Source organism: Streptomyces sp. 17_S59, assembly GCF_056930295.1.
Genome location: NZ_JBXOWD010000001.1, coordinates 5,917,038 through 5,972,341, shown reverse-complemented (window position 1 = coordinate 5,972,341; position 55,304 = coordinate 5,917,038). Strand labels below are relative to the sequence as shown.

Genomic DNA, 55,304 nt, shown 5'->3' with positions numbered 1-55,304 from the left:
CGGCCTGGGCCACCGGGCCGAGGTCGGCGACGGCCGAGAGCACGGCGTGGTGGGGCATGCGCATGCCGTCCTGCGCGAGCGCGTCGGCCACGAGGCGCCGGCCGCGCGCGGAGGCCCGGTTGAGCAGCCAGCTGGGGAGCGCGCGGATGTGGTCGAGCGCGGGCCGGGGGGCGCTCGCCTGCTCTGTTCCTGCGGTTTCGGGCATGGGACGAGCCTACCCGGAATCCATTGGACTTCCCAATGGATTCGTGTACCGTGAGGACTGTCAGCCGTTGGGGCTCCCAATGAGTTGGTGAGGCGTCGTCACGCCTGTCCTGCTGTTCCGTGAAGCTGCCCTGTGGAGGTGTCCGCGCATGATGCGTCGCGTTCGTTATTACGAGAACGGTGGCCCCGAGGTACTGCGCCTGGAGGAGGCGGAGGTGCCCGCTCCCGGCCCCGGTGAACTGCTGCTGCGCACCGAGGCGATCGGCGTCACGCTGCCGGTCGTCCGCAAGGTCCGCGAGGGCGGGCTGCCGCTGCCGGCGAGCCTGGGCGGCGAGGTCGCCGGGGAGATCGCCGCCGTCGGCCCCGGGGTGACGGGCTTCGCGGTCGGCGACCGCGTCACGGGCCTGTGCTTCGGCGACGGCTACGCCGACCGGGCCGTCGTGCACGCCGCCATGGCCTCGCACATCCCCGCGGGCGCGAGCGCCTCCGATGCCGTCGCGCTCGTGCGGTGCGGCCTCGTCGCCCTCGGGGCGTACGAGGCAGGCCGGCCGGCCGAGGGCGAGTCGGTGCTGGTGACGGGCGCGGCGAGCGGGGTGGGCCATCTGGCGGTGCAGCTTGCCAAGGCGCGCGGCGCGGAGCGGGTGGTGGCGGCGGTCGGATCGCCGGAGAAGGCGGAGTTCGTCCGGTCACTGGGCGCGGACGAGGTGGTCACCTACGACCAGGACTCCTGGGGCGACCCGGTGGACGTGGTCCTGGACGCCGTCGGCGGAGAGCTGCTCTCCCCCGCCCTGGCGGCGCTCGCGCCGGGCGGGCGGCTGGTGGCCTACAGCTCGGGAGGCGGCATCATTCCGGCCTACGACCTGCTGGTGGGCGGGAAATCCGCGATCGGCTTCCAGGTGGCGCTCATAGCCCGCAACCGGCCCGCGCTGATGGAGCAGTGGCGACGGGAGCTGTGGGAGCTGTTCGCCGCCGGAAGGCTGCGCCCCCGGGTGCACGCCGAACTGCCGCTGGAGGACGCAGCGAAGGCGCACGAGATCATCGAGTCCCGGGCCAACCAGGGCAAGGTGATTCTCCGGCCGTGAGCCGGTTCCGGAGCCGCGAAACGTGCCGAGGGGTCGCATGATTCCTTCGGATGACAATCCTTGTGGGAGAACAGCCCGCACCGTACGTTGGCCCACCGGACACGTGGGGCCCCAGAGGGCCTTGACGCGAAAGGGACGGGCCATGACGGCGCATCCTCCTACCGGTCACCGAGAGCCCTCCGCACCCGCCATCCGACGTCCCATCAGATCCCGCTTCGGAAAGGCGATGCGGCGACGCTTCGCCGCCCTCGCCTCGGTCGCCGGAGTGCTTCTCGCGCTCGTTCCCCATCCGGCGTTTCCGCAGTCGGCGTCTCCCCAGCCGGGGGCGGACCGGGCGCCGTTCGAGGAGCGCGTCCTCTTCAGGGCGGACCAGGACCCGGGTTACGCCTGCTACCGCATTCCGGCCATCGTCACCACCAACGACGGCACCCTCCTCGCCTTCGCCGAGGGGAGGAAGGAGAACTGCAGCGATGCCACCGACATCGACGTCGTGCTCAAACGCTCCGCCGACGGCGGCCGCACCTGGGGGCCGCTCCGGGTCGTCGACTCCGGCGAGGGGGACACCCACGGCAATCCCGCGCCGGTCGTGGACCGCCGCACCGGCCGGATCGTGCTGGCCACGACCTACAACGAGGGCCGGGAGGACGCCGGGAACTGCGATGTGCCCTGCGACCGCACCCCGCATATGCAGTACAGCGAGGACGACGGGCTCAGCTGGTCGCACCCACGCGACCTGACCGCGCAGATCCGGCCGGCCGCCTGGAACTCCTGGTACGCGACCGGGCCCGGGCACGGCATCCAGCTCACCCATGGGCCGCACCGCGGCCGCCTGGTCATCGGCATCAACGCCGAGAGCCACGACGGCATCCGCACCTATGCCAATCACGGGGCGCTCGCCCTCAGTGACGACGGCGGGGACCACTGGCGGCTGGGCGCGCTGGACAGCTACTCAGTGGCCTCCGACGGTACGTACCGTCAGAAGCCGTCCGAGCTGACCCTGGCCGAGCGGAGCGACGGGGCGGTCTACGTCAACGGCCGCGAGCAGGACGGGACGGACCTCGGCAACCGGGACGACGCCGTCAGCCGTGACGGAGGCGCCGGCTTCACCGCCCCCTTCAGGGCCCTGCCCGGTCTCTACGCCCCCATGGTGCAGGGCTCGATCGCCGCGCTGCGGCCGGGGCGCTGGCTGCTGGCGCTGCCGGCCGACCCCGACCGCCGCCGCACGATGACCATTCGCTCCTCCTACGACCAGGGGCGCACCTGGGAGAGCGCCGAGCACGGCAGACGGGTCACGGCCGACTGGTCCGGCTACTCCGACATGACGGTGATCGAGGAGGGGACGACCGGTCTGCTCTACGAGGCCGGGAAGGCCGACGCGCGTCAGGAGATCCGCTTCGCGCGGTTCACCGAGGAGTGGCTCGGTCCCCGAGCCGGGCCCGACCCGACGACGCGGGACCGGGCGCCGGGGGGCGAGGGGGCGCGGGTGCTCGGGGGTGTGCACCGGGTCGGCGGGCGCTTCGGGGCGGCGCTCGGCTTCGACGGCCGGGACGGTGCCGTGCGGTTGCCCTACCGCCCGTCGCTGCCGCTCGGCACGCGGGACTTCACGGCGGTGCTGTGGTTCCGCTACCGGGCGGGCAAGGGGGAGCAGCCGTTCCTGTGGATGGGCGGGATCGGCGGCGCCCCGCAGGTGGCGCTGCGCGGGGAGCCGGGTCAGCAGCGGATCACGGGGCAGGTCACCGCGGTGACGGGAGCCGGCCCGGCCCGTACGGCCACGGTGCGGTCGGCGGGCGCGTACAACGACGGGAGGTGGCACCAGCTGGCCCTGCGCCGCGCGGGCGGCCGGGTGACGCTCACGGTCGACGGCGTCTCCACGGCCGTGGGGGACGTGCCGGGGACGGTGAGCCGCACTTCGACGTTCGGGGTGCATCTGGGGCAGAAGCCGGACGCCAGGTCGTTTCTGACGGGGGATCTGGACGAGGTGCGGGTGTACGGCCGGAGGCTGGCGGACGGCGAGCTGGCGGCGCTGCGGCGGTCGAACACGCCGCCCGCGCCCGGGGATCTGACGGAGATGGTGCTCTGGCTACCGCTCGACCGCATCGACCGCGTCGACCGGGCGGACTCCGTCGGTGCCGGGGACGCCGTCGGTGCCGGGGGCGGCGACGGCTGAGGTGCGGTAGCCGGAAGCGGGGGGTGCGGTGCCGGAGGGTGCGGTCTCCGGCGCGGGGCCGGCAACGACGGCGGCCGCCCGGCGGGCGTACCGCTTGGCCAGCACCGCACAGACCATCAGCTGCATCTGGTGGAAGAGCATCAGCGGCAGCAGGGCCAGGCTCGCCTCGGCGCCGAAGAGGACGGTGCCCATGGGCAGGCCCGCGGCGAGGCTTTTCTTGGAGCCGGCAAAGGTGATGGCGATCCGGTCCTCGCGGGCAAAGCCGAGCCGGCGCGAGCCATAGGAGGTGAGAGTGAGCATCAGGGCCAGCAGCACGGCCTCCACCGCCGCCAGACCGAGCAGCCGCCAGGGGGTCGCCTGGTGCCAGACGCCCCGGACGACTCCCTCGCTGAACGCCGCATAGACCACGAGGAGGATCGAGCCCCGGTCGACGAGACCCAGTACGGCCTTGTGCCGGGTGAGGAAGCCGACGAGCAGGCGCCTCAGCAACTGCCCCGCGAGGAAGGGGACCAGCAGCCGCAGCACCACCGACACCAGCGAGTCGAGCGAGAACCCGCCCGCGCTGCCGCCCAGCAGCAGCGCTGCGAGAAGCGGGGTGAGGAGGATGCCCACGATGCTGGAGAAGGAGCCCGCGCAGATCGCGGCCGCCACGTTGCCGCGCGCGATGGAGGTGAAGGCGATCGACGACTGGACGGTCGACGGCACCAGGCACAGGAAGAGCAGCCCGGTGTGGAGCTGCGGGGACAGGACGTACGGCACCAGTCCGCGGGCGGCCAGGCCGAGCAGCGGGAAGACGAGGAACGTACAGGCCAGGACGGTGAGATGGAGACGCCAGTGGCGCAGTCCGGCCATCGCCTCCTGGGTGGAGAGGCGGGCCCCGTAAAGGAAGAAGAGCAGCGCCACGGCGCCCGTGGAGGCCCCTTCCGCAGCGTCGGCGGCCGAGCCGCGCACGGGCAGCAGCACCGCGAGGAGGACGGTGCCGAGCAGGGCGGCTATGTAGGGGTCGACGGGCAGCCGGAGCCGGAAGCGGGGACGGGGGCTGCGGGAGCCGCCACGGCGGCGGATCCGCCGCACGCGGAGGTGCCGCCCGAGCAGGGAGAGGATGCGGGGCATGGCCTCCACCCTGCCCAAGGGCACGCCTATCGGGAACCCCGTTCACTGCTGTTACTGCCATCGCGATTCGCGATAGGCCGGGGGTAGGCTCCGGGCATGTTCGACCCCGTGCACCTCCGCACCTTCCTGGCCGTGGCGCAGACGCTCAGCTTCACCCAGGCCGCCGGGCGCCTCGGGCTCCGGCAGTCGACCGTCAGCCAGCACGTGCGCAAGCTGGAGGAGACCGCCGGGCGCCGGCTGTTCGCCCGGGACACCCACACCGTGCTCCTCACCGAGGACGGCGAGGCGATGCTGGGCTTCGCCCGGACGATCCTGGAGGCCAACGAGCGGGCCGCGCACTGGTTCGCGGGCACCAGGCTGCGCGGCCGGCTGCGTTTCGGGGCCTCGGAGGACTTCGTGCTCACCCGGCTGCCGGAGATCCTGGAGAGATTCCGGCGCGACCACCCCGAGGTGGACCTGGAGCTGACCGTCGAGCTGTCCGGCCCCCTCCAGGAGCGGCTCGCGGCCGGCCGGCTCGACCTGGTGCTGGTCAAGCGCCACCCCGACGAGCCGCTGCCCGGCCGGGGGCGGCTGGTCTGGCGGGACCGCCTGGTGTGGATCGGCGGCGAGCGGCTGCGTCTGGACCCGCAGCGTCCGCTCCCGCTGGTGCTGTTCCCGCCCCCGGCGGTGACCCGGGCGCGGGCCCTGGAGGTGCTGGAGCGGCACGGGCGCCCCTGGCGGGTGGCGTGCACGAGCGGCAGCCTCAACGGCCTGGTGGCGGCGGCCCGCGCGGGGCTGGGGGTGATGGCCCACGCCGGGGGCATGGTCCCGCCCGGCCTGGTGGGGATCCCCGCCGGGGCCGGGCTGCCGGATCTCGGCGGGATCGACGTGGTGCTGCTGTACGGTGCGGCCGCCTCCCGGACGGGCGGGGCGGTGCGGGGCAGCGCCGAGGCGCTTGCGGAGGCGATCCTGGCGGCCGGGGACCGGCTGCACTCCACCGGCGCTCCCGGCGCTCCCGGCACCCCGGCCACTGGCCTCCCTCTCGGCTCCTCCGGCTCTCCCGGGTGACAACTCCGTGCACGCCCCGGAGAGGTCCGGAAGAGAATCCGTGCAGATCCGGTCGGCCCCGGCCCATGGGGGGAGACGAGCCCCGCCGAAGGGGTTCACAGCGGGACGGGATCGGGTACGGTCACGGCGCTGTGCGGAGCGTCGCGAGGAGCGAGAGGTTGCGCGAGTTCACCGTCCCACCCGTGGTGACGGCGCCCTGCGCCGGAGGACTGGCGGACGTCGTCTTCGACCACGCCGCCGAGGACCCCGGCCGGGTGGCGTTCGGCCGCAGGGCCGGCGAGGGCGGCGACTGGCAGGACGTGACCGCGGCCGCCTTCCGCGACGAGGTCCTGGCCCTGGCCAAGGGCCTGATCGCCCAGGGCATCCGGTTCGGCGACCGGGTCGCCCTCATGTCCCGCACCCGTTACGAGTGGACGCTGTTCGACTTCGCGCTGTGGTGCATCGGCGCCCAGTCCGTACCGATGTACCCCACCTCCTCCCCCGAGCAGGTCTTCTGGATGCTGCACGACGCGGGCGTCACCGCCTGCGTCGTCGAGCACGAGGACCACGCGATGACCATCGGCTCGGTCGTCGACCGGCTGCCGCGCCTCGCCCGGCTCTGGCAGCTGGACGCCGGGGCCACCGCCGAGCTGGCGGAGGCCGGGGCCGGGATCGCGGACGAGGTGGTGCACCGGCACCGCATGGCGGTCACCCCCGGCTCCCCCGCCACCGTCATCTACACCTCGGGCACCACGGGCCGCCCCAAGGGCTGCGTCCTCACCCACGCCAACTTCATGGCCGAGGCCGATAACGTTGTCCTCCGCTACGAGCCCGTCTTCCGCTCCCGCCCCGGCGACGAGGCGTCCACGCTCCTCTTCCTCCCGCTCGCCCACGTTTTCGGGCGCATGGTGCAGGTCGCGGCGGTGCGCGGCCGGGTCAAGCTGGGCCACCAGCCGCAGCTGACCGCCGCCGCGCTGCTCCCCGCGCTCCGGCAGTTCCGGCCGACGTTCGTCCTCGCGGTGCCGTACGTCTTCGAGGGCGTCTTCGCCGCAGCCCGGCGGGCAGCGGAGCTGGAGGGCAGGGGCAGGCCGTTCGAGAAGGCCGTCGACGTGGCGGTGCGCCATGCGCAGGCGGTGGAGGACCGGGCCTTCGGCACGGGCCCCGGCCCCGGCACGGCCCTGCGCGTCCAGCACCAGGTGTTCGACAAGCTGGTGTACGCCAGGCTGCGGGAGCTGCTGGGCGGCCGGGTGCGGTACGCGATGTCCGGCGGTTCGGCGATGGAGCGCCGGCTGGGGCTGTTCTTCGCGGGTGCGGGCATCACCGTGTTCGAGGGGTACGGGCTGACGGAGACCACCGGTGCCGCGGTCGCCAACCCTCCCGAGCGCACCCGCTTCGGCACCGTGGGCCGGCCCGTGCCCGGCACCACCGTGCGCATCGCCGAGGACGGCGAGGTCTGGGTGCGCGGCGACCAGGTATTCGCGGGCTATCTGGACGACCCGCGGGCCACCGGGGCGGTGCTCCACGACGGCTGGCTGGCCACCGGCGACCTCGGCGAGCTGGACGAGGACGGCTATCTGACGATCATCGGGCGGAAGAAGGAGATCCTGGTGACCTCGGGCGGCAAGAGCGTGCCGCCGCTGGTCCTGGAGGAGCGGGTGCGGGCGCACCCCCTGGTCGCCCAGTGCATAGCCGTCGGCAACGACCGCCCGTACGTCGCCGCGCTGATCACGCTGGACCGGGAGGCGGTCGCGCACTGGCTGACGATGCGCGGCAAGCCCGCCATGGAGCCGTCCGAACTGGCGAACGACCCCGATCTGGAGGCCGAGATCAGGCGCGCCGTGGTGGCCGCGAATACGCTCGTCTCGCAAGCCGAGTCCATCCGCGCGTTCCGCATCCTCGCCGGGCGGTTCACCGAGGAGCAGGGCCTGCTGACGCCCACGCTGAAGCTCAGGCGGAAGGCGATCGAGAAGGCCTACGCCACCGAAGTGGAAGCCCTCTACATCACCTGACACCCTCCGGCATTCAGGGTGCAGGAATGCGAACCGGAATGCGTGGGTTGATCCGGAGGTAAGCATTCCGACGTAAGTAAGGATCGACTGCTCGTGAGCAAGGTCCCGTCCATCACCCTCAACAACGGCGTCGCGATGCCCCAGCTCGGCTTCGGCGTCTGGCAGGTCCCGGACGACCGGGCGGCCGAGGCCGTCGAGACCGCCCTCGAAGCGGGGTACCGCAGCATCGACACGGCGGCCATCTACGAGAACGAGGAGGGCACGGGCAAGGCGCTCGCGGCCTCGGGGATCCCGCGTGACGAACTGTTCGTCACCACCAAGCTGTGGAACAGCGCCTCCGAGACCTGGACGCGCGACGGCGTCCTGCGCGAGTGCGACGCCTCCCTGGCCCGGCTCGGCCTCGACCACGTGGACCTCTACCTCATCCACTGGCCCCGGGCCATGCGCGACGACTACCTGACCATCTGGCGCGCGTTCGAGGAGATCGCCGGGAGCGGCCGCGCCCGGGCCGTCGGCGTGTCCAACTTCCAGCCCGCGCACCTGGAGCGGCTCCTCGCCGAGTCCTCGCTCGTCCCCGCGGTCAACCAGATCGAGCTGCACCCCCACTTCCAGCAGGCGGAGCTGCGCGAACTCCACGCCCGGCACGGCATCGCCACCGAGGCGTGGTCCCCGCTCGGTCAGGGCCGGGGCCTGCTCGACGACCCGGTCCTCGCCCGGATCGCGGCCGCGCACGGCAAGTCGCCCGCGCAGGTCGTGCTGCGCTGGCACCTCCAGCTGGGCAACGTGGCCATCCCGAAGTCGGTCACCCCGTCCCGCATCCGCGAGAACATCGACGTGCTCGGCTTCGAGCTGAGCGCCGACGACCTCACGGCGATCGCCGCTCTCGACAAGGGCACCCGGCTGGGCCCGGACCCGGACGCGTTCGACTTCAGCTGACCCTGCACGGAACCGGTCCCGGGAGGCGCCCGCCGCCTCCCGGGACCGGGTACGTCAGCGCGCCCCGTGCCCGGCGGCGACCGCCTCCACCCGCCGTGCCAGCTCCACGTCCAGCCCGGTGACCTTCCCGCCGACGCTGTGCGTGTTCACGGCGAGGGTCAGGGTGTTGTAGCCGAGGGTCAGATCGGAGTGGTGGTTCAACTCCTCCTGGATCTGGGCGACATGGATCACCATCGCCGCCGCCTGGAAGTGTCCGTCGAAGGAGTACGTGCGGGTGATCCGGTCGCCGTCCGCGGTCCAGCCGGGCAGCTCCTGGAGGCGCTCCTCCACGTCCTTCTGCGAGAGCGGTTCGACTGCCATCACGCGTCCTCTTCGTCTCGTTCGTCTCGTCGTCCCGTCGCGAACGACCAGTGAGGCAAGCGTCCCATGGGACGGAGGCGCTTTCGCGCCATTCTGCGGCGCCCCGGATGGCGAAGGGACGGCTGTGGCCCCGCGGTCCCGTTGGGCCCCACGGCGCCCGGGACCCCGGGGCCGGCGGCGGGCCGGCGAGCCCGTTCGGGTTACGGTCGGGGCATGACGACTGCCGCGGTTGCCCCGGGGACGGGCGTGGGCGCCCTGCTGCGCGAGTGGCGGGACCGGCGCCGGATCAGCCAGCTGGAGCTGGCGCTCCGCGCCGACTCCTCCGCCCGGCACATCAGCTTCATCGAGACCGGCCGGTCCCGGCCCAGCCAGGAGATGGTGCTCCGGCTCGCCGACCACCTCGATGTCCCCGTCCGCGAGCGGAACGCCCTGCTCGTGGCCGCCGGTTACGCCCCGTACTACCCGGAGCGGCCCCTGGAGGACCCCGCGCTGGAGGGCCTGCGGGACGGCCTTGAACGGCTGCTGAAGAGCTACGAGCCGTTCCCCGCCCTCGTCGTGGACGGCACGTACCGGGTCCTGGCGGCGAACAGCGGGATCGCGATGCTGCTGGAGGGCGTCGACGGGGCACTGCTCGCTCCGCCCCTGAACGCCATGCGGATCACCCTGCATCCCCAGGGGCTGGCGCCGCGCATCCGCAACCTGCGCGAGTGGCGCGGCCATCTGCTGCATCAGATGGAGCGGCAGCTGGCCCTGATGCGGTCCGCTCCCCTGCGCGCGCTCTACGACGAGGTCAATGCCTATCCGCTGCCGGAGGCGGGCGGCGGGGAGAGTGCGGCGGGAGCGGAGGGCCGGGTGCCGTTCGCGCTGCCCATGGTGATCGAGCACAAGGGCCGCACCCTGTCGTTCGTCTCGACCATCGCCACGTTCAACACCCCGATGGACGTGACCGTCTCCGAACTGGCCCTGGAGACCTTCCTCCCCGCCGACCCGGAGACGGCCGCCGCCCTTCCGGAACTCCTCACCCGGCAGCCTGCTGCGGAACCCGGTCGAGGAACCCGAGGACGGCCCTGATCCGCCCGTCATCGGCCAGCGTGATCACATCGAAGCCCGCGACGGGCGCCGTGCCGTCGGCCACCGACACCAGCTCCCAGGAGAACCGCGCGGTGCGGTGGTGTCCGTCCACGGCCCCGCTCCGGCGGAACTCGAAGCCGGGGAACTGCTCGTGCGCCGCCGCCATCACCGCGGCTATGCCCTCGTGCCCGTCGGCCTCGGCGAGCGGGTCGGTGTACGTCCCGTCCTCGGTCCACACTGCGGCGACGGCCTTGGCGCGGGCGGCGGGGCCGGTGGCGTTCCACGCCTCGAAGTAGCGGGCGACGGCGGTCTCGTACTGCTCGGTCTGCGGCTGCGACATGGTGATGTCTCCTTCGTGGGTTCCCGGACCGCGGATCCCCGTGCACCCGCGGTCTGCTGCCGGCCTCCCGGACCCGAGTGCGCGGGTCCGGGAGGCCGTTGACATCACCATGCCGGGAGCCGGGGCGGGGGCGCGATTACCGCTGGGGTAATGGCCGCTGCCCGCCTCAGCCGCGCAGCGGCCCCTCACAGGTGAAGGCGCTGGTGCCCGCGGTGCCGTCGGACCAGATGTCCACGGTGCCGAACGAGCAGTTCATGTCGGAGAAGTTGTTGGGACCCGAGGCGGCCCGGTCGAGGATGAAGTAGTCGACGGTCGCCGACATGTCGGCGAAGACCTGGTCCTCGTCGTGGGAGTCGGAGAGGTTGGCGGTGATGCGGCCGGTGCAGCTGAAGCGGGGCATGCCCCGGGTGTCGCCGTTGGCGGTGCAGGTGGGGGTGATCTGAGTGGCGGCGGCGAAGGCGGAGGCGGCGTCGGCGGGTCGGGAGAGGCTCAGGGAGCCGACGGGCACGTAGTGGGTGTCCGGGACGTAGAGGTCGTTCACCCTGGCGATCTGCTCGTCGAGGAAGGCGTCGTACTCGCGCTGCAGGGCGGCGTCGGCGCCCGTCCGGGTGCGCCAGCCGTCGAAGCCCTTGGGGTCGTCGGCGCGCTGGTACCCGTACATCTCACGGATCAGCGAGGGGTGGTTCTGCCACAGGAACTCGAAGAACGTGCCCGCGTACGCGTAGAAGCGGAAGCCGTCGCCGTTGTAGGTGGCGTGCAGCAGGCGGTCGACGCTCATGCGCGGGCCGCCGCCCGAGGTGTCGGCGATGACGCTCTTCACGAGCGACTTGCGGACCTTGATGCCCTCGGACCTGGTGCTGCCGGCGAAGAACTCGGCGGTGCCCTCGTCCATCGCGGTCGTCAGGTCGTTGGCGAACCAGCGGGGCTCGCCGAACATGCCAGGGACGGCCCAGCGGCCGTTGAGGTAGTGGGTGTACTCGTGGCGGAAGAGTTCCTCGAGCGAAAGCTGGGAGTCCTGGGGAACGCGACGCTGGTAGGTGTAGAAGGTGGCGCCCTGCTCGATGTAGACGCCGCCGTTGTTGGTGCCCATGCCGGTGAGGAACGGGTGGAGCACCTCGTAGTCGGCGCGCGAGGCGTAGAGGTGGATGTGGAGGGTGGCATTGGGGTCGCCCGCCAGCGGGACGTCGGTGCCCAGGACGCGGAAGAACTGGGACTTGACCTGCTTGCTCGCGTAGTAGAGCTGGTCGACGGTGGCCCGGTCGAGGGCGGTACGGACCTCGATGCCGCCCTTGTCGTAGGTGTAGGTGCGGGGGAAGACCCGCGCCTCGACCTGCGGCTTGCAGACGTTGTAGGCCTTGCACGCGTCGAAGAAGTTGAGCCATGAGGCGAGGGAGGCCCAGGGGGCGCTCAGGTCGCCGAAGTTGGCGACCGCCGTCTTGAGCAGGGCGCCCAGGTCGGCGACGACCGCCGCGCGCAGGCTGTCGATCTGGCCGAACCGGCCGTACTCGCCCAGCGCGTCGCGGACCGCCCAGGCGTTGGGCGTGCCCTTGAGGTGGCTGTGACCGGCGAAGGCCCGGAAGGCGGCGCGGTAGCCGGAGTCGGCGGCGACGGCCTGCCGGAAGGCGGTGTCGTTGTTGCCCGGGTAGATGCCCAGGTAGTTGACGGTGAGGGCGGAGAGGGCCGCACCGCCCCAGGCCGGGTCGGCGGCGGTCGGTGCCTTGGGCCCGAGGGTGCCCAGGACGCGGACGACCAGGGGCAGCTGGTACTGCCGCAGGCCCGGGGCGCTGCCGGCGGTCAGGGCCTCGCGGAGGGTCTCGGCGTTCTGCCGCGTGGCGTCGAAGGTATGGGGGGCGGCGCCGAACGTCTCGATGGCACGGCGCATGGCGTCCACCGTCGCCGGGTCCGTCAGGTCGATCTCGTCGTGCGAGAAGTCGTGGTAGACGGCGGCGTGGAGGTAGGTGAACAGCTCGTACAGGTGGGTGGCGTCGGTGCCGTCGTGCGTGGGGGCGAGAGCGGCGGCGCGGCGGGCGACGGCCTGGACGTGGGCCCGGGACAGCACGGGGACGAGCCGGGCGTCCCAGGTCCAGATGAGGCCGCGCAGACAGCCGTCGGCGGTGACCGCGGGGTCGGTGAGGAAGTCGGCGAGCCGGTCGGGGGCGAGGTGGGTGATGCCGTCCAGGGTGCAGGGGACGGCGTCGTCCAAGGCTCTGGCGTCCGGGTGCTGGTGGGGTCTGCCCGTGGCGAGGTCGGCGGGTATGCGGCTCGGCTCCGCCCGTCCGGGCGCGGCCCCGCCCGGTGCCGGGGGCTCCGCCTTCCGTTTGGGGGGTGCGGCGAGGTGGTCGACGTCGTTGCGGGGGTCGCTGTGGGGGTCGGGGCCGGGGGCGGCCTCGCCGGCGCGGGGCTGGGGAGCCGGTGGGGCGGCTTGGGCGACCTGAGCCGCGGGCAGGGCCACGCACGCCGCGAGGACGGCGGCGAGCAGGCCCTTGCGCGCGGTACGGAACACGTGCATCGGTGCTCCTAGGGGGAGTTGACGTTGAGTCAGCTACGAGCTTCGAGCCGCGCCGTACCATAGTAATGTGAAATTGCACTGACAAGCCGTCGGCTTCCGCTTTACCGGCTCTTGCCGAAGCCGGCCGGGGTGGCACCCTTTCTTGACGATCATTCTTGACCGACCGTTCTCGATACAACTAAGGTCGAATGCGTGGCCAGGACCAAGGAATTCGATCCGGACGCCGCCCTGCAGTCAGCCCTGGAGCTGTTCTGGCAGCGCGGGTACGAGGCGACGTCGATGGCGGACCTCGTGGAGCACCTCGGCATCGCCCGCGCGAGCCTGTACGGCACGTTCGGCAGCAAGCGCGACCTCTACCTCAAGGCGCTCGAGCGGTACGGGGAGCAGCAGGACCCGCGCATCATGGCGGAGCTGTCCCGGCCGGGCCCGGTGCTGCCGGCCGTCCGGTCCCTGGTCCGCCGCTTCGCGGACGAGGCCGCGTGCGACGGACTGCGGCGCGGATGCTTCGTCACCAACACGGCCGTGGAGCTGGGGGCGCACGACGCGGAGTCTGCGCGCCGTGTGGAGGAGAGCTGGAACACCCTCGAGACGGCGCTGACTTCGGCCCTGATGCGGGCCGAGGCGCAGGGGGAGCTGCGCTCCGGGCTCGATCCCGTGGCGGTGGCGCGGATGCTGCTTGTGCTGCTGCAGGGGCTGCGGGTCGTCGGCAAGGTGGGGTCGGGGGGCGGGCGGGCGCGGGACGCGGCCGAGCAGGCGCTGGCCCTGCTGACCTGACGGTCCGGTCCGCCTGCGGCGGGCCTTTCCCCACCCCGCCCCTTCCCGAAACCGGGGGCTGCGCCCCCGGACCCCGGGGTGGTTGCTGCCCGGTGGGCCGGTTTGTGCCCACCCGTTCCGCCCTGCGGAACGCCTGCCCACAAACCAACGGCGCGACATCCCCATTTAAGACCGAACGTTCATTAAATTACCCACGCGCAAGGAGTACCCCATGACCGCTCGCTTCACCGGCAAGACCGTCCTCGTCACCGGCGCTGGCACCGGCATCGGCCGCGCCGTCGCGGTCGCCTTCGCCCGTGAGGGCGCGCGGGTCGTCGTCGCGGGGCGGCGGGCCGAGCCGCTGGAGGAGACCGTCTCGCTCATCGAGGCCGGCGGCGGGCAGGCCACGGCGGTCACCGCCGACGTCACCCGCTCCGAGGACGTGCGCACCCTCGTCGAGCAGACCGTGGCCCGTTACGGCGGACTCGACGTGGCCGTGAACAACGTCGGCGCGCTCACCCCGCCCGCCAAGGTCGCGGACATCCCCGAGGACGACTGGCACACCACCATGACCACCAACCTCACGGGCATGTGGCTGTCCATGAAGTTCGAGATCGGTCACATGCGGGCCCACGGCGGCGGTGCCATCGTGAACGTCTCGTCCAACCTCGGCGCCCATATGCGCAGGCCCGGCGTGGGCGCGTACGCCACCAGCAAGGCGGCCGTCTCGGCGCTCACGCGCAGCGCGGCCCTCGACCACATCGGCGACGGCGTGCGGATCAACGCCGTCAGCCCGGGTGCCGTCGACACCCCGATGTCCACGCGGCCCGGCGAGTCCGCGCAGGAGAAGGCCGAGCGGATGAAGCACGAGATCCCGGTCGGCCGTGCCGGCAGCCCCGACGAGGTGGCGGCCGCCGTGCTGCACCTGGCCTCCGAGGAGGCGGGCTACACGGTCGGCACCGAACTCGTCCTGGACGGCGGCGTCACGGCCTGACCGGGATCAGTTGCGAACCGGCGGGCCGGTGGCTCAGGCCACCAGCTCCGCCTCCGCGGGCGTGGCCTCGGGCGCGGCCTCGGGGGTCTCGGCCGGCTCCGCCGTCCCCGCCGCGCGCCGGGCGGCCATCCACGCGTAGACGATGACACCCGCGAAGAGGAACAGCGTGCCCTGGTAGACGGCCGCGTACCCGGCCCCCGCCACCAGCCAGAAGGAGAAGGCGAACGCACCGAGCGCCATCACCAGGTCGCGCGTCAGCCGCACCGGCTGGACCTTGCCGGGCTCGCCCTTCACCAGGAAGTACACCTGGGCGGCCGCGGCCAGCAGGTACGGGACCGTCGCGGAGAACGTCGTGACCAGGACCAGAATCTCGAAGACCCCACCCGAGCCGGACACATAGTTGATGATCGTCAGCAGCGTGGCCAGGACCGTCGAGGCCAGCACGCCCGCCGTGGGCACCCCGCGCCGCTTCTTCGCGAAGGCGGCCGGGAACAGCCCGTCCTTGGCGGCCGCGTACGGCGACTGGGCGCTCATGAGCGTCCAGCCGTTGAGCGCGCCCACAATGGAGATCACCGCGGCGAGCGCGATCAGCGTGCCGCCCCAGTGCCCGCCGAACATCACGTCGACCGCGTCCGAGAAGGGCGCCGTGGACTTCGCGAGCTTGTCGTGCGGCACGGTGCCGAAGACGGACAGCGTGCCCAGCAGGTAGACCAGGGCCGCGCCGATGGTGCCGAGCACGCTCGCGCGCCCGACGTTGCGCTCGGGGTCGCGGACCTCGCCCGCGCTCATCGCCGCCGACTCCACGCCCACGTAGCTGTAGAGCAGGATCGCGGCCGAGGCGGTCAGGCCGCCGGTCCAGCTGCCGCCGCCCTCGACGAAGGAGCCGAGGTTCTTCGGGTCGAAGAAGAAGATCCCCACGACGGCCACGAACAGCAGCGGGATGAACTTCAGCACGGTCGAGACCAGCTGCACCGCTCCCACCCAGCGCGTGCCGGCGAAGTTCGCCAGGGCCGGGAGCCAGATCAGCAGCAGGGCCACGGTCAGGTCCTCGGCCATCGAGCCGCTGTGCCCGGTCACCACGTGGAGGTAGCCGACACCGGCCACGGCGAGGGCCGCGTTGCTCACCCAGGTCATGGTCCAGTACGACCAGGCCGACAGGAACCCGGCGAAGTCGCCGAAGGCGGCGCGGGCGTAGACGTACGGGCCACCCGTGTGCGGATGGCGCTCGGCCAGCCGGCCGAAGACCAGGGCCAGCGCGATCGCGCCGATCGTCAGCACGCCGAAGGCGACCAGGCTGACGGTGCCGAAGGGGGCCACGGAGGCGGGCAGCAGGAAGATGCCGCCGCCGATGATGTTGCCCATGACCAGCGTGGTGGCCGTGGGTAGTCCGAAACGGCGGCTCTGCGTGCCGTCGGTGTCGTGCATGGGGTGGTGCGCCTCTCGTCCTGCGGGCAGGTCGCCGGTTCTCGTGCGACTACACATGTCTGCGCGGGTGGCGCAGAGCTGTGCGACTGGACATGGTGAGGCCTGCACGGCGCGGCGCAAAATCCGAATTTTTTGTCCCGCGGAGCCCGCCCGCCGACCGTAAAAGGTGCGGGCATCCGGGGCGGCGACCGTGATTCGTCCGCCGGAAGCCGATCTCGGGATTCCGCACGCGGACCGCCGCCGGAGGGAGTGCCGAAGCGGGTGCGGATCGCGGGTGCGGATGCGGATCGCGGGAGCTGGTGTGGGCAGGCGTACGGGCCCGCGGGCACCCCGCCCGGCCGCCGGTGCTCCCATATGCCGAAAAGTCCCGCCCTCCCTCATTCCTGCTTTCCCGGTGACCGGCAGCCGCAGCACGGCCCCCTCGATTTCCCTCGCGCCACGAACACGAACACGGGGGGCGCGAAGTGGTGAACCGACGCAGGGCTGGTTCTTTGCGCGACGGAATTCCCGAGACTTCTTATAGCGTTGGCGGCCCGATGGGGGTGCGGAACGGCAGCTCGGGGGGAGACATGCCCAACTCGATATCGATCATTCTTTTCGTCTTCGGCGGCCTGATGGTCCTGGTCTCGCTGCTCGGCAGCGGATTCGCGATCCGTGAAATCTCCTTTCCACGGATCAGCCCGCTCATTCGCTCGACGGCCGCCCTGCTGGGCGCCGGGCTGGTGACGACCAGCATCGTGTTCCTGGTCACCGGGCAGCCGGGGCGGGCGTCGGCCGATCACAGGAACGGGCCGGCGCCGGTCGCGGGCAAGTCGTCCCAGGGCGGCAAGTCGTCCGACAGCGGCAACGGGGTCGCGCCCGGCGCCCCGCCCGCCTCCTCCCCCGCCGCCCCGGCGCCACCGCCGGGCTCCCCTCCCCCGGCGGCGCCCCCGGCCGCCGGGGCCACGGTCCCGCCGCCCGGCGGCAGCGGGAAGACGGCCGATCTGCTGTCCCACATCCCCTCGGCCATCCGGAGCGGCTGCCGGGACGGGGACGCCTCGAAGTACACCGGCTCGGTGGTCGCCATCGCCGAGTGCCATCTGACGGGCGGCGTGTCGGTGACGTACGCGCAGATGGTGGACAACGTGAGCATCAACGGATTCCTCGGCACGCTCGAGGGCAAGTACACGTTCGACCACGACTCCTGCAGTCCGTCCACGCCGCTCAACGGAAAGCAGGAATACACCGACGGAAATCAGCGCCACAAAGGCACACTGCTCTGCTACCGGGGCTCGGACGACGACGTCCATCTCATCTGGAGCCACGACGAACTCTCCATTCTGACCGAGGCCCAGGCGGCACCCGAGTCCTATGGAAACCTCTTGGAGTGGTGGAAGTCCGCGGGACCGATTTCCGGCACCTCCGTCTGATCCGAGGCGAGCTGATCCGAGGCGAGCGCATGAACACCTTCGAGTTCCCGCTGGAATCGGGCGGCACGGTGCTGGTCGAATCCACCGGCTCCCCCTTCGACGGCATGGTGACCCGGGGGCTGTCGGCACAGGCCGCCCTGTCCCGCGCCGAGCAGACCTTCGAGGCCGCCCTGGGCACGGTGCGCACGGTCGCCGAGAACCTGGTCGCCCAGCTGGCGGGGCTGCCGGCGCGGCCCGACACGGTCACCGTGGAGTTCGGCGTGGCACTGGGTGCCAAGGCCGGGGCGGTCGTCACGGCCGGCGCGGAATCGCACTTCCAGGTCACCCTCGCCTGGCACGGCGGCACGCCGTCCCGGTCGTGATGCCCCGTGGCGGGGCACGGCGGCGACTTCGTCCTGGAGATCGGCAGGCGGGGCGGGCAGGGCGCGGGGCGGTACACCGTGAGCGTCTCCTCCCCCGCCGGTGAGGAGACCGTGGCCGTCGACCTCGACCCGGACGCCGTCGGCGCCCGGCTGCCCGACCTCCAGTGGGCGGTCCTCGCGTCGTCGGCCACCCGGCGGGCGGCGGCGCTGGGGCTGGAGCAGCCGGTCCGGGAGGTGGGGGCGCAGCTGTTCGGCGCCGTGTTCGCCGGGAACGTGCGCGGCCTGTTCCTCTCCAGCCGCCAGCGGGCCGAGGAGCGCGGCGGGACGCTGCGGGTGGTACTGCGGATCCGGGCTCCCGAACTGGCTGCGCTGCCGTGGGAGCTGCTGCACGACGCGGACCTGGGCGGCTATCTGTGCCTGCGCGACCCGGTCGTCCGGCACGTCGACATGGCGGAACCGGTCGTCCCGCTGCGCGCCGATCCGCCGCTGCGGGTGCTGGGCATGACCTCGCTGCCGGGCACCCGGGAGCCGCTGGACGCCGAGGGCGAGCGGGCGGGCCTGGCGCTCGCGCTGCGGCCGCTGGTCGAGCGGGGCCTGGTACGGCTGGACTGGGTGACCGGCCAGACGGCGGAGGACCTGCGCCGGCGGCTGCTCCAGGGCTGTCACGTCCTCCACTTCATCGGGCACGGCGCATACGACCCGGCCCGGCAGGAGGGCATGATCGCCCTGGCCGACGAGCGCGGCGCGGAGCACCTGCTGCACGCCACCGCGCTGGGGGCGCTCATCAGCGTGGCGAGACCCAGACCCCGGCTGGTGGTGCTCAACAGCTGCCAGAGCGGCATGGGCAGTGCCGACGACTTGTTCTCCAGCACCGCGGCCGTGCTGGTGCGCACGGTGCCGGCGGTCGTCGCCATGCAGTTCGCCGTCACCGACAAGGCGGCGGCCCGCTTCGCGGCCTCCTTCTATCAGGCGGTGGCGCTCGACCGGTCCGTGGAGGAGGCCGTCCGGATCGGGCGGGTCGCCCTGGTCGTGGACAAGGACGACAGCCTGGAATGGGCCACCCCGGTGCTGTACCTGCGCGGGGGCGGCGCCCGGCTCTTCGACCTGGCGCCCCCGGCGGACGACCCGCCGCCACCATCGCCATCCTCGCCGCCGGAACCGGCACCCGTGCCGCCCGCCCCGGGGCCCCCGCCCGCGGGGATCACCTCCCGGGTGCTGGCCACCGGGCAGTGGATCCACTCGGTGGCCTTCCACCCCGACGGCCGCCAACTGGCCACGGGCTCCCGCAAGTGGGTGCGGATCTGGGACGCCGAGACGGGCAACCGGATCTGGGAGCAGCCCGTCGGCGGCTGGCTCTCGGCGGTCTCCTCCTGTGCGTTCAGCCCGGACGGGCGGCGGCTGGCCACCGGCAGCGCGGACGGCACGGCCCGGGTGTGGGGGGACTCCGGGGACCAGCTGCTGGTGCTGCGCCACGACCACGTGGTCACGGCGGTGGCGTTCGGGCCCGACGGCCGGCGCCTCGCCACGGCCTCGGCGGACCGGACGGTGCGGCTGTGGGACGCCGTCAGCGGGGAGCCGATGCTGCGCATCCGGCACGACCAGGTGGTGTCGGACGTCGCGTTCGCCCCGGACGGGCAGCGGCTGGCCACCGCCTGCGGCGACCGCTCGGCCCGGCTGTGGACGCTGAACGGCGACGCGCTGCTGCGGATCCGGCACAACCACGGCGTCAGGGCCCTGGCCTTCAGCCCGGACGGGCTACGGCTGGCGACGGGCGGCGACGACGGCAGCGTCCGCCTCTGGAACGCGGGCACCGGGCACCAGATCCTGCTGGTCCGGCACGGCGGCGCCGTCAAGGACCTGGTCTTCGGCCCCGGGGGCCGCTGGCTCGCCGCCGCCGGCGCGGACCGCACCGCCGTGGTCTGGGACACGCGGGACGGCAATCGTCTGCTGCGGGTCCAGCACGGGAGCACGGTCTTCGCCGTGGCCGTCAGCCCGGACGGGCGGTGGCTGGCCAGCGGCAGCGAGGACAAGACGGTGAAGCTGACTCCGGTGCCCGAGGCGCCGCCCGGCTAGGGGAGCCTCGGGGACCCGGCACGCACAGGGCCCGCGCGGGGGCCGGTCCGGAGCCGTACCGCCCCGTGCTCCGGCGGTCAGTGCCGCCCGAGGCGCCTGACCACGCCCAGCGAGGTCGCCACGATCCGCCCCAGTATGCCGAGGCCGGGCGGCGTGGCCGCCGATCGCCGCACCTTGGAGAAGTACTCGTCGCTGGTCTCCTTGCCTGCTATCCAGCGTCGCCCCGATTCGGTGATCACGCCTTCTCGCACGTTCATTCCGCTTCCCCCAACTGGATCGCCGACGCCCGGTCGCCCGTCAACTGTACGGATTTCGCGAGGCATTCGCTCGCTTCGCGTCGTCATGGCTGTCACTACCCTTTGGCCGAGGTATCGTCACCCGCTTGCTCGCCTTCGCGCTGGGGCGGAAGGTTCGGGACGCCGGTGCCGGGACAGCCGAGAGCCTGTGCGGTTCCCAGCATGCGTGCGGCGACCCGCACCAGCGAATCCCGGACTTTCGCCTTGGAAAGCGCGCCCGGTTTCGGGGCATCGATGATCAGGACGCCCTGGGGCTCGTCGCCCGCATAGACCGGGGCGACGATCGTCGACCGGTGTCCGTCGCCCAGGCTGACGCTGAGATTCCCATTGGCGTTCTGATTGTCGTCGGTATAGACGATCTCGTTGTTCCGCAGGGCGTAGAAGAGATCGCGACCCGCTTTGGATTCCTCGTCGAAGGTCTTCGGGATATTGCCGAAATCACCCGATACCGACTCCAGCTTGAAGCATCGTCCCTGGCCATCCAGGGAGTAGAACGCACAGCGCGCGCTCGAGCCCGCCTTCCCCGCCATGGTGCTGGTCGCCCGGTCGAGCACCCCGCCCACGCGCTCCTTGGCCTCGGCGGGCTTGGTGACCATGACGCCGAGGGTGTCGAAGACCGCGGCCAGCACCGCCTCGTCCTCGATCTTCTCGGCGGCACGGAGGGTCCGCTTCAGGAGAATGGGGGAAACAATGGCCGACGCGGTGCCCAGCACAATGTAGGCCGCCTGCTCGATGCCCTCCGCCGCGGCCTGCTGCGTTCCGAGGAAGAACGTCAGTCCCGGCGGCAGGACCCCGATGACGGAAACGAGGAGACTCCGCCATTTCAGCTTTGTTCTAAATTTCGGCATCGCACCTTCTCCGGGGATTTCGCACGCCCTGGCGGACTGTCCTGATGTGCCGCTCTACCGGTGATGCGGCCGCCGTGGCAGACACCACCTCGGTGTGCCCGGTTCTCCGGCCGGTGCAAACTTTCCGGCCATGGTCGAATGACCGATGGCTTGGAGCGGGCAGGGGGAGCGCTTTCGGCTGCGCGCGCCGGTAGCGCACTCCCCCCGGGCACCGCCCCCTTCTTTCATGAGCCGTATTCATAGTCGTATCAACGACACTTCCGCCGATCGGAAATGGTCCGTCCTCCGCCGCCGGACCGCAGGCCCGGGTCCGCCCGGCCGTGCGCCGCGCGCCACCGGCTAGAATTCAGCTGGAATCGCGCCCTCCAGCCCGTCGCTCCCAAGGCCGGGGATCTCGTGGAAAGCGCCCCGGATCCCGGAGAAGAGGAGCACCCCCATGGCCGACGACAGCGCCGAGCAGCCCGTGGCCCGCTCGCGGAACGAGAAGTGGGCGGAGCGGCAGGTGGCCCTGCGGGTGCTCGTCTACGTCTTCGTCACGCACGCCATCGCCGGCTTCATATGGCTGCTGTTCTACCTCGGAGATCACGCGAAGAAGTGAGGCCCCCGCGCCGGGCGGGACAGCCTCAACGGCCGCGCACGGACGTGGCATTCCCCGGGGAACTGGGCAGGATCCCCTCATGACCATCTGCCTCCGCACGCCCCGACTGACGCTGCGCCGCTGGTGCGAGGACGACATCGCCCCCATGGCGGCCATCAACTCCGACCCGGAGGTGATGCGTTGGATCGGCGACGGCTCCGTGTACGACCGCGCGCAGACCGCGGCGGGGATCGCCGCGTGGGAGCGCGAGTGGGAGGAACGGGGCGTCGGGCTCTTCGCGGTCGAGGAGCGGATCAGCCGCCGGCTCGTGGGCTGCGCCGGGCTGTCCGAGCCCGGGTTCCTTCCGGAGGTCCTGCCCGCGGTCGGAATCGGCTGGCTGTTCGGGCGCGGGTACTGGGGGCGCGGGTTCGCCACGGAGGCGGCCCGGGTCGTGCTGGACTTCGCCCTGCGGGACCGCGGGCTGGCCCGCATCGTCGGCGTGCACACCGTCGGCAACGCGGCCGCCGAGCAGCTCATGCGGAAGCTGGGCATGCGGTGGGAGCGCGAGACGACCCACCCGGTGTACGGGCTCCCGCTGCGCGTGCACGTGATGGAGGCGCCCGCGTAGGCGGGGCGCGGCGGCGGGCGTCACCCGTCCGGCCGCACCGCACGTGCCGGGGCCTGCGCCAGCGGCCAGCGTGGATGCCAGCGCGTCCGCGATGGAGGAGAGGCCCTTGTCCGTGCACTTCGCCGAGCAGCAGCCCGACCCGGCCTCACCGGCACACACGGCCGGGCAGCTCTTCGCCGCCGGCTGGGACGGGAACGGACAGGTCTCGGGCATCCTCGAGGCGGCCCGGGACGTCAGGGTCGCGGCCGTCGCGGCGGGCGACTCCCACAGCCTGGCGGTGAGCGACGAGGGCCGGCTGCTGGCCGCCGGGCTCGACGACTGCGACCAGGTGTCCGGGATCCTCGCGGCGGCGGGCGGCAAGCACGTGCTGGCGGTCGCCGCCGGCGGCTTCCACAGCCTGGCCGTGACCACGGACGGGAGACTGCTCGCCGCGGGCAAGGACCAGAACGGGCAGGTGTCGGGGATCCTGGCGGCCACGCGGGACAAGCGGGTCAGCGGCGCCGCCGGTGGCGCCGTGCACTCACTGGCCGTCACCCCCTACGGGCAGCTGCTCGCCGCGGGCTGGGACGGCGACGGGCAGGTGTCCGGCATCCTCGCGGCCGTGCGGAACGAGCCCGTCATCGCCGTCGCCGCCGGGGACTTCCACAGCCTCGCCGTGACCGCGGACGGCCGGCTCCTCGCCGCGGGCCGCGACGAGGAGGGGCAGGTCTCCGGGATCCTCGCCGCGGCCGGGGACCAGAAGGTGGTCGCCGTCTCCGCCGCCGCGCTGCAGAGCCTCGCCGTGACGGCCGAGGGCCGGCTGCTGGCCGCCGGGCGGGACGGCAACCACCAGGTCTCGGGCATCCTGCGGGCGGCGCAGGGCCAGCGGATCGCCCTCGCCGCCGCCGGTCACCTGCACAGTCTCGCCGTGGACCCGGACGGTCGGCTGCTGGCCGCCGGGAAGGACGCGGACGGGCAGGTCTCGGGAATCCTGGCCGCGGTCGAGGGCGAGAGCGTCACCGCGGTCGCCGCGGGCGGCTACCACAGCCTCGCGGTGGTCGCCCCCGACGGGCCGAAGGGCCGGACGGTCCGCGTGGACTTCGCCGTCCCGCGGAGCGGCGAGGAGGGCCTGACCCTGCGGCTCGTGCGGGCGGAGGACGGGATCGACGGGCGGCTGGACCCCGCGGGCCCCGCCCGGGACCTCGGGATCAGGGAGGGCGTGCCCGTGCGGATCACGGTCGTCCGGAGGGATCCCGGGGGGCGGGAGGAGACCGTCGGGGACGGCTCCGTCCACTTCACCTACGACGAACTGTCCGGTGTCGTCGGCCTGGACACCCGGGCCAGCCGCTTCCCCTCCTTCCTCACCTGCACCAGCCACGGCGCCAACCGGTTCACCTTCACCTGGAGCAGGTGAGCGGGCGGGGCACGGGACCGTCCCGGACCGCTGTCACACGACCCGGGAGACCACCGACGGGAGCACTCTGGACGCCCCCACGGCCAGGTCCCACAGCTCGTCCCGCGGCCGCCCCGTCGCCTCCCACGCCGCCCACACCCGCCGCAGCGGCTCCAGCGGGGGCTCGGCGGAGAGCAGGAAGGTCGACCAGTGCATGGGGGCCATCACCCGGGCCCCGAGGTCCAGGCAGGCCTGGACGGCCTCCTCCGGGTCGGTGTGCACCGGGCCCAGCATCCAGCGGGGGTCGTACGCGCCGATGGGCAGCAGCGCGACATCGATGTCGGGATAGCGCTCGCCGATCCGCTCGAACCAGTAGCCGTAGCCGGTGTCGCCCGCGAAGTACACGCGGTGCCCGCCCGGCGCGGTGAGCACCCAGCCGCCCCACAGCGAGCGGCAGGTGTCGGTGAGGGTGCGCTTGCTCCAGTGGTGGGCGGGGACGAAGTCGAAGCGCACGGGGCCGGCCGGGCCGGGCAGTTCGACCGCCTCCCACCAGTCGAGTTCGGTGACCCGGCTGAACCGGCGGCGGCGCGCCCAGCGGGCCAGCCCGGCAGGCAGCAGCAGGTGGGTGTCGCGCGGCAGCCGCTTGAGCGTGGGGGCGTCGAGGTGGTCGTAGTGGTTGTGGCTGATGACGACCGCATCGACCGGCGGCAGTTCCTCCCAGGGCACCCCGACCGGGGTGATGCGGGGCGGGGTGCCGAGGATCCGGCGGGACCAGACGGGGTCGGTGAGGACGGTGAGGCCGCCGATGCTCAGCACCCAGCTGGCGTGGCCCGCCCAGGTGACGGCGAGGGAGTCCGCGTCGACCGCGGGCAGCCGGGCGGGCTCGACGGGCAGCAGGGGCACTTCGCGCAGCGCCTCGGCGCCGGGCCGCAGGCGGCCCTCCCGGGCGAGGCGGGCCAGGGCGCGTACGCCCGGGAGCGGGGCGGTGAGGCGGTCGGTGAACGACCGGGGCCAGGAGCGGATCTCGCCCGGGGGGCGCGGTTCCGCGAGGGGGCGCTCGGTCTGTTCGGTCATCTGGGGGCTCCATTCGTGGGGAACAGGAACCGGGTGGTGCGGGGCGCGGCGGCCTCGCGCGGCGGCGCGGGAGCACGCTCACCGACCGACGGTAGATCAGGCGCCGGCGAGTTCACTGAACGCCGATCCAAAAGTGGACAACGCCTCTGCGACGTCCGCGGAGCGCAGCGGGTCGGCGGCGTCCAGGGCGTGTTGCCGCTGATGGTCGGTGGTGCCGAGGAGGGCGGTCGGGGTGGAGAGGCGGATCCGCAGGTCGTCCGGGGCGTCGCCGAAGCGGTGGCCACCGAGGGCGGCCTGGCCGAGCACCGCGCCCAAGTGGGCCTCCAGTTCGACGGAATCCGTGATGCCGCGGGCGGCGAGGGCGTCGCGCAGCTCGCCGAGGTCGGCGTAGAGGTGGGAGCCCGTCTGCGGGGGGCGGCACAGCACCCCGGCCGCCGCCAGCCGCTCCCGGGCTGCCGTGCCCAGCACTCCGTACAGCCGGGCCGCGGCGGCGTTGCGGGTGCGCACGGCCTCGGGCTCGGTCAGGGCGAGGCTCGCGACGGCGGCGACGGGGGGCGGCAGTTCGGCCCGCAGGGCGGTGAGGACGGAGCCGGCCCGCGCGCGCAGGGCGGGGCCGGGGCCGCCGGCCGGGAAGCGGGCGACGGCGGCGGGCCAGGCGGCAGGGGTGAGGGCGCCGCCGAGGTCGGTGAGGACGACAACGCGGTCGGGGTACATCTCGGCGGGGCTGACGAAGACGGTGGCGTGCGGCTCATGGACGGTGTCGCGCCAGGTCTCGTCGCTGACGACGGTCAGCTCCTCGGCGGCGGCGGCCTCGCAGACCTCGTGCAGGATCTCCGGCGGGGCGACGGTGCCGGTGGTGTCGTCGGCGACGGAGAGGACGAGGAAGCGCGGCCGCCCGCCCTCGGCGCGGATCCTGCGCACGGTCTCCAGCAGGGCGAACGGGTCGGGGACGCCGCCGCACTCGGCCGGTACGGCCACCGGGCAGGCGAGCCGCCCGGCGAGCCGGGCGAGCGGCGCGTACCAGGGGGCGCAGGGCCGGGTCAGCAGGACCTCGCCGCCGGCCGAGGCGAGCAGGGCCAGCAGCAGGGGCTCGCCGCCGGGGGCCGCGACGACGTGCCCGGGGTCGGTGGGCAGCCCGCGGCGGGCCCAGTAGCCGGCGGCGGCCGAGCGCAGCTCCGGCCCGCCGCCGACCGGCTCGGGGCCGGCGCGCCGGGCCGTCTCCGCGAGGCGCGCGGCGAGTTCCGGGAGGACGGGGAGGCCCGGCTCCGGGGCCGGGAGGGCGGGGGGCGCGGGAGGGCGCTGTCGCATCCGTACCCACCTCCGTGCCGCGCCGGTCTTCCGTCCACCTTCGCAGATCATGGGGTGCGCGGCGGGCCCGACACGGGCGGGCGGGTGACGGCCCGTCCCGGATGGCAAGACGGGACTCTCGCGATTCGAGATCGCTGCGTACGCTGGAAGAGCGCTGCAAGGGGCACTTCACGACTTCACGACGGATCGTCACGGACCGAAGGGACCACCATGCCCGAGGAACCGGAAGAGCGGAAAGGGCCCGGCGGGCCGGGCCGGGCCGCCGTCTACATCCACGGCCACCACGAGTCCGTGCTGCGCTCCCACGGCAGGCGCAGGGCCGCGGACTCCGCCGCCTACCTGCTGCCCGAGCTGAAGCCCGATCAGCGGATCCTGGACATCGGCTGCGGGCCGGGCAGCATCACGGCCGATCTGGCCGCCCGGGTGCCGCAGGGCCGGGTGACGGGCCTCGACGCGGCCGGTGACGTGCTCGCCCCGGCCCGGGCGACCGCCCGCGAACGCGGCCTATCCAACGTCGACTTCACCACGGGCGACGTGCGGGCGCTGGACTTCCCGGACGGCTCCTTCGACGTCGTGCACGCCCACCAGGTGCTCCAGTACCTCACCGATCCGGTGGGCGCGCTGCGCGAGATGCGCCGGGTGTGCCGGCCGGGCGGGATCGTCGCCGTCCGCGACGTCGTCTACACCGCCATGACCTGGTACCCGCACGTGCCCGGCCTGGACGACTGGCAACGGCTGTATGCCGACGTCGCCCGGGCCGGCGGCGGGGAGCCGGACGCCGGCAGCCGGCTGTTCTCCTGGGCCCGGCAGGCGGGTCTGACCGACGTCACGGCCACCGCGAGCGCATGGTGCTACACCGGTCCCGAGCAGCGCGCCTGGTGGAGCGGCCTGTGGGCGGACCGCACCCTCGCCTCCCCGTACGCCCGCCACGCGATCGAGGGCGGCCACGCCGACCAAGCACGGCTGACCGCGATCGCCGCGGCCTGGCGGGAGTGGGGCCGGTGCGAGGACGCGTGGTTCGCCGTGCTCAACGGCGAGCTGCTCTGCCGGGTGTGATCCTCCGGCCCCGGTGACCCGGGCGGTGATCCCCAACTAGCCTGGCCTTCATGAACATTCTGGGAACTTCGCTACGGGTCTGCGTCGGTGATCTGGACCAGGCGATCGCGGTGTACGAACGGCTGACCGGGGCCGAGGCGCTGCGCTTCCGGCGCGGCGGGGTGTCGGTCGCCGCGGTCGGCTGCTTCTTCCTGATGAGCGGCCCGGAGGCCGAGCTGTCCGTCCTGCGGAAGATCACGGCGACCGTGGCCGTGACGGACGTCGACGAGGCGCTCGCGGACCTCCGGGCAGTAGGGGCGGAGATCATCGCGGGCCCGGTGCCGACGCCCATCGGGCGCAATCTGGTGGCCCGTCACCCCGACGGCTCGGTGTTCGAGTACGTGGACCGCAAGCCGGTGGGGTGACACCCCCTAGAGCCAGGCTGCCGCGTCCGCTCCCCACCGCCCGGCGGGCCGTGCCCAGTCCCGCGGGCCGCCCGCGAAGGCCACCGGCGGCAGGGCGTACCGCAACGTCCCCAGGGGTCCCGTCCGTTCGGTCAGCCAGGGGCCCGGCTCGTACGCGTCGGCGTCGGCGTGCGGCGGGGTGTCCTGCGGCACGTCCTGCGTCAGCCACGCCGCCGTGCGGGCGAGCGAGAGCCGGGCCAGGTGGGTGCCGCCCTCCGTGTGCTGCCGGGTGACGGCGCGCAGCACGGCGGCCGCGAGCAGGTAGCCGGTGCCGTGGTCGAGGGCCTGGGCAGGCAGTGCGCCGGGGCGCCCGTCGGGGCCGGCCTGGGTGAGGGCGATGCCGCAGGCGGCCTGGACGATGCTGTCGAAGCCGCGCCGCCCGCCCCAGGGCCCGTGGTCGCCCCACGCGCTCACCTGGCCGACGACCAGGCCCGGCCGCCGCTCGGCCAGGGCCTGCGGGGAGAGCCCGTAGCGGTCGAGCGCGCCGGGCCGGTAGCCGGTCACCACGGCGTCGGCGGTGGCGAGGAGTTCGTCGAGGACGGCCCGGTCGGAGGGGCGGGCGAGGTCGAGTACGGCGGAACGCTTGCCCATGCCGGTGTCGTTGTGCGCGTCCTGGCTCTCGGGCAGGGACGGCGAGTCGATGCGCAGGACGTCCGCGCCGAGCAGGGCGAGGGTGCGGGTGGCGACGGGCCCGGCGAGGACCCGGGTGAGGTCGAGCACGCGCAGGCCCTCGGCGGGCAGCGCGCCGGAGGGGATGCGGCGCTCGCGCACGGGTCCCTCGGCGATCCGCTCAAGCCGGACCAGGGGGTTCGAGGCCACGACCGAGCCGTGCGGGTGGGCGGCCCACTCCCCCGGGGTGCGCACGGCCACGGCGAGTCCCCCGGCCGCGTACACCTCCTCCTCCACCTGTGCGGCCTCCCGCGTGGCCAGTTCGGCGGCGACGCGGGCCGCGACGGCCTCGTCGCCGCCGGAGTCCGGCACGCCGAGCACGGCGAGGAGGCGGGCGCGGTGGTGGGGGTAGTTGGCGTGGGTGCGCAGCCAACCGCCTTCTGCGGTCTGCCAGAAGCGGGAGAGCGGGGCGAAGGACGTGGCCGCGCGGCCGTCGAGGCGCACATGGCGTTCGCTGGTGAACGCCGTGGCCACGGCGCCGTCGTCGACGCGCACGGCCGGGAGCGGGCCGCCGCCCCGCCGCGCGGCGAGCAGTTCGGCGGCGGCCAGGGCGCAGACCGCGACGGCCGAGCGGGCCATCTCCCGTACGGGAAGCCGGGCTTGGAGCACGGCGCCGGGGCCGGTGCACCCGACGGCGGCGGTCAGGGCGGGGTCCCCGCCGAGCGCCGCCCAAGCCTGATCCGTCGCACCGTTCGCTCGTATGATCATCCCCCGAGTGTGGCACTGAGTGCCATGCAGGGGGAAGGGGCGGCGGGCGGTCAGTGCTCCTGGACCGTGGGGCGCACCATGATCTCGTTGACCGCGGCGTGCGGGGGCTGGGTGACCATGAAGGCGATGGCGCGGGCGATGTCCTCGGCGCCCAGCCAGTCGTGCTGCGGCATGCCGCGCGCGGCGGCCGCGCCGATGCTGCCCGCCGTCAGCTCGGTCCGGGTCAGCCCGGGCTCGACCAGGCCGACCCGGACCCGCCGTCCGGTCACCTCCTGGCGCAGTCCTTCGCTGAACGCGCACACCGCGGCCTTCGTCGCCGAGTAGACGCTGCTGTTCCCGTGGGGCGCCCGGCCCACGACCGAACTGACGCTGACGAGGTCGGCGACCCCGCGCGGGCCGTCCAGCGCCGCGCGGAGCAGGTGCGGCAGGGCGGCCTGCGAGGTGTGCAGGACCGCCCTGACGTTGAGGTCGACCATCCGCTCCCAGTCCCCGGGGTCGCCCTCCTCGACCGCGCCGACGGCAGCGCAGCCGGCGTTGTTCACCAGCACGTCCAGCCGGCCCAGGCGATCGGCGGCCTCCGCGACGGCCCGGCGCGCCCGGTCGGCGTCGCGCAGGTCCGCGGTGAGGGGGATGCACGAGCCGCCCCCGTCGCGGATCTCGCCGGCCAGTTCCCCCAGGCGCTCGGTGCGGCGGGCCACGACGGCGACGGCGGCACCGTGCCGGGCCAGGGCGCGGGCGGTGGCGGCACCGATGCCGCTGGAGGCGCCGGTCACCAGGGCCGTGCAGCCCGCCAGTGGGGCGGTCGCGGTGGTGTCTGCGGGGTCTGCCACGGGATGCTCCTCGATCGGTCCGGACTGTGCTCTATCCCCGGCGTCCCAGCGAGACGAAGCGGCCCAGCAGCCAGCCGATCACCAGCATGGCGGCCAGCGCCATCCACAGCGGTACGGACACCTCGGGGCCGATGAGGCGGATCGTGACGTGCCGGGTGTTCTCGCAGATGAGGACGAGCGCGGCCACGGCGACGAGCAGCAGGACGACCCGGCCGGGCGTCATCATGTCCCGGAGCCGGCCGCCCAGGGAGCCACCGCGCGGGGAGGTCTTGGTCCGTGGGCTCATGCCTTCACCATGGCAGGGCGGCGGGGCCCGGGCGCCGGGGCCGGTCCGTTCGGGTTACGGGCGGAAATGGATTTGACCGGCGTGCGCCCGGCGGGCTCTACTCGGACGGATCCGCTCCACGCCAGAGGAAAACACCACAGTGCCCGACAAGCGCGCCGCCGCAGAGCCCGACCTCCCCGCCGGCCTCGGCCTCCGTGCCGACTGCGGGAACTGCTTCGCCCTGTGCTGTGTGGCACTGCCCTTCGCCAAGTCGGCGGACTTCCCGGTGAGCAAGGACGCGGGCAAGCCCTGCCGCAACCTCCGGCAGGACTTCGGCTGCGGCATCCACGCCAAGCTCCGGAACGAGGGCTTCAAGGGCTGCACCGTCTTCGACTGCTTCGGCGCGGGCCAGAAGGTCTCCCAAGTGACCTTCGGCGGCCGGGACTGGCGGCAGGACCGGGACACCGCACGCGAGATGTTCGATGTGTTCCCGGTCATGCGGCAGCTCCACGAGCTGCTCTGGTACCTGGCCCAGGCGCTGACGCTGCCGGCGGCCCGCCCGGTCCACCGCGACCTGCGCCGCGCCCTCGACCGGACCGAGGCCCTCACCCAGGGCGACCCCGGCTCCCTCCTCGGCCTGGACGTCGCGGCGCACCGCCAGGAGGTCAACGTCCTCCTGCTGCGCACCAGCGAACTCGTCCGGGCCGGGGCCGGGCGCAAGCCGAAGGACCGGCGGGGGGCCGACCTCATGGGCGCCCGGCTGCGCGGCGCGGACCTGCGGGGCACGAACCTGCGCGGGGCCTACCTCATCGCGGCGGACCTGTCCGGAGCGGATCTGCGGATGGCGGATCTGATCGGGGCGGACCTGCGGGACGCGGACGTCTCGGGCGCGGATCTCTCCGAGAGCCTCTTCCTCACCCAGGCCCAGGTGAACGCGGCGAAGGGGGACGCCCGGACGAAGCTGCCCGCGGCGCTCGACCGGCCGGGGCACTGGGGTCGCTGAAAACCCTCTGGCCCTTCCCCTCTAGCCCTTCGGATCGCGTACCGCGATCGCCCCCGCGTACCCCTCGCCGCCGGCCGCCGTCTGCACGTCGATCAGCGTCCAGCCGGGCGGCGGCACCGGGACGGGCCCCGAGCCGACGTACGTCACCGACGGGCTCTCGGAGAGGCCCGTGCCGGTGCCCTTGAGGTAGGCCTCCTTGCGGGTCCAGCAGCGGCCGAAGGCCGCCGCGCGCGCGGCGGGCGGGAGGGCGTCCAGCTCGGCCGTCTCGTCGGGGTGGAGCAGCCGCGAGACCTCGGCCACGGTGGAGTCGGACTGGAGCGCCTCCACGTCCGCCCCCACCGGAGTGTCCGCGAAGGCGTACAGCGCGAGGTCTCCCGCGTGGGACAGGTTGAAGTGCAGCGGCGGGGGCGACCCGGCCACGGCGGGGCGCCCGTGCAGCTTGCCGCAGCCGGGGCAGGGCTCGCGGATCAGCTCGACCGCCTCCGGGGGCAGGCCCGTGTACGCGCCGAGGAGCCGCCGCAGGCCCAGGTGGGAGGCCACGTAGCGGTCGCGGTGGAGCTGCCGCACAAAGCCCGCGGCGCGGCCCCGCTCCCCGGCGTCGAGGATCCGTTCGTACTCCTCGGGCGGCACGGGGGCGTGGTCCCCGATGCGCAGCAGCCAGACGTGCGGCGGACCGCCCGGTTCCCACGGTCCCGGCAGCGGGTCACGGCCCAGTACGCGAGGCAGCATCGGTCCCCATCCCCCAGAGGTCGCCACTGATCAGGCCGACAGGTGCAGCAGGTCGACCGGACTGATCACCCTACCCCTGCCGGACCGTCCGGGACCGGCCCCGGCGGCGGCATCCGCCGAGGCCGGAGTCGCATGGGCGGCCGGGGTCGCCGCGCCCGCGTACTCGAGGCTGCCGTCCGCCCGCCAGCGGGCCAGGTCGCCCGTGCGGAACCCGCGCCCGCCGGGCCCGGCGACGCACAGCTCGCCCGCGATCCCGGGCGGGCAGGGCTGTCCGGCCGTGTCGAGCACGTACAGGCGGGTGTTCCAGACGGGCCGGCCCAGCGGCACCGGCCCCTCCTCGCCCGGCTCGCACCGGTGGTGGGCGACGTCACCGCCCGCCCCGGCGGGCCCGTACAGGTGGTGCAGGGGGACGTCCGGGCGCGCCCGGTGCCAGCGGTCAGCGGTCTCCCGGGTCAGCGGCAGCGCCTCTCCGCCGCAGAAGACCCGGCGCAGGGACGTGCAGTCCCCCGCCTCGTCGGCGAAGGGCGCCAGCTCGGAGGGCGGGAAGTGGACGGTCGTGACGCCCCGTTCGCGGATCGTGCGGGCGACGGCGCCGGGCCCGGGGTCCGCGAGGACGACGGCCGCGCCCGTGCGCAGCGGCCAGAACAGCTCCCACACGGCCGCGTCCTGCCACGGCTCGGCCTTGTGCAGCACCCGGTCGCCGGGGCCGAGCGGGTGCTCGCCCTGCATCCAGCGCAGCCGGTTGTCGGCCGTGGAGTGCGGGACGGCGGCGCCGTCGACGACGTAGGCGAGGTGCTGGGGGGTGAGCGGGCGGCCGGGGTCGGTGGGCAGGTGACGGGCGATCCGGTCGGCCGGCTCCGGGTCGTCCAGGGCCAGCACGGGCACGCCGGCGCCCGGGTCCGGCAGCGTGGCCCGGCCGACCGTGTCGGTGAGGACGCACACCGGGGCGGCGTCCTGCGGGAGGGGGTGACCGGGGGTCGTCGGCACGTATGCGCCGCCCGCCTTGAGGACGGCCAGCAGGGCCACGACGCGAGCGGTGGAGGACGGCAGCGCGACCGCGGCCGTGGTGCCGGGGCGGACGCCCAGCCCGGCGAGGTGGCGGGCGAGCCGGTTGGCGCGGGCGTTGAGTTCCGCGTAGGTCAGCGTCTGTGCGCCCGCGATCAGCGCGGGGGCGTCGGGCGTGCGGGCGGCCTGGGCCTCCACGGGGCCGATGAGGGTCGTGGGCGGCAGGTCGGCGGCCGTGTCGTTGAACTCGGTGAGCACGCGCTGCCGTTCCTCGTCGGTGGCGAGGGGGAGCGCGGCGAGCGGCCGGTGCGGGTCGGCGTCGGCGAGGCGGGTCAGCACGTCGAGGAAACGCTCCAGGTGGGCGGCGACCTCGTCGTCGCCGTAGCGGGCGGGGTTGGCGTCGTAGTCGACGCGCAGGCCGGGGCCGTGGTCGTGGACGGTGACGGCGATGTCCTCGACGGGCCCGGTGGCGAGGGTGTGCGCGGTCGAGGCGGCCCCCGCGAAATCGGGGCCGCGGTCGGCGGGCACGACGCCGACGACCGGCCCGACCAGGGCGCGGCCCTCGTCGAGGAGGCCGAGGTCGCGGCGGAGGTCGGTGTGGCGGTGGCGCTGGTGGCGGCGGGCGGCGCGGATGCCGAGGTCGGCCTGGCGGGTGAGTTCGGCGAAGGTGGTGTCGGGGGCGACGGTGAAGCGCAGCGGCAGGACGTTGCGGGCCGTGCCGGGGACCCGCAGGGCGGTGGTGCCCGTGCGTCCCCGCATGGGCACGCCCAGGACGACGGTCCCGGTGCGGGTGGCGCGGGCCAGGTAGAGGGCCTGGGCGGCGAAGAGGACCTCGGTCCGGGTGGCCCGTACGGAGGCGGCCAGCTCGCGCAGCCGGTCGGCGGGGCCGGGGGCGAGGCGGGCGGAGCGGCGGAGGGGCACGGCGGCGGGCGGGGCGGTGCGCCGGGCGAGGGTGGGGGCCGGGGGGCGGTCGGCGAAGTGGCGTTGCCAGTGGGCGCGGTCGCGGTCGCGGGCGGCGGAGTTCCGGTAGGCGCCGTCCTCGGCGAGCAGGTCGGCGAGGCGTCCGAAGGGGTTCGGGCCGGGGTCGGTGCCGGTGGCGCGGGCCGTGTAGACCTCGGCGACGCGGCGGGCGAGGAGGGTGTGGCCGTGGCCGTCGAGGACGGCGTGGTGGAAGCGGTGGTACCAGAGCCAGCGGTCGTCGCCGGTCCGGAAGAGGACGTGGGCGAAGAGGGGCCCGGCGGCCGGGTCGAAGGGGCGGGCGAGGCCGGCGCGCATCCGGTCCAGGGCGGTGGCCGCCGGGTCGGGCCGGTCGCGCAGGTCGGCGAAGCGGAAGACGCCGGCCGGGAGCGGCTGTCCGGCGTCGAGGGGGATCTGCCGCGGGCCCTGGGGGGTGTCGGCGAACCGGACGTGCGGGGCGTCCGTCTCGCCGAGCGTGTGGGCCAGGGCCCCGGCGAAGAGCCCGGGGTCCAGGTCGCCGTGGATGTCCAGGTAGGCGGCGGCGTTGCACTCCGGGCCGCCCGGGTGCCGGCCCCGGGCGTGCCACAGGTCCGACTGAGCGGCCGTCAGCGGCAGCCCCTCCGTGGCGGAGGGGCTGTCGCCGGCGGGCCGGTCCAGGGTGCGGACGGTCATGTCCGGGCCCCCAGCAGGGGTGCCCACTCCTCGATGGCCGGCTTCTCGGCGAGGTCGACGAAGCCGACCTCCACGCCGTGGTCGCGGCGCCAGCGCTCGACGAGGCTCATGATGCGGACGGAGTCGAGGCCGTAGTCCACGAGGTTCTCGTCGTCGGGTATGTCGGCGGGGTCCTCGCCCAGCACGTCGGCGACGTCGGTACGGATCTGTTCCAGCGTGAGGGCCACGGCGCTCACTTCCCTTCGAGGACGCGGTCGGTGGTGGTGACGACCGCGCACTTGGCGGCGGCCCAGCGGAGCGCCATGGCGTGGTCCTCTGCGGAGAAGTCGGCGACGGCGTCGGCGACGAGGAAGGGCCGGATGTCGCGCATCCAGGCGTCGCAGGCGCTCATCATGACGCCGATGTGCGCATAGACGCCCACGATGATCAGCTGGTCGCGGCCCTGGGCGGCCATCCGCTCGGCGAGGTCGGTGCGGACGAAGGCGCTGTACTTCCACTTGGTGAGCACGGTGTCGCCGTCGCCGGGGGCGACCGCCTCGGCGACGGCCTTGGCGCGGGCGTCGTCCGGCAGACCGGGGCCCCAGAAGTCCTGCTGGAGGCCGCGTTCGGCGGCGGTCTGTCCGCCGGGCTGGGCGGAGTAGACGACGGGCACGCCCAGGCGCGCGCAGTCCTTCTTCAGCCGGGCGACGTTCGCCAGCAGCTCGGTGACGGGCGAGGCGCCGGCCTGGAAGGCGTCGAGGAAGTAGTTCTGGAGGTCGTGCACGAGCAGGACGGCGCGGTCCGGGTCGACGGTCCAGTCGACCTTGTTGGCCGGGAGGTCGCCGATGCCGGGCATCGGGTAGGGGGCGATGGCGGGCAGTGCCATGGAAGGCCTTTCACATGCTTCGGGTGCGGTGCTGTGGTCTGCGAGCTAGAGGGCCTGGTCGGCCAGGCGTGCGGCGATGGCGGCGCGCAGGTCCTTCTTGGAGACCTTGCCGATGCCGGTCTGCGGGAAGGCGTCGACGAACTCGACGCGGTCGGGGACCTTGAAGGCGGCGAGGCCGCGTTCGCGGACGAACTTCTTGATGGCGATGGACTTCACCGGCTCGGCGCCCTCGCGCAGCACGACGTAGGCGCAGGTGCGCTCGCCGAGGTAGTCGTCGGGCATCGAGACGACGGCGGCGTCGTGGACGGAGGGGTGGGCGAGGATGTGGTTCTCGATCTCCTCGGCGGCGACCTTCTCGCCGCCCCGGTTGATCTGGTCCTTGGCCCGGCCCTCGACCACGATGTGCCCGGTCCCGGTGAGCCGGACGATGTCGCCGGTGCGGTAGAAGCCGTCCGCGGTGAAGGAGTTGGCGTTGTGCTCGGGGGCGCGCCAGTAGCCGCGGATGGTGTAGGGGCCCCGGGTGAGCAGGTGGCCGGTCTCGCCTGCCGGCAGGTCGTTGTCCTCGTCGTCGACGACCCTGATCTCGTCGTCGGGCGAGATGGGGCGGCCCTGGGTGGTGACGACGACCTCCTCGGGGTCGTCGAGCCGGGTGTAGTTCACCAGGCCCTCGGCCATGCCGAAGACCTGCTGGAGCGTGCAGCCGAGCGCGGGGCGCACCCGGCGGGCCGCCTCCTCGCTGAACTTGGCGCCGCCGACCAGCAGGACCTGGAGGCTCGACAGGTCGTGCCCGCCGGCCGCGGCGGCCTCGGTCCACACCAGGGCCAGCGGCGGCACGAGGCCGGTGATGGTCACGCCCTCGCGCTCGATGATCGGGAAGGCCACGTCCGGGCTGGGGCGCGGGGCGAGCACGACGCGGGCGCCCGCGTAGAGGGCGCCGAGCGTGCCGGGCGAGCTGAGCGGGAAGTTGTGGGCGGCGGGCAGGGCGCAGAGGTAGACGCTGTCCCGGTCCACCCCGCAGATCTCGTTGGATCCCCACAGTGAGTAGATGTAGTCGTCGTGGGTGCGCGGGATGAGCTTGGGCACGCCCGTGGAGCCGCCGGAGAGCTGGAGGAAGGCCAGTTCGTGCGGGAGGGGCGGGTGCTCGACGGGCACGGGCTCGGCGGGCAGGTCGGCGTAGGCGGTGTGCTCGCCGGGGTCGCCGACCACGAAGACGTGCTTCAGCGTGGGCACTTCGGCCCGTACCTTCGTGGCCAGCGCGCGGTAGTCGTAGCCCTCGGCGACGTCGGCGATCACATAGGCCGCGGCCTCGGTGAAGGAGCAGAAGTGGGTGATCTCGGTCTCGCGGTGGGCGGGCAGCGCGAAGACCGGGAGGGCGCCGATGCGGAAGAGCGCGAAGACGGTCTCGAAGAACTCGGCGATGTTGGGCAGTTGCAGGACGACGCGGTCGCCCTTGCCGATGCCGTGGGCCAGCAGGCCCGCGGCGAGCCGATCGGCGCGGCCGTCCAGTTCGCCGTACGTCCAGCGGCGCCCCTCGCCCGAGGGGTCGACGACGGCGATGCGGTCCGGGTGTGCCTCCGCCCGGTCGCGGAGCATCTGGCCGAACGTTTCGCCGCGCCACCAGCCCGCCGCGCGGTAGCGCTCGGCGAACTCCGCCGGATAGCCCGGCGCGTCCGCGGTCGGGTCCGGGGCGGTCATCGGCTCGGTCACTGGTCTACCCCCACTGCCTGCAGGAACGTCTGGAACTTGGCGCCGGTCTCGGCGGTTTCGGCCTCCGGCGAGGACTGCGCGACGACGCCCGCGCCCGCGAAGAGCCGCAGCGTGCGCTCCTCGGCCTCGGCGCAGCGGATGGTGACGACCCATTCGCCGTCGCCGCTCGCGTCCCCCCATCCCACCATGCCGGTGTAGACGCCGCGTTCGAAGGGTTCGAGTTCGCCGATGACCTCGCGCGCGGTGGTGGTGGGGGTGCCGCACACGGCCGGGGTCGGGTGCAGGGCGCAGGCCAGTTCCAGGGCGGAGACGGCCGGGTCGGCGGGCTCGCCCACGACGGTGGTGGACAGGTGCCACATGGCGGCGGTGCGGACGAGCGTGGGGCGCGCGGGCACGTCGAGGGTGCGGCAGTAGGGGGCGAGGGCCTCGCGGACGGCGTCCACGACGACGGCGTGCTCGTGCAGGTCCTTCTCCGACTCCAGGAGCGCGGCGGCGCGGCGCACGTCCTCGGCGAGGTCGGCGCTGCGGGGCGTGGAGCCGGCCAGCGGGTTGGCGATCAGCCGTCCGCCGCGCCGGGAGACCAGCAGTTCGGGGCTGGCGCCCAGCAGGGTGCGGCCGGGGCCGGAGGGCACGGCGAAGGTGTAGCCGGCCGGGTCGCGGCGGGCGAGGCGCTGGAGCAGCGCGGGGAGGTCGAGGTCGCGGGAGGAGCGGAGTTCCAGGGTCCGGGCGAGGACGACCTTGCTGAACTCGCCCTTCCGCATGCGGCGTACGGCCTCGGCGACGGCGCTGCCGTAGCGGTCGGGCCCGGGGACGGGCCGGATGTCCCAGTCGGCGGCGGCGGGGGCGGCGGCGGGCAGGGCTATGAGCGGGTCCTCGGCGAGCGGGGGCGCCCAGCGGACGGCCTCGGGCACGGCGAGCGCCGCGGGGGCGGTGTGGTCGAAGGGGACGGCCCCGACGACGACGGGGGCGGCGTTGCCCGCGAGCAGCTCGGCGTCGAGGGTCTCGGTGACGCGCCGGGCCAGCGGGGCGTCGCCGTGCGGCACTTCGGTGCGGGTGCCGTGGGCGAGCAGGGTGCGGGTGGGCGAGGCGAAGAAGCGGGCGAGCCCGGGTTCGTAGGCGTCGAGCAGCGAGGTCGCCGCTCCGACTCCGGCGGCGTCCCCGACTCCGGGGCGGCTGCCCGGTGCTGACGTTCCGACAGGACCGTCCGGGCGGGCGCCTGGCTCGCTCGGCCGGTCGGCGACGTGGTGAGCCGTGGTCACCTGCTGCTCCGTTCCCCCGGTGGGTCGCACCGGGTGTGGTGTGAAGGGGTTCGGCGGGGCGCGCCCTCGTCGGGCGTCCTGCCTGCCGGCGGCCGGCCCGGTGGGGCGGCCCGCGGTCGCCTTGCGGCGGGCGGCCGGGCCGGAGGGGACAGGTCGCCCGTGCGCCCCGGCCCGGTGGCCGCCCTCTGGAGGCCGCCGCCGGTGGGGCGTTGCCGGTGGCCGGCCTCCGGGAGGCCTGCCACCGGGAGTGCTCCGGCAGCAGGCCCCCGCAGGAGGCTCCACCGCCGGTGAAGCGTTGCCGGCGGTCAGCCTCCCCGGGGAGGCCCACTGCCGGTGACGTGCCCCTGGAGGGAGCGGGCAGCCCGAGGCGTACGGCCGGGTTCGCCCCTGCGTGGCACAGCGACATGCCTACTCGTCAGTCGCGGGCCCCGCCAGGGCCGTTCGGGGTACCGGAGGATCCCGGCTTACGCGTCGTCAGGCGCGCAGCGTGGCGCCGCCGTCGACGTACAGGTCGTGCATGGTGATGTGCCGGGCCTTGTCGGAGACCAGGAAGAGCACGGCCTCGGCGACGTCGGACGGGTCGGCGATGCGGCCGAGCGGGATGCCGACCCGGTACGAGCCGGGGTCGCCGTCGATGACTCGGGCGGGCGGCTGGTCGCCGTCCCACAGCGCGCGCTGCATCGCGGTGTCGGTTGAGCCGGGCGAGACGACGTTGCAGCGGACCCCGCTGCGGGCCAGCTCGAGCCCGAGGCATTTGGTGAACATGGTCGCGGCGGCCTTCGAGGCGGCGTACGCGGCCATGCCGGTGCGCGGCACTCCGGCGGCGTTGGAGCCGACGGTGACGATGCATCCGGAGCGCCGTCCGGCCATCCGGCGGGCCGCGGCGCGCGAGGTGTTGAAGACGCCGGTGGAATTGACGGCGAAGGTGCGCTCCCAGTCCTCGTCGGTGATCTCGACGACCGGTGAAGTGCGCAGTACTCCGGCGACGTTGACGAGGATGTCGAGCGGACCGAAGGTCTTCTCCACCGCGTCGACGACGGATTCGACGGCGCGGGCGTCCGAGACGTCGGCGGTGTGATGCGCAACGCGTTCTGCACCGTATTCCGCTTCGAGGTCCTTGATGCCGTCCGGTGTCGCGTCGACGGCGGCGACGCGCGCGCCCTGCTGGACCAGGGCCCGGGTCACGGCCTCGCCTATGCCCTGTCCGGCGCCGGTGACCAGCGCCGTCCGGCCGGCGAGTGCGGACTGCTTCACTGCGGTCTCCCCCATTCCATTTGAATTAAGGTAAGCCTTACCTTACATGACATACCCGGTCGAAGGGAATTGGCGTGCGAGCGAACATACGCCCGGTACGTCAAAATCCAAGCGAACCAAGAAAAGCGGCGGAGAAACAGAAGTCGACCATTAGGTTAGGCTAACCTCATGCGACTCGTCGTCGAACAGCTCACCGCCGGCTACCCCGGCCACCCGGTCGTGCACGGGGTGGATCTCACCGTCCCCGAGGGACAGGTCGTCGCCGTCGTGGGGCCCAACGGCTGTGGCAAGTCCACCCTGTTGCGGTCCCTGGCCCGGCTGCACCAGCCCGATTCCGGCACCGTCCGGATAGGCGACGCCGACATCTGGCGGCTGGCCCCGCGCCAGGCCGCGCACCGCATCGCCCTCCTCCCCCAGTCCCCCCAGGCCCCCGAGGCCGTGACCGTCGCCGGGCTCGTCCGCTACGGACGCCACCCGCACCAGGGCCTGTTCCGCCAGTGGTCGCGCGAGGACGAGCGGGCGGTCGCCGGGGCGCTGGCGGCGACCGGCACCGCCGCCCTCGCCGGGCGCCGCCTGGATCAGCTCTCCGGCGGTCAGCGCCAGCGCTGCTGGCTCGCCATGGTGCTCGCCCAGGAGACCCCCGTCGTCCTGCTGGACGAGCCGACCAGCGCCCTCGACCTCGGACACGCCGTCGACGTCCTGGAACTCGTCCGCGAGGTGGCCGCGGCGGGCCGCACGGTCGTCATGGTCCTGCACGACCTGGCGAGCGCCGCCCGCTACGCGGATGTGATCGTCGCCATGCGCGACGGCCGCATCGTCGCCCACGGCCCGTCCCGCGAGGTCGTCGACGCCGCGCTGGTCCGCGAGCTGTACGGCATCGACGCCGACATCCTCGCCGCGCCCGGCGACGGCTCCCCCGTCGTCGTCCCTTCCGCCCGGCCGGGCGTGCCCGTCACGGCGTCCGCCGCGTCCGTGCACGCCGCCGCCGGGTAATCGACCCTGCGTCACTTGGCCAGCTCCAGCAGGGGTATCCCCGGCACGTCGATGCCGAAGGTCTGGGCGTAGAGGGAGAGTTCCGCCTCCAGGGCGCGGATCATCGTCTCGGCGCGGCGGAAGCCGTGCCCCTCGCCCTCGAAGGCGAGGTACGCGTGCGGCACGCCGCGCCCGGCGACGGCCTCCAGGAACCGCTCGCACTGCTCGGGCGGGCAGATCACGTCGTCGAGGCCCTGGAGCAGCAGGAAGGCGGCGGAGACCCGGTCCGCGCGGGTCAGCGGCGAGCGGTCGCGGTAGCGGTCGGGGGCCTCGGCGAGCGGGCCGACCAGGTACTCCAGGTAGCGCGACTCCAGGTCGTGGGTGCCGCCCTGCGCCCAGGTCAGCAGGTCGAGGACCGGGTAGGAGATGGCCCCGCAGGCGTACATGCCGGTGGAGACCAGCGAGGCGGCCGTGGTCCAGCCCCCCGCGCTGCCGCCCCGGATCGCCAGCCGGGCCCGGTCGGCGCCGCCCTCCCCGGCCAGCGCCTCGGCCACCGCCGCGCAGTCCTCCACGTCCACCACGCCCCAGCGCTCCCGCAGCCGGTCGCGGTACTCGCGCCCGTAGCCGGTGGAACCGCCGTAGTTGACCTGGGCCACGCCTATGCCCCGCGAGGTGAAGTAGGCGATCTCCAGGTCGAGCACCAGCGGGGTGCGGCCGGTGGGCCCGCCGTGGGCCCACACCACGTAGGGCGGCAGCTCGTCGGCGGGGGCCGTGTGGTCGGGGCTGTGCGGCGGATAGATGTGGGCGTGGACCTCCCGGCCGTCGGGCCCGGTGAAGGTGCGGATGAGCGGCTCCGGGTAGTACGCGGGGTCGACCGCGTCCCGGTGCCGGGCCCCGATCGCGCGCGCCCGGCCCGTCCTGGTGTCCAGCTCCACCACCTCGTACCCGCTGCGCGGGCCGGCGGCGACGCCGACGACCCGGGACCCGCTCGCCGCCAGGGTCGGGGCCCACTCCGTCCACGGCCCCCCGGCGTCCACCAGCTCCCCGGTGTCGGGGGCGAGTATCCCCAGGCGCTGGGCGCCCCGGCCGTGGACGACGGCGACGAGACCGCCGTCCAGGGGCGCGAACCAGCGCATCCCCACCCGCCACAGGGGGCCCGCGAACTCCTCCTCGCGGCGGCAGAGGTTGACGCTCCCGCCGGTCTCCGGGTCCACCCGGTGGAGGTTCCACCACCCCGTGGGGTCGGTGACCGCCAGCAGCGAGCCGTCCGGCGCCCACTCCACCTGGGCGACGGCCTCCTGCGGGCCGCCCGTGACCGTCCGCGCCCCGGTGAAGCGGGCCCCGCCGCCGTCGTCCGTGACCTCGGCGACCTTCAGCTCCGTGCCCTCCCACGGCATGCGCGGGTGGTCCCAGGCGATCCACGCCACCCGCCGGCCGTCCGGGGAAAGCCGGGGCCCGGTAACGAAGCGGTGCCCGTCGTCCGTCAGCTCGCGCACGGCCCCGCGGTCGGCGGCAGCCGAGCCGTCCAGCGGCACGGCGGCGATCACCCGCCGCACCTCGTCCGGGCGCTCACCGGTGAACTCCTCCAGCACGCACCACACTTCGCCCCGGTCCGGCAGCAGCACGGGACCGGCCCAGCGCAGCCCGCCGCCCACGGCCGACACCGGGGTCAGCGGCCTGGGCCCGGCACCGGCCGGGTCGTCCGGCTCCCACGCGTACAGCCGCTGGTCGGCGAAGTGGCAGAAGACCAGCAGCGGGCCGCCGGTCTCCCGGGCGGCGGCCGCCCAGGGGCTGCCGCCGTACTCCATGACCCGGTTGCGGACGTTCCACGGCGCGGGCAGGGCATCGGCCTCCTCGCCGTCGGCGCGCCGCCGGACCAGGGTCGTCCGGCCGCCCTCCGCGGGGCGCGGCTCGACCCACCACACCTCGTCGCCGACCGGGCCCACGAACTCGGGCCTGCCGTCGTGCGATGCGGCGAGCGCGGCGTCGATCGGGGACTGCCAGGCTCCGTAGGGCGCCGTGGACGTCATGGGGCTACGCCTCCTCGAAACTGCGATCCTGCGGATCGTCCATGATGAAGTGGTCGAGCACGCGGACGCCGAAGTGCAGCGCCTCGACGGGCACGCGCTCGTCGACCCCGTGGAACAGGGCCTGGTAGTCGAAGCCGGGGGGCAGCCTGAGCGGCGAGAAGCCGTAGCAGACGATACCCAGGCGGGAGAAGTACTTGGCGTCCGTGCCGCCGGACATGCAGAACGGCACCACCCGCGCCTCCGGGTCGAACCGCTCCAGAGTCGCGCGCATCCGCGCGAACGCCGGGCTGTCGACGGGCGCCTCGAGCGCGATCTCCCGGTGGTGGTACTCCCAGTCCACGTCGGGCCCGGTCAGCTCGTCCAGGACGGCGCGGAACTCCTCCTCGCCGCCGGGCACGGTCCGGCCGTCGACGAAGGCGGTGGCGGTGCCCGGAATGACATTGACCTTGTAGCCGGCGCTGAGCATGGTCGGGTTGGCGCTGTTGCGCACCGTCGCGGCCACCAGGGCGGCGGATCTGCCGAGCTTGGCCAGCAGGGCGTCCACGTCGAGGTCGCGGGAGTCCATGCAGGCCTCCACGCCGTGCAGCGAGGCCAGTTCGCGCAGCGCGGCCCGGACGGTCGGGGTGAGCCGGACGGGCCAGTCGTGCTCGCCGATCCGGGTGACCGCGGCGGCGAGCCTGACCACCGCGTTGCGCCGGTTCACCTTCGACCCGTGCCCGGCAGTGCCGCGCGCGGTCAGCTTCAGCCACGCGGAGCCGCGCTCGCCCGCGCCCACCGGATAGATCCGCAGCCCGCCGTCGGAGTGGAAGGTGTACGCGCCGGACTCGCCGATGGCCAGCGTGCAGCCCTCGAACAGCGCGGCCTGCTCACCGGCCAGGAACCCGGCGCCGACGGCGGCGTGGTCCTCCTCGTCGGCGGTGAAGGCCAGCACGACGTCACGGGGCGGTCTGACGCCGGCCCGGGCCCAGGCGCGCACGGTCGCCAGGACCATCGCGTTCATGTTCTTTATGTCGACCGCGCCGCGGCCCCACACCACCCCGTCGCGGACCTCGCCCGAGAAGGGGTGCACGGTCCACTCGGCCGGCTCCGCGGGCACCACGTCGAGGTGCCCGTGGACGAGCAGCGCCTCCGCGCCCGGGTCGGTGCCCGCGATGCGGGCGACGACGTTCGTCCGCCCGGGCTCCTGCTCCAGCAGGACCGGCTCGACGCCGGCCTCGGCGAGGCGCTCGGCCACGTACTCGGCGGCGGGGCGCTCGCGGCAGTCGCCGCCGCCCCGGTTGCTGGTGTCGATCCGGATCAGGTCGGAGGTGAAGCGCGTCACCTCCTCGAACGCCTGCTCGTCCAACCGTCCGGCTCTCCCCCGTCCCCCGTTTCCCCCGTCGGCTTCATCAGCCATAGTGCTCCTCCACCGCTGCGGACACGACGGTGGTGACCGCCTTGAAGCAGCGGATTGCCTCGTACATGGTCGGCATGGTGTAGGCGACCAGGCGCTCTCCGGTCTGCTCGACCCCGGGCACCGCCGTGGCGGCGCCCGCCAGGTGCTCGGCGTCGAACTCCAGCTCCATGACGTACGGCCCGCCCCGCACCGGCTCGTACCGCCCGGCCAGTGCGGTGGCCCCCGCGGCCGCCGCCCGGATGGCGGCCGCCGTACGGGCGGGCGGGCGGCACACGGCCGCGTACCGCGAGACGTAGTCCTTCACCGCGACCGAACGGGCGCGGGGCGCATAGCCCTTGGCGTCCTCGCACGTCCGGTCGTCGCCGGTCACCATCACCACCGGGACACCGTATTCGGCGACGACCAGAGAGTTCAGCAACCCCTCGCTGGCCCGCGTGCCGTCCACCCGGACGCCGGTCAGGGAGTTGGCCAGATAGGTGTGGGCCAGCACCCCCTCCGCACCGGCCGCGGCGTGGTAGCCGACGAAGGCGATGCCGTCCACGTCCCCGTGCTGCACCCCCTCGACCATGCTGAGGGTCTTGTGCTTGCCGGTGAGCATTTCCGCTCGTTCGTCCAGCTTCTCCAGCAGCAGATTGCGCATGCTCCAGTGCGCCTCGTTGACGAGGACCGCATCGGCGCCGCCGTCGAAGAACCCGGCGACGGCCGCGTTCACGTCGGAGGTGAACATGTGCCGGCAACGCTCCCACTGCGGCGTGCCGGGCAGCACATCGGCGGGCCAGGTGACGCCGGTGGCGCCCTCCATGTCCGCGGAGATCAGGATCTTCATGTCCCGTCACGCTACGCGACGGGGAATGGACAGACCAGGCCCGGCGCGCCCGCGGTGCCGTCCGCGCCGCCGCCGCGCGTGCGCCGCGGCGCCGCGCCTTCGCAACTCCCGCTCCCGGACGGCTCTTTACCCGGGCAACGGGAAGGCAATACATGGCCGAAACCGGGCTGTGACAACCCCCGGCCCACTGCAAAGATGTACGACGCATCAACACGTCCCACGGTCGATACGATCAACGGCGCACCCGCCATTCGGCACATATGTGCGCGGACATGACAATAGCTCGGGCCCTTTCGCCCTCCGCCCCTCCGCGGAGGCGCGTCCCTTTCGGCCGAGCACCGGAGGCAACACCCCCCTGACCGAGTCCCAGCGGCGCCCCCGTCGGCAGAGATCGGAAGGCTAGGCGAAGTTCTGTGGCAACAACCGTTCATGCATACGCCGCCGCGGCACCCGGATGCCCATTGGAACCGACCACGATCCCGCGCCGGGATCTGCGCGAGCACGATCTGTCGATCGCGATCGCCTACACCGGGATCTGCCACTCCGACGTGCACGAAATCCGCGGGGAGTGGGAGAGCGGAATCTTTCCCATGGTGCCCGGCCACGAGATCGCGGGCATCGTCGAGCGGGTCGGTCCCGGCGTGCGCCGGTTCCGGGTCGGGGACCGGGTAGGGGTCGGCTGTTTCGTCGACTCCTGCCGCAAATGCGGAAGTTGCCGCGACGGGCACGAGCAGTACTGCGCGGAGGGCATGACCCACACGTACAACGGCATCGACCGCGACGGCGAACCCACTTACGGCGGCTACAGCACCCATATCGTCGTCGACGAGAACTACGCCCTTCGCATTCCCGGGGAACTGCCCCTCCACGAGGCCGCGCCCCTGCTGTGCGCCGGGATCACCCTCTATTCGCCGCTGCGGCGCTGGGGGGCCGGTCCCGGGCGGAGGATCGCGGTCCACGGCATGGGGGGCCTCGGGCACATGGGGGTCCGGCTGGCCCGTGCCATGGGCGCCGAGGTCGACGTCCTCAGCAGCTCCCCGGAAAAGCATGCGGACGCCCTGCGGTTCGGCGCCGGCCGTTTCGTCCTCACCGATCCCGCCGTCCTCGGGCAGGAGGAGGGGGGCTACGACCTCGTCGTCAACACCGTCTCCGCGCGGGTCGACCTCAATTCCCTGCTCGGGCTGCTGAGGACCGGCGGCACCCTGGTCGACGTGGGCCTTCCGGGCGAGCCGCTGGCCGTCGACATGGCCTGCCTCGTGCCCGGCCGCAAGCAGCTGGCCGGCTCGATGCTCGGCGGCATCGCCGAGACCCAGGAGATGCTCGGATTCTGCGCCGCGCACCGGCTCGGTGCGGAGGTCGAGATCATCACGGCCGACCGGATCAACGACGCCTACGACCGCGTCGTGGCCGGCGACGTCCGCTACAGATTCGTCGTCGACTGCTCGTCCTTCGCCGCCTGACCGTTCGCCGGAACGCCACCCCGGGAATTCCCGGAACTCCCCGGGCCGCCGCATCCCGTACTCACGAAAATCCCCTACTCGCGAGGGAAAATCACCGTGAAAGAGACCGCAACCCCGCAGGACTACCACGTGGTCGCGCCCAGCAACCGGGCCGGACTGCCCATCGTCAGCCTGGACCAGGCGCACTCGCCCCAGAAGGTCCTCGCCCACGGCGAACTGCTGCGCCGCTTCGTGGAGGGCAAGGAGATCCGGCCGGTGCACATGCGCATCGGCATCATGGGCGCCTGCAACATGCGCTGCAATTTCTGCAATTTCCACTCCCCCAACGAGGACCAGTTCTACGACCTGTTCTCCTTCAAGGACTCCATCTCCAAGGAGAACGCGATCTCGCTGCTCCGGCAGTTCGCGGCGAACGACGGCCGCGCCGTGACCTTCTGCGGCAGCGGCGAGTGCACCATCCACCCGGGCTACGCCGACATCTGCCGGGCGGGGCACGAGGCCGGGCTGCGCATCGGGCTGATCACCAATGGCTCGCGGCTCGGCAGGCCCGCCCTCGCCGACTGCGTGGCCGGGACCCACACCTGGGTGCGGATCGGCCTCAATGCGGGCACGGAGGCCACGTTCAACGACATCACGCGGGACCGGGAACAGACCTTCGCCTCCTTCCTCGGCACGCCCGGCCGGCTGCGCGCCGCGGCCGCCGACCCGGATTTCCGGATCGGCTTCAATTACGTGATCACGGAGCAGAACCACCGGGAGATCATGGAGGCCGCCCGGGTCGCGAAGGAATCCGGCGCCCATTACGTGCGATTCGAGCCCGAGTTCTACAGCGCGCTCGGGCACGAGACCATCGAGTCCGTGCTGCCGCGCGTCTCGGAGGCGCTGTCCGAGGCCGCCCGGCTGTCCGACGACAGCTTCGAGGTCTCGGTCCCCAAGCTCGATCGCGGCCCGATGGACCAGGTCACGGCCGTCGAGGGCGACTTCGACCAGTGCCACTACAGCAGGTTCGTCACCGCCGTCGGCGCCGACGGAAACCTCTACCCCTGCCCCCAGGTGCACCTCAACAGCAGGTACCGCATCGGCAACGTCCTCGAGGAGGGCTACGCCCAGGTGCTGGAGGGCGGGCCGCGCGCCGAATGGGAGGCCTCCAACCCGCTCCGCACGGACCTGTGCAAGTCCTGCTTCTACCGGCCCCAGAACGAGCTGCTGGAACTCCTGCGCCGGGGTCAGATCCGCCTGGACGAGGCGCTCGACGCCTATGCCGTCGAGGTGCCCCGCACCCTCCACGCGGACTTCGTCTGATCCCGCCCCCGTGACCGACCGCACCCCGGCCGGGGTCCCCCGTCCTCCGTGACGGGGTGCGGTCACCCCACCGAGCAAAGGCCCCCATGCAGATCCATCGCCTACGTCAACTCCTCGCCGCCGAGCGGCCCCTGCGCTTCGCCGCCGGTCCGGGTGCCGGACACGCCGAACATACAGCCTGGTCCCGCCGGGTCGCCGCGGTCGTGGACCGCCTGGCCCGCGTCGACGACCGGCCGCTTGCCGTGGCCGGATCCCGCACGAGCGTCCGCGACGGGCTGACGCGTGAGCAGCTGCTGTTCGACAGCCCCGGCCGGGGGCGGTTCCGCGGCACGCTGCTGGCCCCCGCCGGGCCCGGCCCGCTGCCCGCGGTGCTCGTGCTGGGCGGCAGGAACGCCCGGCTCGACGCAATCACCGGCGAGGAGACCCCCGACTTCCCGGACCGCAACCTCGCCGAGCACCTCGCCCGCGCCGGCTTCGTCACCCTGGCCCTCGACCCGGGCATCGACGGCGGGCTGGACGGCAGCCGGCTCGCCGGCCGGGACGAGGCCGGCCTGCTGGCCCACGCCCTCGCGCTGCGCGGCCACTCGCTGCTGGGCGCGCTGACCGGCGACGCGCTCGCCGCCCTGGCCTGGCTCCGCGGCCACGACCGGGTGGACGGCGCCCGCACCGGGCTGTGCGGGCACAGCCTCGGCGGCGCGGTCGCGCTCCACACGGCACTGCTGTCGCCCGATCCGCTGCCGGTCTGCGCGGCGAGCCACCTCGGCGGCTACCCGGCCCTCTTCACCCGTCTCCTGACGGGCCACGAGGGCGCGGCGCTGCCCGGCATCCTGGAGCACGCCGACCTTCCCGACCTCTACGCGGCCCTGGCCCCCGCACCCCTGCACCTCCAGTACGGGACGGCCGACCCCTTCCTCGACCCGGCGGATGCACGGGAGGCCGCGGACACGGTCCGGCGGGCCTATGCCACAGCGGACGCCGCGGACCGCCTGGAGGTGCACGAGCTGCCGATGGGCCACGGCACCGACCCGGCCCTGGCGGCAGGCTGGTTCACCCGCGTCCTGGCCGCCCCCGCGGCGGCCGCGCGCCCGCGCCCCGTACCGGCGCAGCGCCTGCACTTCTCGGCCGGGGACCGGCGGGCCGTGCTGGAGGGCGTGGACGAGGCACTCGTCTCCGGGGCGCTCACGCAGGGACCGCAGGTGGCCCGGTTCGAGGCCCTGAGCCGGGAGTGGACGGGCCGGGAGGGCGTGGCGCTCGGCTCGGGCGCGGCGGCCCTGGAGATCGCACTGCGCATCCTGGAGGTGGCGGGCCGGACGGTCCTGGTGCCGGTCAACACCTTCTTCGCCACGGCGGCGGCCGCGGTGCGGGCCGGTGCACAGGTGCGGTTCGTCGACATGGAGCCGGACGGCCTCGGCATGGACCCGAAGGCGCTGCGCGGCGCCTTCGAGCACTGCCGGGACGTGGCCGCGGTGGTCCCCGTGCACATCGGCGGCATCGTCTCGCCCGCCATGGAGGAGCTGCTGGACGAATGCCGCTCCCGGGGCGTCCCGGTGGTGGAGGACGCGGCCCACGCGCTCGGCAGCAGGCTCGGCTGCCGCCCGGCCGGCAGCCTCGGCCGGTTCGGGGCGTTCTCCTTCTATCCGACGAAGGTGGCCACCAGCGGCGAGGGCGGGCTGCTCACCGGCACCGCGCCGGACGACCTGCGGCAGGCGGAGCGCTGGCGCGACCACGGCCGGAGCGTCCCCGGCGGCACGCTCCACGACCGGCCCGGCGGCAACTGGCGCATGAGCGAGCTGCACGCCGCGCTCGGCAACGCGGACCTCGGCCGCTTCGCGGCCACACTGGCGGCCCGGCGCGAGCTGGCCGCCCGCTACGACGCCCTGCTCACGGACCTGCCGGGCGTGCGCCCGCACGCCGTGCCGGAGGGCGTGGAGAGCAACTTCTACAAGTACCTGGTCCACCTGGACGAGTCCGTGGACCGGTCGGCGCTGAAGGCCCGGCTGCGCGAGCGGCACGGCGTGGCCCTCGCGGGCGAGGTGTACGACACGCTGCTGTGCGACCAGCCGTACTTCCGGCACGTCCCGGCCGAGGAGTACCCGCAGGCACGCCGGTTCGCGGAACGGCACATCGCCCTGCCGGTCTACCCGGCGATGACCGGGGCCGAGCAGCTGCGCGTGGTCGCCGCCCTGCGGAGCGAGCTGTCGTGAGCGCCGCGACGACGGTCCCCGCCTTCCGCAGGGGCGCATGGCACGGCTCCCTGGACAGGGTGCGGCTGCACGGCGACACCGCCCTGGAGCTGGCGCTCGTCCCGGAGGCCGTGGCCGCCGCCGACCGGCGCCGCTGGGACGCGGAGGGGCGGGCGCGGGCCGCGGCCCCCGGGCCCGCCGAGCGGCGGGCGCTGCTCGGCGAAGCCTTGCGGCTCTTCGCCCACGGCACCGTGACCATCGGCGGGTTGGGCCCGCAGAGCGCCGACGGGTTCCGGGCCGCGCTGTGGCGGACGGCGGGGCTTCCCGGGCCGCTCGTGGACCGCTGGTGCCGGCTGCTGCGCGACACCGTGCAGCGGCAGGTGCCGGCGGAGCCCGACGGCGCCCTGGCCCTGGTCTCGCTGCCGGGGAACACCTTCAGCTGTCTCGCCTCCGTCGCCGAGCAGGCCGCCCGCAGCGCCGCGGTGTGGGTGCGGCCCAGCCGCCGGGAGCCGCTGTCCGCCGCGCGTCTGGTGGCGGCGCTGCTGGAGGCGGGGTGGCCCCCGGATCGGCTGGGCCTGTACCCGACCGAACAGCGGGCCCTGCGCGGCCTGCTGCGGCTGACGGACCGGCAGGTCGTCTACGGCGGCGCGGGTCTCGCCGCCGCCGTGCGCGGCGCACCGGAGCTGACGGTGCACGGGCCGGGCCGCGGCTGCGCCCTGATGCCCCCGGGGGCCGGCCTCGCCGAGGCGGTGGACTGGCTGCTCCCGCTGGTCGCGGACGACTCGGGGCGGTTCTGCAGCAATGTGCGCACCGTCGTCTGCCCCGACGGCCCGGAGCGGGCCGAGGCCCTCGCCACGGCCCTGGCCGAGGCGCTGGACGCCGTCCCGGCGGTTCCCTGCGATCCCCGGCGCCCGCTCACCGCCTGCCGGGTGCCGGGCGAGGCGGGCCGCACCGTGCGGCGGATCCGGGAGCGGCTGCGGCCCGGCGACCGCCTGGTCACCCGGCGCCCGGTGGTCGCGCGGGCGGACGGCGACGAGTACCTGGTGCCGTCGCTGGTGCTGCTCGGCAGCCCCGGTGCCGCGGCGGCCGCCGACCCGCATCCCCTCGTCGGCTTCGAGGTCCCGTTCCCGTTCGCGGTCGTCCTGAGCGCGACCCCGGAGGAGGCGGCGGCGATCGCCGCGAACTCGCTTTTCGTCCACCGCCCTTCGGCCGTTCCCGACACCGCAGGAGGAGCACGTTGACCGCACGACAGCACACCACCGGCCCGGCGGACGGCTTCGCGAAGCTCTGGGACGTCATGCGCGACCGGGTCCCCGAGCTGCGGACGGGGCTCGACGAGTGGACCCGGCGGATGATGCGATGGCACTTCTCCCCGGAGACCGGCTCCCCCTTCTGGGTATCCCGGCGCTCCGCCCTCCCCTTCGACCCCGTCCGGGACGTCCAGGGGTTCGCCGACCTCGAGCGGTTCGGGCTGTTCGACAAGGCGGAGCTGCGCGCGGCCAGGGCGCGGGACCTGCGGCCCCGGGGCTACCGGGACCGCCCGTTCCGGGTGTTCGAGACCGGCGGCACCACGGGTGCGCCGTGCCGGATCGTCAACGTCACCCGGCTCGCGTACGACGTCGAGATCTACCGCGCCATGCTGGAGGCCCGGGGCGTCGCGGGCGGGGACGTGCTCGCCATGACGCCCGGCGGACCGCACGCGTACGGGCACTTCGTGGAGGGGCTCGCGGACAGCTGGCACGGGGCCGTGTTCGCCATCGACTTCGACCCGCGCTGGGTGAAGGCCGAGATCCGTGCGACGGGCGGGGCGGAGGCGTACACGGACCACCTGGTCGCCCAGACGGAGGCCCTGCTCGAGGCCGAGCGGCCCGCCTTGCTCTTCACCACGTCGCAGCTGCTGCTCGCCCTGGCCGTGCGGCTGCCCCGCCCGCTCGACGACTACGGCCTGCGCGCCGTGTGCACGGGCGGGACCTCGTGCACCGCCGCGGAGGCGCAGTTCCTCCGGGAGGAGCACCTGGAGGGGGTGCAGTGGATCGACACCTACGGCAACACGCTCGTCGGCCACGCCCTCCAGGCCGACTCCCCGGGGGACGGCCCGGTCCCGGCGGGCGGCCGCTCGTACCATCTCCCGCCGCCCTTCGCGGTGATGAAGGTCGTCGACCCCGAGGACCCCTGGCGCGAGCTGGGGATCGGCGAGCGCGGCCGGGTCCGGGTGACGACGCTCCTGGAGGACCTGTTCCTGCCGAACCTGCTGGAGCGCGACAGCGCGGTCAGGACCGGTCCCCACCCCTGGTTCCCCTGGGACGGCGTGACGGCCGTTGCGCCCTGGCGGTCCGCGGACGAAGAAGCCGGTGACGCCGTCGAGGGCGTGTACTGACGACCATCGAGAATTGCCGAGGAACACCACATGCTGCTGTCTTCCAATGGCGTTTCCCTGCCCTTCGACGACGAGCTGTTCACCCGGCTGCGCGACAGTTCGGGTCTGCTCGGCGACCCGGAGGCGCTCAGAAACCTGCTGCACACCGACGGCTGCCTCTACTTACGGGGCCTGCTGGACCGGTCCGACGTGTTACAGCTGCGGGCGGCCTACTTCGGGCTGTTCGAGGCCGGTTACTTCGCGCCCGGCACCGTCGTACGGGACGGGATCTTCTCGGGCCGGATCCCCGCGGGCCTCCCGGCGTACGGGCTGGCCGGCCACCCCTCCCACACCTTCGTGCGCTCCGAGGTCTTCGGGCGGTTCCTGGACAACCCCGAGCTGGCCAAGCTCTCCGAGGCCCTGCTGGGCGGCAGCACCGAGATGCTGCCCCGCCGGATCCTGCGGCACTTCCACCGGGGTTCCGCGCTCGCCTCCCGCGCCCACGTCGACTACGACTACATGGACCGGGGCTCGGAGCGCGTCCTGACCGCGTGGATACCCGTGGGCGACTGCCCGCCGGCGACGGGCGGCCTGGTCTACCTGGAGAAGTCGCACGCCCTGTCCCCCGAGGAGTACGCGCCGCTGCGGGAACGGACGGACCGGCCGCACGACCGGCGCCCCATCAGCCACGACCTGGCGTACACCGCGCGCCGCCTCAACCGGCGCTGGATGTGGGCCGATTACGAGGCGGGCGACGTCATGGTTCACCTCCCGCACATCATTCATGCATCCTTGGACACGACCACCGACGCCATGCGGGTCTCGATAGACGCCCGGTTCGTGCGGGGCGGCGACGAGCGCGACCCGCGCTGGCTCCGTCCGTGGTCGGCGGACGACGGGGCCTGAGCCCGGCCCGTACCGCCCGCCGCCGCCCCGCCCCGCCGCGCCTTTCCCCCGAAGACAGGAGCCATCGACATGCACGCCCCCCGAGCGACCGGCAGCAGGGCCCTCGCCGACCGGCTGACCGCCCATGCCGTCCTCGCGCACGATCCGGCCGTGCCGCAGATCGCCGCGGACTACTGGGAGTCGAGCGAGGAGCACTACCGCTCCGTGAACGCCCTGCTCTCCGCCTTCCTCGAGCAGCGGCCCGAGGCTGCTTCGCTCTACGCGCGGGTCGCGGCGGACCCGGACGCGGTCGCGGCGCAGCACGAACTGCGCGAAACCCTGGCCGGGTTACTGGACGACGGCCCGTCCGGGGAGCGGGCGCGGCTCGCCGCGGCCGTGGCCGAGGCCGACCGGCACATCTGGATCGACTACCACCTGGGCGACGGGCACGACGGCGGACCCGACGGCGATGACGGCCCCGTGACGTCCGCGAGGCGTGCGGCCCCCAGCCGGGGGCGTACGGACGTCCATGTCGTCATCCCGTTCAGGGACGCGGAGGGCGGCGGGCTGCGCACCCGGAACCTGCTCGCCTGCCTGCGGTCGCTGGGCGACCAGGAGGCCGGTGCCGCCCCCTGGGTGACGGTCGTGGAGACGGATGAGCGGCCGCGCTCGCGCGAGCTGCTCGAACCGCTGGCCGACTCCTATGTCTTCGCGGAGAAGAGCGGCCTGTTCAACAAGTCGTGGGCGGTGAACGTCGGGGTGAAGAGCGCACCGGCCGCCTTCCCCTACACCTGTGTCCTGGACGCGGACATCCTGGTGGACCGTTCCTTCGTCCGCAGGAACACCGAGCGGATCGCCGGGGGCACGCACGGCACGCACCTGCCGTTCCGCTGGTCCCTGTCCCTTGACGAGCCCTCCACCCTGCGGGCCATCCGCATCCGCGACCGGCAGCCCGACGTGCCGCTCGCCGAGCTGCGCGGCCTGCTGCTGCGGGAGCCGCCGGGCGGGTGCGTGTGGACCAGGACCGAGGTGTTCGACCGGGTGGGCGGCTTCGACGAGCGCTACGAGGGGTGGGGCGGCGAGGACGACGACGTGATCGCCCGGCTGTCGGCGGCGGCGCCGGTGGTCCGGTACGAGGACCCGCTGTTCCACCTCAACCACCCGAGGCCCCGGATGGTGCGGGAGGGTGTACCCTTCAACGCCCATATCGAGCCGCTGAGTTGGGCGCCCGAGCGCTATGGCGACCCGCTGAAGTTCACCCCTGCCGGAGCCTGACCGTACGGCCACCGCGCGCGCCGGACAGCCCGGCGGCGGCGAGGACCTCGTCCACGAGGACCGCGTCCGCCACCGGGCAGACGGGCGGGCGGCCCGCCGCGGCCGAGGCGGTGAAGTCGGCGAGGAGCGGCACGTGCGGATTGGCGGGCAGTCCCGAGTCGAGCGGGTCGAGCACGACCGTGCGGTCGTCGTGGTGGAGGACGAGCCGGTCCCGGGCGGGTTCCGGGCTCCACTCGGCGAGGCACTCCGCCTCCGTGCCCGAGGCCCAGCGCAGGCGCAGCCCGGCCCGGCGCTCCGCACCGGCCGGGAACCTCCGGTCCAGCCGGGCGGCCACCTCGTGGGGCCGGCCCAGCAGCATCAGCAGGAGGTCGAGCCGGTGGCTCCCGGCGTCGGCGAGCACGCCGCCTCCGGACACCGCGGGGTCGATGCGCCAGAGCATGGGGTGGGCGGGTCCCGGGTCGAAGGCGCAGCGGAACTCCACCCGTACCGTCCGGGCGCCTTCCAGGTGCTGCCGCAGGGCCGCGGCGGCGGGCCCGAGCCGCCGGTAGTAGGCGACGCCCGCGCAGACGCCGACCGCGGCGGCAGCGGCGGCCAGCCGTGCGCCGCCGCCGGGGTTCAGGGTCCCGGCGAGCGGCTTCTCGACGAGCACGTGCCGGCCGTGCCGCACGGCCTCCAGGGCCTGCGGCACATGGCCGGCGACGGGCGTGGCCACGTACACCGCGTCCACGTCCGCCAGCAGGCGGCCCAGGTCGGCGCCGCTGCGCGGGATGCCGTGCCGCCCGGCGACGCGGGCCGCGCGCTCTGCGTCCCTGCCCCACAGGTGGACGGTCTCCTGGCCGAGCGCCTCCAGGGCGGGCAGCACCCGCCGTCGGACGACGTCCCCGTAGCCGAGCACGCCCCACTTCACCGGCCCGCCCCCGCCGGCCGGGTCACGGCTGGATCGCCACCTTCAGCATCTTCGGGGGCGGGCCGGAGTACGGCGCGTCCTGCCCGTCGGGGAAGAGCATCCGGCTGGCGGAGAGCAGCTCGACGGCCTGCGGGAGTCCGGCGAGGGGCAGCACGTGGGTGAGGATGTCGGACAGGTGCAGCCGGTCCGTCCGTTCGGCTGCGAGCCGTTCGGCGACGGCCATCGCCTGGGCGCGGGCGACGTCGGTGGGCTCGGCGGAGCTGTGCACGCGCAGCCCCTTGCGCTCCCAGGTGACGAGGTCCACGGTGACGCGGGTGTCGACGTGATGGGTGCCGAGCATGACGACCAGGCCGT

At 73.9% G+C, this 55,304-nt stretch carries 50 protein-coding genes (2 of these 50 cut by a window edge); 25 read left to right on the top strand and 25 right to left on the bottom strand.

All coding sequences use genetic code 11. The features are described 5' to 3' along the window. A protein-coding gene (locus AC1Z4A_RS27160) for a MarR family winged helix-turn-helix transcriptional regulator (RefSeq protein ID WP_483682494.1) crosses the window boundary here: on the bottom strand, nt 1-205 show its 5' end (the start). It extends 278 nt beyond the left edge of the window; only the first 205 of its 483 coding nucleotides appear in the window; it begins with the start codon at nt 203-205; the stop codon falls past the left edge of the window. Between the two features lie 151 nt (nt 206-356). On the opposite strand from AC1Z4A_RS27160, the gene AC1Z4A_RS27155 reads away from it, so the two are divergent. Together AC1Z4A_RS27155 and AC1Z4A_RS27150 are read left to right on the top strand one after the other, a co-directional pair. Continuing rightward, entirely contained in the window at nt 357-1,286 is a 930-nt protein-coding gene (locus AC1Z4A_RS27155; protein WP_483683747.1) for a quinone oxidoreductase family protein, read from the top strand. Nucleotides 1,287-1,512: 226 nt separating this feature from the next. Next, nucleotides 1,513-3,453, top strand: coding sequence for an exo-alpha-sialidase (locus AC1Z4A_RS27150; protein ID WP_483682493.1), 1,941 nt, complete (start codon nt 1,513-1,515; stop codon nt 3,451-3,453). Here the strand turns inward: AC1Z4A_RS27150 and AC1Z4A_RS27145 are convergent. Beyond that, on the bottom strand, nt 3,367-4,566 hold the full coding sequence (locus tag AC1Z4A_RS27145; RefSeq protein ID WP_483682492.1) for a bile acid:sodium symporter family protein: 1,200 nt from the start codon (nt 4,564-4,566) through the stop codon (nt 3,367-3,369). The genes AC1Z4A_RS27150 and AC1Z4A_RS27145 overlap by 87 nt on opposite strands. A gap of 96 nt (nt 4,567-4,662) precedes the next feature. On the opposite strand from AC1Z4A_RS27145, the gene AC1Z4A_RS27140 reads away from it, so the two are divergent. From AC1Z4A_RS27140 to AC1Z4A_RS27130, 3 genes are all read left to right on the top strand, one after another. Continuing rightward, nucleotides 4,663-5,613 (top strand): LysR family transcriptional regulator, encoded by a 951-nt coding sequence (locus tag AC1Z4A_RS27140; protein ID WP_483682491.1) that lies wholly within the window; start codon nt 4,663-4,665, stop codon nt 5,611-5,613. Nucleotides 5,614-5,771: 158 nt separating this feature from the next. Beyond that, nucleotides 5,772-7,601 carry an AMP-dependent synthetase/ligase gene (locus AC1Z4A_RS27135; protein WP_483682490.1) on the top strand — a complete coding sequence of 610 codons (1,830 nt, stop codon included), beginning with the start codon at nt 5,772-5,774 and terminating at the stop codon, nt 7,599-7,601. Nucleotides 7,602-7,694: 93 nt separating this feature from the next. Continuing rightward, nucleotides 7,695-8,537: an aldo/keto reductase gene (locus tag AC1Z4A_RS27130; RefSeq protein ID WP_483682489.1), complete on the top strand. Its 843-nt coding sequence runs from the start codon at nt 7,695-7,697 to the stop codon at nt 8,535-8,537. Nucleotides 8,538-8,591: 54 nt separating this feature from the next. Here the strand turns inward: AC1Z4A_RS27130 and AC1Z4A_RS27125 are convergent, their stop codons facing one another. Further along, on the bottom strand, nt 8,592-8,897 hold the full coding sequence (locus AC1Z4A_RS27125; protein ID WP_483682488.1) for a 4a-hydroxytetrahydrobiopterin dehydratase: 306 nt from the start codon (nt 8,895-8,897) through the stop codon (nt 8,592-8,594). A 213-nt stretch (nt 8,898-9,110) separates the two neighbouring features. Between AC1Z4A_RS27125 and AC1Z4A_RS27120 the strand changes: the two genes are divergently transcribed. Further along, entirely contained in the window at nt 9,111-9,968 is an 858-nt protein-coding gene (locus AC1Z4A_RS27120) for a helix-turn-helix domain-containing protein (RefSeq protein ID WP_483682487.1), read from the top strand. On the opposite strand, the gene AC1Z4A_RS27115 is transcribed toward AC1Z4A_RS27120, so the two are convergent. Then, a complete protein-coding gene (locus tag AC1Z4A_RS27115) occupies nt 9,916-10,308 on the bottom strand; it encodes a nuclear transport factor 2 family protein (protein ID WP_483682486.1) in 393 nt (130 codons plus the stop codon). The two genes, AC1Z4A_RS27120 and AC1Z4A_RS27115, sit on opposite strands and share 53 nt — an antisense overlap. A gap of 166 nt (nt 10,309-10,474) precedes the next feature. After that, nucleotides 10,475-12,817, bottom strand: coding sequence for a collagenase (locus AC1Z4A_RS27110; RefSeq protein WP_483682485.1), 2,343 nt, complete (start codon nt 12,815-12,817; stop codon nt 10,475-10,477). A gap of 192 nt (nt 12,818-13,009) precedes the next feature. Between AC1Z4A_RS27110 and AC1Z4A_RS27105 the strand changes: the two genes are divergently transcribed. Continuing rightward, the gene (locus tag AC1Z4A_RS27105; protein WP_483682484.1) at nt 13,010-13,591 is read left to right on the top strand and encodes a TetR/AcrR family transcriptional regulator; all 582 of its coding nucleotides are present in this window, start codon (nt 13,010-13,012) and stop codon (nt 13,589-13,591) included. A 211-nt stretch (nt 13,592-13,802) separates the two neighbouring features. Continuing rightward, nucleotides 13,803-14,564, top strand: a complete 762-nt coding sequence (locus tag AC1Z4A_RS27100) for an SDR family NAD(P)-dependent oxidoreductase (RefSeq protein WP_483682483.1) — start codon at nt 13,803-13,805, stop codon at nt 14,562-14,564. 33 nt (nt 14,565-14,597) lie between these two features. Here the strand turns inward: AC1Z4A_RS27100 and AC1Z4A_RS27095 are convergent, their stop codons facing one another. Then, on the bottom strand, nt 14,598-15,989 hold the full coding sequence (locus AC1Z4A_RS27095) for an amino acid permease (RefSeq protein ID WP_483682482.1): 1,392 nt from the start codon (nt 15,987-15,989) through the stop codon (nt 14,598-14,600). Nucleotides 15,990-16,558: 569 nt separating this feature from the next. Here AC1Z4A_RS27095 and AC1Z4A_RS27090 point away from each other — a divergent pair. From AC1Z4A_RS27090 to AC1Z4A_RS27080, 3 genes are read left to right on the top strand one after another with little or no spacing between them, the layout of a single operon-like run. Continuing rightward, nucleotides 16,559-17,398: a hypothetical protein gene (locus AC1Z4A_RS27090; RefSeq protein ID WP_483682481.1), complete on the top strand. Its 840-nt coding sequence runs from the start codon at nt 16,559-16,561 to the stop codon at nt 17,396-17,398. A gap of 29 nt (nt 17,399-17,427) precedes the next feature. Then, nucleotides 17,428-17,760: a CU044_2847 family protein gene (locus tag AC1Z4A_RS27085; protein WP_483682480.1), complete on the top strand. Its 333-nt coding sequence runs from the start codon at nt 17,428-17,430 to the stop codon at nt 17,758-17,760. A gap of 6 nt (nt 17,761-17,766) precedes the next feature. Further along, nucleotides 17,767-19,833 carry a CHAT domain-containing protein gene (locus tag AC1Z4A_RS27080; protein ID WP_483682479.1) on the top strand — a complete coding sequence of 689 codons (2,067 nt, stop codon included), beginning with the start codon at nt 17,767-17,769 and terminating at the stop codon, nt 19,831-19,833. 77 nt (nt 19,834-19,910) lie between these two features. On the opposite strand, the gene AC1Z4A_RS27075 is transcribed toward AC1Z4A_RS27080, so the two are convergent. Further along, nucleotides 19,911-20,090: a hypothetical protein gene (locus AC1Z4A_RS27075; protein WP_483682478.1), complete on the bottom strand. Its 180-nt coding sequence runs from the start codon at nt 20,088-20,090 to the stop codon at nt 19,911-19,913. 95 nt (nt 20,091-20,185) lie between these two features. Continuing rightward, nucleotides 20,186-20,977, bottom strand: a complete 792-nt coding sequence (locus AC1Z4A_RS27070; RefSeq protein ID WP_483682477.1) for a GAF domain-containing protein — start codon at nt 20,975-20,977, stop codon at nt 20,186-20,188. Between the two features lie 436 nt (nt 20,978-21,413). Between AC1Z4A_RS27070 and AC1Z4A_RS27065 the strand changes: the two genes are divergently transcribed. From AC1Z4A_RS27065 to AC1Z4A_RS27055, 3 genes are all read left to right on the top strand, one after another. Next, the gene (locus tag AC1Z4A_RS27065; protein WP_483682476.1) at nt 21,414-21,575 is read left to right on the top strand and encodes a DUF6126 family protein; all 162 of its coding nucleotides are present in this window, start codon (nt 21,414-21,416) and stop codon (nt 21,573-21,575) included. Nucleotides 21,576-21,654: 79 nt separating this feature from the next. Next, nucleotides 21,655-22,182, top strand: a complete 528-nt coding sequence (locus AC1Z4A_RS27060; RefSeq protein WP_483682475.1) for a GNAT family N-acetyltransferase — start codon at nt 21,655-21,657, stop codon at nt 22,180-22,182. A 112-nt stretch (nt 22,183-22,294) separates the two neighbouring features. After that, complete coding sequence (locus tag AC1Z4A_RS27055) at nt 22,295-23,575, top strand: RCC1 domain-containing protein (RefSeq protein ID WP_483683746.1); 1,281 nt, start codon at nt 22,295-22,297, stop codon at nt 23,573-23,575. Nucleotides 23,576-23,608: 33 nt separating this feature from the next. Here the strand turns inward: AC1Z4A_RS27055 and AC1Z4A_RS27050 are convergent, their stop codons facing one another. After that, the gene (locus AC1Z4A_RS27050) at nt 23,609-24,628 is read right to left on the bottom strand and encodes an MBL fold metallo-hydrolase (protein ID WP_483682474.1); all 1,020 of its coding nucleotides are present in this window, start codon (nt 24,626-24,628) and stop codon (nt 23,609-23,611) included. Nucleotides 24,629-24,724: 96 nt separating this feature from the next. Then, the gene (locus AC1Z4A_RS27045; protein ID WP_483682473.1) at nt 24,725-25,936 is read right to left on the bottom strand and encodes an aminotransferase class I/II-fold pyridoxal phosphate-dependent enzyme; all 1,212 of its coding nucleotides are present in this window, start codon (nt 25,934-25,936) and stop codon (nt 24,725-24,727) included. A gap of 210 nt (nt 25,937-26,146) precedes the next feature. Between AC1Z4A_RS27045 and AC1Z4A_RS27040 the strand changes: the two genes are divergently transcribed. Together AC1Z4A_RS27040 and AC1Z4A_RS27035 are read left to right on the top strand one after the other, a co-directional pair. Next, nucleotides 26,147-26,992, top strand: coding sequence for a class I SAM-dependent methyltransferase (locus AC1Z4A_RS27040; protein ID WP_483682472.1), 846 nt, complete (start codon nt 26,147-26,149; stop codon nt 26,990-26,992). A 50-nt stretch (nt 26,993-27,042) separates the two neighbouring features. Next, the gene (locus AC1Z4A_RS27035; protein ID WP_483682471.1) at nt 27,043-27,396 is read left to right on the top strand and encodes a VOC family protein; all 354 of its coding nucleotides are present in this window, start codon (nt 27,043-27,045) and stop codon (nt 27,394-27,396) included. A gap of 6 nt (nt 27,397-27,402) precedes the next feature. On the opposite strand, the gene AC1Z4A_RS27030 is transcribed toward AC1Z4A_RS27035, so the two are convergent. The 3 genes from AC1Z4A_RS27030 to AC1Z4A_RS27020 are packed head-to-tail and all read right to left on the bottom strand — an operon-like array spanning nt 27,403 to nt 29,928. Beyond that, nucleotides 27,403-28,812 (bottom strand): CoA transferase, encoded by a 1,410-nt coding sequence (locus tag AC1Z4A_RS27030; RefSeq protein WP_483682470.1) that lies wholly within the window; start codon nt 28,810-28,812, stop codon nt 27,403-27,405. A 50-nt stretch (nt 28,813-28,862) separates the two neighbouring features. Further along, nucleotides 28,863-29,642, bottom strand: coding sequence for an SDR family NAD(P)-dependent oxidoreductase (locus AC1Z4A_RS27025; RefSeq protein ID WP_483682469.1), 780 nt, complete (start codon nt 29,640-29,642; stop codon nt 28,863-28,865). 31 nt (nt 29,643-29,673) lie between these two features. Further along, nucleotides 29,674-29,928 carry a LapA family protein gene (locus tag AC1Z4A_RS27020; RefSeq protein WP_483682468.1) on the bottom strand — a complete coding sequence of 85 codons (255 nt, stop codon included), beginning with the start codon at nt 29,926-29,928 and terminating at the stop codon, nt 29,674-29,676. A gap of 139 nt (nt 29,929-30,067) precedes the next feature. On the opposite strand from AC1Z4A_RS27020, the gene AC1Z4A_RS27015 reads away from it, so the two are divergent. After that, nucleotides 30,068-30,910: a pentapeptide repeat-containing protein gene (locus tag AC1Z4A_RS27015; RefSeq protein WP_483682467.1), complete on the top strand. Its 843-nt coding sequence runs from the start codon at nt 30,068-30,070 to the stop codon at nt 30,908-30,910. 21 nt (nt 30,911-30,931) lie between these two features. Here AC1Z4A_RS27015 and AC1Z4A_RS27010 read toward each other — a convergent pair whose 3' ends face one another. The 7 genes from AC1Z4A_RS27010 to AC1Z4A_RS26980 all read right to left on the bottom strand — a co-directional run bounded on the left by AC1Z4A_RS27010 (nt 30,932) and on the right by AC1Z4A_RS26980 (nt 39,373). Continuing rightward, nucleotides 30,932-31,639, bottom strand: coding sequence for a 4'-phosphopantetheinyl transferase family protein (locus tag AC1Z4A_RS27010; RefSeq protein WP_483682466.1), 708 nt, complete (start codon nt 31,637-31,639; stop codon nt 30,932-30,934). Between the two features lie 30 nt (nt 31,640-31,669). Beyond that, nucleotides 31,670-34,273 (bottom strand): AMP-binding protein, encoded by a 2,604-nt coding sequence (locus tag AC1Z4A_RS27005; protein WP_483682465.1) that lies wholly within the window; start codon nt 34,271-34,273, stop codon nt 31,670-31,672. Beyond that, nucleotides 34,270-34,509, bottom strand: a complete 240-nt coding sequence (locus AC1Z4A_RS27000; RefSeq protein ID WP_483682464.1) for a phosphopantetheine-binding protein — start codon at nt 34,507-34,509, stop codon at nt 34,270-34,272. The genes AC1Z4A_RS27005 and AC1Z4A_RS27000 overlap by 4 nt, the downstream gene beginning before the upstream one ends. After that, the gene (locus tag AC1Z4A_RS26995; protein ID WP_483682463.1) at nt 34,506-35,138 is read right to left on the bottom strand and encodes an isochorismatase family protein; all 633 of its coding nucleotides are present in this window, start codon (nt 35,136-35,138) and stop codon (nt 34,506-34,508) included. Before AC1Z4A_RS26995 ends, AC1Z4A_RS27000 begins: the two co-directional genes overlap by 4 nt. A 45-nt stretch (nt 35,139-35,183) precedes the next feature. Continuing rightward, a complete protein-coding gene (locus tag AC1Z4A_RS26990; RefSeq protein ID WP_483683745.1) occupies nt 35,184-36,833 on the bottom strand; it encodes a (2,3-dihydroxybenzoyl)adenylate synthase in 1,650 nt (549 codons plus the stop codon). A gap of 8 nt (nt 36,834-36,841) precedes the next feature. Then, nucleotides 36,842-37,972 carry an isochorismate synthase DhbC gene (gene dhbC, locus AC1Z4A_RS26985; RefSeq protein WP_483683744.1) on the bottom strand — a complete coding sequence of 377 codons (1,131 nt, stop codon included), beginning with the start codon at nt 37,970-37,972 and terminating at the stop codon, nt 36,842-36,844. A gap of 606 nt (nt 37,973-38,578) precedes the next feature. Further along, nucleotides 38,579-39,373 (bottom strand): 2,3-dihydro-2,3-dihydroxybenzoate dehydrogenase, encoded by a 795-nt coding sequence (locus AC1Z4A_RS26980; protein WP_483682462.1) that lies wholly within the window; start codon nt 39,371-39,373, stop codon nt 38,579-38,581. Between the two features lie 153 nt (nt 39,374-39,526). On the opposite strand from AC1Z4A_RS26980, the gene AC1Z4A_RS26975 reads away from it, so the two are divergent. Then, nucleotides 39,527-40,351: an ABC transporter ATP-binding protein gene (locus AC1Z4A_RS26975; protein ID WP_483682461.1), complete on the top strand. Its 825-nt coding sequence runs from the start codon at nt 39,527-39,529 to the stop codon at nt 40,349-40,351. An 11-nt stretch (nt 40,352-40,362) separates the two neighbouring features. Here AC1Z4A_RS26975 and AC1Z4A_RS26970 read toward each other — a convergent pair whose 3' ends face one another. Genes AC1Z4A_RS26970 through AC1Z4A_RS26960 form a run of 3 tightly spaced genes read right to left on the bottom strand, consistent with a single transcriptional unit; the run spans nt 40,363 to nt 44,582 of the window. After that, nucleotides 40,363-42,360 (bottom strand): dipeptidyl-peptidase 5, encoded by a 1,998-nt coding sequence (locus tag AC1Z4A_RS26970; RefSeq protein WP_483682460.1) that lies wholly within the window; start codon nt 42,358-42,360, stop codon nt 40,363-40,365. A 4-nt stretch (nt 42,361-42,364) separates the two neighbouring features. Then, complete coding sequence (locus tag AC1Z4A_RS26965; RefSeq protein ID WP_483682459.1) at nt 42,365-43,756, bottom strand: M20/M25/M40 family metallo-hydrolase; 1,392 nt, start codon at nt 43,754-43,756, stop codon at nt 42,365-42,367. Continuing rightward, on the bottom strand, nt 43,749-44,582 hold the full coding sequence (locus tag AC1Z4A_RS26960) for a M55 family metallopeptidase (protein ID WP_483682458.1): 834 nt from the start codon (nt 44,580-44,582) through the stop codon (nt 43,749-43,751). The genes AC1Z4A_RS26965 and AC1Z4A_RS26960 overlap by 8 nt, the downstream gene beginning before the upstream one ends. Nucleotides 44,583-45,043: 461 nt before the next feature. Between AC1Z4A_RS26960 and AC1Z4A_RS26955 the strand changes: the two genes are divergently transcribed. The 7 genes from AC1Z4A_RS26955 to AC1Z4A_RS26925 all read left to right on the top strand — a co-directional run bounded on the left by AC1Z4A_RS26955 (nt 45,044) and on the right by AC1Z4A_RS26925 (nt 54,043). Then, the gene (locus tag AC1Z4A_RS26955) at nt 45,044-46,042 is read left to right on the top strand and encodes an NAD(P)-dependent alcohol dehydrogenase (RefSeq protein WP_483682457.1); all 999 of its coding nucleotides are present in this window, start codon (nt 45,044-45,046) and stop codon (nt 46,040-46,042) included. A 96-nt stretch (nt 46,043-46,138) separates the two neighbouring features. Beyond that, nucleotides 46,139-47,344 carry a radical SAM protein gene (locus tag AC1Z4A_RS26950; RefSeq protein ID WP_483682456.1) on the top strand — a complete coding sequence of 402 codons (1,206 nt, stop codon included), beginning with the start codon at nt 46,139-46,141 and terminating at the stop codon, nt 47,342-47,344. Nucleotides 47,345-47,430: 86 nt separating this feature from the next. Further along, complete coding sequence (locus AC1Z4A_RS26945) at nt 47,431-49,548, top strand: DegT/DnrJ/EryC1/StrS family aminotransferase (RefSeq protein ID WP_483682455.1); 2,118 nt, start codon at nt 47,431-47,433, stop codon at nt 49,546-49,548. Beyond that, nucleotides 49,545-50,768, top strand: a complete 1,224-nt coding sequence (locus AC1Z4A_RS26940) for an aldehyde dehydrogenase family protein (RefSeq protein ID WP_483682454.1) — start codon at nt 49,545-49,547, stop codon at nt 50,766-50,768. The genes AC1Z4A_RS26945 and AC1Z4A_RS26940 overlap by 4 nt, the downstream gene beginning before the upstream one ends. Continuing rightward, nucleotides 50,765-51,904, top strand: coding sequence for a phenylacetate--CoA ligase family protein (locus tag AC1Z4A_RS26935; RefSeq protein WP_483682453.1), 1,140 nt, complete (start codon nt 50,765-50,767; stop codon nt 51,902-51,904). Before AC1Z4A_RS26940 ends, AC1Z4A_RS26935 begins: the two co-directional genes overlap by 4 nt. A 30-nt stretch (nt 51,905-51,934) precedes the next feature. Continuing rightward, nucleotides 51,935-52,789, top strand: coding sequence for a phytanoyl-CoA dioxygenase family protein (locus tag AC1Z4A_RS26930; protein WP_483682452.1), 855 nt, complete (start codon nt 51,935-51,937; stop codon nt 52,787-52,789). Between the two features lie 69 nt (nt 52,790-52,858). Beyond that, nucleotides 52,859-54,043, top strand: a complete 1,185-nt coding sequence (locus tag AC1Z4A_RS26925) for a galactosyltransferase-related protein (RefSeq protein WP_483682451.1) — start codon at nt 52,859-52,861, stop codon at nt 54,041-54,043. On the opposite strand, the gene AC1Z4A_RS26920 is transcribed toward AC1Z4A_RS26925, so the two are convergent. Beyond that, nucleotides 54,024-54,950 carry a Gfo/Idh/MocA family protein gene (locus AC1Z4A_RS26920; RefSeq protein WP_483682450.1) on the bottom strand — a complete coding sequence of 309 codons (927 nt, stop codon included), beginning with the start codon at nt 54,948-54,950 and terminating at the stop codon, nt 54,024-54,026. The two genes, AC1Z4A_RS26925 and AC1Z4A_RS26920, sit on opposite strands and share 20 nt — an antisense overlap. 22 nt (nt 54,951-54,972) lie before the next feature. Next, nucleotides 54,973-55,304, bottom strand: partial view of a zinc-dependent alcohol dehydrogenase gene (locus tag AC1Z4A_RS26915; protein WP_483682449.1) — the 3' end only. It continues 670 nt past the right edge of the window; the window shows 332 of its 1,002 coding nt (coding positions 671-1,002); its start codon lies beyond the right edge, outside the window; the stop codon is at nt 54,973-54,975.

Excerpts from the sequence above, each read along its gene's own strand:
- AC1Z4A_RS27155 (WP_483683747.1), top strand. The coding sequence starts at position 357 with ATGCGTCGCGTTCGTTATTACGAGAACGGTGGCCCCGAGGTACTGCGC.
- AC1Z4A_RS27150 (WP_483682493.1), top strand. The coding sequence starts at position 1,513 with ATGCGGCGACGCTTCGCCGCCCTCGCCTCGGTCGCCGGAGTGCTTCTC.
- AC1Z4A_RS27145 (WP_483682492.1), bottom strand. The coding sequence starts at position 4,566 with ATGCCCCGCATCCTCTCCCTGCTCGGGCGGCACCTCCGCGTGCGGCGG.
- AC1Z4A_RS27140 (WP_483682491.1), top strand. The coding sequence starts at position 4,663 with ATGTTCGACCCCGTGCACCTCCGCACCTTCCTGGCCGTGGCGCAGACG.
- AC1Z4A_RS27125 (WP_483682488.1), bottom strand. The coding sequence starts at position 8,897 with ATGGCAGTCGAACCGCTCTCGCAGAAGGACGTGGAGGAGCGCCTCCAG.
- AC1Z4A_RS27120 (WP_483682487.1), top strand. The coding sequence starts at position 9,111 with ATGACGACTGCCGCGGTTGCCCCGGGGACGGGCGTGGGCGCCCTGCTG.
- AC1Z4A_RS27115 (WP_483682486.1), bottom strand. The coding sequence starts at position 10,308 with ATGTCGCAGCCGCAGACCGAGCAGTACGAGACCGCCGTCGCCCGCTAC.
- AC1Z4A_RS27110 (WP_483682485.1), bottom strand. The coding sequence starts at position 12,817 with ATGCACGTGTTCCGTACCGCGCGCAAGGGCCTGCTCGCCGCCGTCCTC.
- AC1Z4A_RS27100 (WP_483682483.1), top strand. The coding sequence starts at position 13,803 with ATGACCGCTCGCTTCACCGGCAAGACCGTCCTCGTCACCGGCGCTGGC.
- AC1Z4A_RS27095 (WP_483682482.1), bottom strand. The coding sequence starts at position 15,989 with ATGCACGACACCGACGGCACGCAGAGCCGCCGTTTCGGACTACCCACG.
- AC1Z4A_RS27090 (WP_483682481.1), top strand. The coding sequence starts at position 16,559 with ATGCCCAACTCGATATCGATCATTCTTTTCGTCTTCGGCGGCCTGATG.
- AC1Z4A_RS27085 (WP_483682480.1), top strand. The coding sequence starts at position 17,428 with ATGAACACCTTCGAGTTCCCGCTGGAATCGGGCGGCACGGTGCTGGTC.
- AC1Z4A_RS27075 (WP_483682478.1), bottom strand. The coding sequence starts at position 20,090 with ATGAACGTGCGAGAAGGCGTGATCACCGAATCGGGGCGACGCTGGATA.
- AC1Z4A_RS27070 (WP_483682477.1), bottom strand. The coding sequence starts at position 20,977 with ATGCCGAAATTTAGAACAAAGCTGAAATGGCGGAGTCTCCTCGTTTCC.
- AC1Z4A_RS27065 (WP_483682476.1), top strand. The coding sequence starts at position 21,414 with ATGGCCGACGACAGCGCCGAGCAGCCCGTGGCCCGCTCGCGGAACGAG.
- AC1Z4A_RS27060 (WP_483682475.1), top strand. The coding sequence starts at position 21,655 with ATGACCATCTGCCTCCGCACGCCCCGACTGACGCTGCGCCGCTGGTGC.
- AC1Z4A_RS27050 (WP_483682474.1), bottom strand. The coding sequence starts at position 24,628 with ATGACCGAACAGACCGAGCGCCCCCTCGCGGAACCGCGCCCCCCGGGC.
- AC1Z4A_RS27045 (WP_483682473.1), bottom strand. The coding sequence starts at position 25,936 with ATGCGACAGCGCCCTCCCGCGCCCCCCGCCCTCCCGGCCCCGGAGCCG.
- AC1Z4A_RS27040 (WP_483682472.1), top strand. The coding sequence starts at position 26,147 with ATGCCCGAGGAACCGGAAGAGCGGAAAGGGCCCGGCGGGCCGGGCCGG.
- AC1Z4A_RS27035 (WP_483682471.1), top strand. The coding sequence starts at position 27,043 with ATGAACATTCTGGGAACTTCGCTACGGGTCTGCGTCGGTGATCTGGAC.
- AC1Z4A_RS27030 (WP_483682470.1), bottom strand. The coding sequence starts at position 28,812 with ATGATCATACGAGCGAACGGTGCGACGGATCAGGCTTGGGCGGCGCTC.
- AC1Z4A_RS27020 (WP_483682468.1), bottom strand. The coding sequence starts at position 29,928 with ATGAGCCCACGGACCAAGACCTCCCCGCGCGGTGGCTCCCTGGGCGGC.
- AC1Z4A_RS27010 (WP_483682466.1), bottom strand. The coding sequence starts at position 31,639 with ATGCTGCCTCGCGTACTGGGCCGTGACCCGCTGCCGGGACCGTGGGAA.
- AC1Z4A_RS27005 (WP_483682465.1), bottom strand. The coding sequence starts at position 34,273 with ATGACCGTCCGCACCCTGGACCGGCCCGCCGGCGACAGCCCCTCCGCC.
- AC1Z4A_RS26995 (WP_483682463.1), bottom strand. The coding sequence starts at position 35,138 with ATGGCACTGCCCGCCATCGCCCCCTACCCGATGCCCGGCATCGGCGAC.
- AC1Z4A_RS26990 (WP_483683745.1), bottom strand. The coding sequence starts at position 36,833 with ATGACCGCCCCGGACCCGACCGCGGACGCGCCGGGCTATCCGGCGGAG.
- AC1Z4A_RS26980 (WP_483682462.1), bottom strand. The coding sequence starts at position 39,373 with ATGGGGGAGACCGCAGTGAAGCAGTCCGCACTCGCCGGCCGGACGGCG.
- AC1Z4A_RS26975 (WP_483682461.1), top strand. The coding sequence starts at position 39,527 with ATGCGACTCGTCGTCGAACAGCTCACCGCCGGCTACCCCGGCCACCCG.
- AC1Z4A_RS26970 (WP_483682460.1), bottom strand. The coding sequence starts at position 42,360 with ATGACGTCCACGGCGCCCTACGGAGCCTGGCAGTCCCCGATCGACGCC.
- AC1Z4A_RS26965 (WP_483682459.1), bottom strand. The coding sequence starts at position 43,756 with ATGGCTGATGAAGCCGACGGGGGAAACGGGGGACGGGGGAGAGCCGGA.
- AC1Z4A_RS26960 (WP_483682458.1), bottom strand. The coding sequence starts at position 44,582 with ATGAAGATCCTGATCTCCGCGGACATGGAGGGCGCCACCGGCGTCACC.
- AC1Z4A_RS26945 (WP_483682455.1), top strand. The coding sequence starts at position 47,431 with ATGCAGATCCATCGCCTACGTCAACTCCTCGCCGCCGAGCGGCCCCTG.
- AC1Z4A_RS26930 (WP_483682452.1), top strand. The coding sequence starts at position 51,935 with ATGCTGCTGTCTTCCAATGGCGTTTCCCTGCCCTTCGACGACGAGCTG.
- AC1Z4A_RS26925 (WP_483682451.1), top strand. The coding sequence starts at position 52,859 with ATGCACGCCCCCCGAGCGACCGGCAGCAGGGCCCTCGCCGACCGGCTG.